At 62.1% G+C, this 56,191-nt stretch carries 53 protein-coding genes (1 of these 53 cut by a window edge); 27 read left to right on the forward strand and 26 right to left on the reverse strand.

The features are described from left to right. The first annotated feature begins 337 nt into the window (after positions 1 to 337). From INQ47_RS11695 to INQ47_RS11705, 3 genes are all read left to right on the forward strand, one after another. Positions 338 to 1,234: a formate/nitrite transporter family protein gene (locus INQ47_RS11695; protein WP_404701726.1), complete on the forward strand. Its 897-nt coding sequence runs from the start codon at positions 338 to 340 to the stop codon at positions 1,232 to 1,234. Between the two features lie 327 nt (positions 1,235 to 1,561). Next, a complete protein-coding gene (locus tag INQ47_RS11700; RefSeq protein WP_404701727.1) occupies positions 1,562 to 2,635 on the forward strand; it encodes a diguanylate cyclase in 1,074 nt (357 codons plus the stop codon). A gap of 51 nt (positions 2,636 to 2,686) precedes the next feature. Beyond that, positions 2,687 to 5,269, forward strand: coding sequence for an EAL domain-containing protein (locus INQ47_RS11705; protein WP_404701728.1), 2,583 nt, complete (start codon positions 2,687 to 2,689; stop codon positions 5,267 to 5,269). 16 nt (positions 5,270 to 5,285) lie between these two features. Here the strand turns inward: INQ47_RS11705 and INQ47_RS11710 are convergent, their stop codons facing one another. The 8 genes from INQ47_RS11710 to INQ47_RS11745 form a co-directional block, all read right to left on the reverse strand. Next, positions 5,286 to 5,630, reverse strand: coding sequence for a DUF2025 family protein (locus tag INQ47_RS11710; protein ID WP_252459610.1), 345 nt, complete (start codon positions 5,628 to 5,630; stop codon positions 5,286 to 5,288). 222 nt (positions 5,631 to 5,852) lie between these two features. Then, on the reverse strand, positions 5,853 to 6,722 hold the full coding sequence (locus INQ47_RS11715) for an HlyD family secretion protein (RefSeq protein ID WP_021785853.1): 870 nt from the start codon (positions 6,720 to 6,722) through the stop codon (positions 5,853 to 5,855). 12 nt (positions 6,723 to 6,734) lie between these two features. Beyond that, entirely contained in the window at positions 6,735 to 6,941 is a 207-nt protein-coding gene (locus tag INQ47_RS11720; protein ID WP_012051433.1) for a DUF1656 domain-containing protein, read from the reverse strand. Then, entirely contained in the window at positions 6,928 to 8,916 is a 1,989-nt protein-coding gene (locus tag INQ47_RS11725; protein WP_404701729.1) for an FUSC family protein, read from the reverse strand. The genes INQ47_RS11720 and INQ47_RS11725 overlap by 14 nt, the downstream gene beginning before the upstream one ends. A gap of 215 nt (positions 8,917 to 9,131) precedes the next feature. Then, a complete protein-coding gene (gene ccoM / locus INQ47_RS11730) occupies positions 9,132 to 9,248 on the reverse strand; it encodes a cytochrome c oxidase subunit CcoM (RefSeq protein WP_003254862.1) in 117 nt (38 codons plus the stop codon). 135 nt (positions 9,249 to 9,383) lie between these two features. Next, positions 9,384 to 9,545, reverse strand: coding sequence for a hypothetical protein (locus tag INQ47_RS11735; RefSeq protein WP_003254864.1), 162 nt, complete (start codon positions 9,543 to 9,545; stop codon positions 9,384 to 9,386). Positions 9,546 to 9,612: 67 nt separating this feature from the next. Then, positions 9,613 to 9,942: an aspartate-semialdehyde dehydrogenase gene (locus INQ47_RS11740; RefSeq protein WP_252459608.1), complete on the reverse strand. Its 330-nt coding sequence runs from the start codon at positions 9,940 to 9,942 to the stop codon at positions 9,613 to 9,615. A 63-nt stretch (positions 9,943 to 10,005) separates the two neighbouring features. Beyond that, entirely contained in the window at positions 10,006 to 10,701 is a 696-nt protein-coding gene (locus INQ47_RS11745) for a M949_RS01915 family surface polysaccharide biosynthesis protein (RefSeq protein WP_404701730.1), read from the reverse strand. A gap of 150 nt (positions 10,702 to 10,851) precedes the next feature. Between INQ47_RS11745 and rapA the strand changes: the two genes are divergently transcribed. Together rapA and INQ47_RS11755 are read left to right on the forward strand one after the other, a co-directional pair. Further along, a complete protein-coding gene (rapA, locus tag INQ47_RS11750; protein ID WP_404701731.1) occupies positions 10,852 to 13,698 on the forward strand; it encodes an RNA polymerase-associated protein RapA in 2,847 nt (948 codons plus the stop codon). Positions 13,699 to 13,965: 267 nt separating this feature from the next. Then, positions 13,966 to 16,230, forward strand: a complete 2,265-nt coding sequence (locus tag INQ47_RS11755; protein WP_404701732.1) for a putative bifunctional diguanylate cyclase/phosphodiesterase — start codon at positions 13,966 to 13,968, stop codon at positions 16,228 to 16,230. On the opposite strand, the gene INQ47_RS11760 is transcribed toward INQ47_RS11755, so the two are convergent. Then, a complete protein-coding gene (locus tag INQ47_RS11760) occupies positions 16,130 to 17,017 on the reverse strand; it encodes an NAD(P)-dependent oxidoreductase (protein WP_404701733.1) in 888 nt (295 codons plus the stop codon). The genes INQ47_RS11755 and INQ47_RS11760 overlap by 101 nt on opposite strands. A 192-nt stretch (positions 17,018 to 17,209) precedes the next feature. Then, a complete protein-coding gene (locus INQ47_RS11765) occupies positions 17,210 to 17,521 on the reverse strand; it encodes a DUF2288 domain-containing protein (RefSeq protein WP_252459603.1) in 312 nt (103 codons plus the stop codon). Positions 17,522 to 17,881: 360 nt separating this feature from the next. On the opposite strand from INQ47_RS11765, the gene INQ47_RS11770 reads away from it, so the two are divergent. The 8 genes from INQ47_RS11770 (at position 17,882) to nhaA (ending at position 26,770) form a co-directional block, all read left to right on the forward strand. After that, positions 17,882 to 18,997: a branched-chain amino acid ABC transporter substrate-binding protein gene (locus INQ47_RS11770; RefSeq protein WP_021785844.1), complete on the forward strand. Its 1,116-nt coding sequence runs from the start codon at positions 17,882 to 17,884 to the stop codon at positions 18,995 to 18,997. 184 nt (positions 18,998 to 19,181) lie between these two features. Continuing rightward, complete coding sequence (livH, locus tag INQ47_RS11775; protein ID WP_008097482.1) at positions 19,182 to 20,105, forward strand: high-affinity branched-chain amino acid ABC transporter permease LivH; 924 nt, start codon at positions 19,182 to 19,184, stop codon at positions 20,103 to 20,105. Then, positions 20,102 to 21,358, forward strand: coding sequence for a high-affinity branched-chain amino acid ABC transporter permease LivM (locus INQ47_RS11780; RefSeq protein WP_404701734.1), 1,257 nt, complete (start codon positions 20,102 to 20,104; stop codon positions 21,356 to 21,358). Before livH ends, INQ47_RS11780 begins: the two co-directional genes overlap by 4 nt. Then, complete coding sequence (gene livG / locus INQ47_RS11785; RefSeq protein ID WP_021785842.1) at positions 21,355 to 22,122, forward strand: high-affinity branched-chain amino acid ABC transporter ATP-binding protein LivG; 768 nt, start codon at positions 21,355 to 21,357, stop codon at positions 22,120 to 22,122. The genes INQ47_RS11780 and livG overlap by 4 nt, the downstream gene beginning before the upstream one ends. After that, a complete protein-coding gene (locus tag INQ47_RS11790; RefSeq protein ID WP_404701735.1) occupies positions 22,123 to 22,824 on the forward strand; it encodes an ABC transporter ATP-binding protein in 702 nt (233 codons plus the stop codon). A gap of 88 nt (positions 22,825 to 22,912) precedes the next feature. Beyond that, positions 22,913 to 23,587 carry a COG3650 family protein gene (locus INQ47_RS11795; RefSeq protein ID WP_084850151.1) on the forward strand — a complete coding sequence of 225 codons (675 nt, stop codon included), beginning with the start codon at positions 22,913 to 22,915 and terminating at the stop codon, positions 23,585 to 23,587. A gap of 103 nt (positions 23,588 to 23,690) precedes the next feature. Beyond that, on the forward strand, positions 23,691 to 25,298 hold the full coding sequence (locus tag INQ47_RS11800) for an NAD(P)/FAD-dependent oxidoreductase (protein ID WP_019750617.1): 1,608 nt from the start codon (positions 23,691 to 23,693) through the stop codon (positions 25,296 to 25,298). A 278-nt stretch (positions 25,299 to 25,576) separates the two neighbouring features. After that, a complete protein-coding gene (gene nhaA / locus INQ47_RS11805; protein ID WP_404701736.1) occupies positions 25,577 to 26,770 on the forward strand; it encodes a Na+/H+ antiporter NhaA in 1,194 nt (397 codons plus the stop codon). 69 nt (positions 26,771 to 26,839) lie between these two features. On the opposite strand, the gene INQ47_RS11810 is transcribed toward nhaA, so the two are convergent. Then, positions 26,840 to 27,304 (reverse strand): glycine zipper 2TM domain-containing protein, encoded by a 465-nt coding sequence (locus INQ47_RS11810; RefSeq protein ID WP_009684613.1) that lies wholly within the window; start codon positions 27,302 to 27,304, stop codon positions 26,840 to 26,842. A 147-nt stretch (positions 27,305 to 27,451) separates the two neighbouring features. Here INQ47_RS11810 and INQ47_RS11815 point away from each other — a divergent pair, with 147 nt between their 5' ends. Next, a complete protein-coding gene (locus INQ47_RS11815; RefSeq protein WP_404701737.1) occupies positions 27,452 to 27,685 on the forward strand; it encodes a hypothetical protein in 234 nt (77 codons plus the stop codon). Positions 27,686 to 27,724: 39 nt separating this feature from the next. Here INQ47_RS11815 and pdxH read toward each other — a convergent pair whose 3' ends face one another. From pdxH to dinG, 5 genes are all read right to left on the reverse strand, one after another. Next, entirely contained in the window at positions 27,725 to 28,372 is a 648-nt protein-coding gene (gene pdxH / locus INQ47_RS11820) for a pyridoxamine 5'-phosphate oxidase (protein WP_176685318.1), read from the reverse strand. A 19-nt stretch (positions 28,373 to 28,391) separates the two neighbouring features. After that, a complete protein-coding gene (locus tag INQ47_RS11825) occupies positions 28,392 to 29,369 on the reverse strand; it encodes an OmpA family protein (protein ID WP_404701738.1) in 978 nt (325 codons plus the stop codon). A gap of 99 nt (positions 29,370 to 29,468) precedes the next feature. Further along, positions 29,469 to 30,614: a serine hydrolase domain-containing protein gene (locus INQ47_RS11830; protein ID WP_252459599.1), complete on the reverse strand. Its 1,146-nt coding sequence runs from the start codon at positions 30,612 to 30,614 to the stop codon at positions 29,469 to 29,471. Positions 30,615 to 30,747: 133 nt separating this feature from the next. Beyond that, complete coding sequence (locus INQ47_RS11835; protein WP_404701739.1) at positions 30,748 to 32,982, reverse strand: beta-galactosidase; 2,235 nt, start codon at positions 32,980 to 32,982, stop codon at positions 30,748 to 30,750. 79 nt (positions 32,983 to 33,061) lie between these two features. Further along, positions 33,062 to 35,206 (reverse strand): ATP-dependent DNA helicase DinG, encoded by a 2,145-nt coding sequence (dinG, locus tag INQ47_RS11840; protein WP_252459597.1) that lies wholly within the window; start codon positions 35,204 to 35,206, stop codon positions 33,062 to 33,064. Between the two features lie 98 nt (positions 35,207 to 35,304). Between dinG and INQ47_RS11845 the strand changes: the two genes are divergently transcribed. After that, on the forward strand, positions 35,305 to 35,769 hold the full coding sequence (locus tag INQ47_RS11845; RefSeq protein WP_252459596.1) for a CopD family protein: 465 nt from the start codon (positions 35,305 to 35,307) through the stop codon (positions 35,767 to 35,769). 121 nt (positions 35,770 to 35,890) lie between these two features. Here the strand turns inward: INQ47_RS11845 and INQ47_RS11850 are convergent, their stop codons facing one another. The 3 genes from INQ47_RS11850 to INQ47_RS11860 form a co-directional block, all read right to left on the reverse strand. Then, positions 35,891 to 36,166 carry a DUF1145 domain-containing protein gene (locus tag INQ47_RS11850; protein ID WP_252459595.1) on the reverse strand — a complete coding sequence of 92 codons (276 nt, stop codon included), beginning with the start codon at positions 36,164 to 36,166 and terminating at the stop codon, positions 35,891 to 35,893. 98 nt (positions 36,167 to 36,264) lie between these two features. Further along, positions 36,265 to 36,984 carry an OmpA family protein gene (locus INQ47_RS11855; protein WP_404701740.1) on the reverse strand — a complete coding sequence of 240 codons (720 nt, stop codon included), beginning with the start codon at positions 36,982 to 36,984 and terminating at the stop codon, positions 36,265 to 36,267. 77 nt (positions 36,985 to 37,061) lie between these two features. Then, positions 37,062 to 37,754 (reverse strand): OmpA family protein, encoded by a 693-nt coding sequence (locus INQ47_RS11860; protein ID WP_252459593.1) that lies wholly within the window; start codon positions 37,752 to 37,754, stop codon positions 37,062 to 37,064. 159 nt (positions 37,755 to 37,913) lie between these two features. On the opposite strand from INQ47_RS11860, the gene INQ47_RS11865 reads away from it, so the two are divergent. Genes INQ47_RS11865 through INQ47_RS11880 form a run of 4 tightly spaced genes read left to right on the forward strand, consistent with a single transcriptional unit; the run spans position 37,914 to position 39,568 of the window. After that, positions 37,914 to 38,408 (forward strand): DUF6231 family protein, encoded by a 495-nt coding sequence (locus tag INQ47_RS11865; protein WP_021785828.1) that lies wholly within the window; start codon positions 37,914 to 37,916, stop codon positions 38,406 to 38,408. Positions 38,409 to 38,410: 2 nt separating this feature from the next. Beyond that, positions 38,411 to 38,887 (forward strand): YchJ family protein, encoded by a 477-nt coding sequence (locus INQ47_RS11870; protein ID WP_404701741.1) that lies wholly within the window; start codon positions 38,411 to 38,413, stop codon positions 38,885 to 38,887. A 2-nt stretch (positions 38,888 to 38,889) separates the two neighbouring features. After that, positions 38,890 to 39,363, forward strand: a complete 474-nt coding sequence (locus INQ47_RS11875) for an LEA type 2 family protein (RefSeq protein WP_021785826.1) — start codon at positions 38,890 to 38,892, stop codon at positions 39,361 to 39,363. A gap of 7 nt (positions 39,364 to 39,370) precedes the next feature. Beyond that, the gene (locus tag INQ47_RS11880; RefSeq protein WP_003254900.1) at positions 39,371 to 39,568 is read left to right on the forward strand and encodes an SEC-C metal-binding domain-containing protein; all 198 of its coding nucleotides are present in this window, start codon (positions 39,371 to 39,373) and stop codon (positions 39,566 to 39,568) included. A 151-nt stretch (positions 39,569 to 39,719) separates the two neighbouring features. Here INQ47_RS11880 and INQ47_RS11885 read toward each other — a convergent pair whose 3' ends face one another. Genes INQ47_RS11885 through INQ47_RS11900 form a run of 4 tightly spaced genes read right to left on the reverse strand, consistent with a single transcriptional unit; the run spans position 39,720 to position 43,325 of the window. Continuing rightward, positions 39,720 to 40,622 carry a pyridoxal-phosphate dependent enzyme gene (locus INQ47_RS11885; protein WP_404701742.1) on the reverse strand — a complete coding sequence of 301 codons (903 nt, stop codon included), beginning with the start codon at positions 40,620 to 40,622 and terminating at the stop codon, positions 39,720 to 39,722. Next, on the reverse strand, positions 40,619 to 41,830 hold the full coding sequence (locus INQ47_RS11890) for an MFS transporter (RefSeq protein WP_252458475.1): 1,212 nt from the start codon (positions 41,828 to 41,830) through the stop codon (positions 40,619 to 40,621). The genes INQ47_RS11885 and INQ47_RS11890 overlap by 4 nt, the downstream gene beginning before the upstream one ends. Then, on the reverse strand, positions 41,827 to 42,615 hold the full coding sequence (locus INQ47_RS11895) for an alanyl-tRNA editing protein (RefSeq protein WP_404701743.1): 789 nt from the start codon (positions 42,613 to 42,615) through the stop codon (positions 41,827 to 41,829). The genes INQ47_RS11890 and INQ47_RS11895 overlap by 4 nt, the downstream gene beginning before the upstream one ends. Next, on the reverse strand, positions 42,612 to 43,325 hold the full coding sequence (locus INQ47_RS11900; RefSeq protein WP_181004818.1) for a serine O-acetyltransferase: 714 nt from the start codon (positions 43,323 to 43,325) through the stop codon (positions 42,612 to 42,614). Before INQ47_RS11900 ends, INQ47_RS11895 begins: the two co-directional genes overlap by 4 nt. Positions 43,326 to 43,497: 172 nt before the next feature. Here INQ47_RS11900 and INQ47_RS11905 point away from each other — a divergent pair, with 172 nt between their 5' ends. From INQ47_RS11905 to pdeM, 7 genes are all read left to right on the forward strand, one after another. Continuing rightward, positions 43,498 to 44,838: a PLP-dependent aminotransferase family protein gene (locus INQ47_RS11905; RefSeq protein WP_404701744.1), complete on the forward strand. Its 1,341-nt coding sequence runs from the start codon at positions 43,498 to 43,500 to the stop codon at positions 44,836 to 44,838. 102 nt (positions 44,839 to 44,940) lie between these two features. Beyond that, on the forward strand, positions 44,941 to 47,382 hold the full coding sequence (locus tag INQ47_RS11910) for a penicillin acylase family protein (protein ID WP_404701745.1): 2,442 nt from the start codon (positions 44,941 to 44,943) through the stop codon (positions 47,380 to 47,382). Positions 47,383 to 47,507: 125 nt separating this feature from the next. Beyond that, positions 47,508 to 48,524 carry a ligase-associated DNA damage response exonuclease gene (locus INQ47_RS11915; protein ID WP_404701746.1) on the forward strand — a complete coding sequence of 339 codons (1,017 nt, stop codon included), beginning with the start codon at positions 47,508 to 47,510 and terminating at the stop codon, positions 48,522 to 48,524. Beyond that, a complete protein-coding gene (locus tag INQ47_RS11920) occupies positions 48,521 to 50,179 on the forward strand; it encodes an ATP-dependent DNA ligase (protein WP_404701747.1) in 1,659 nt (552 codons plus the stop codon). Before INQ47_RS11915 ends, INQ47_RS11920 begins: the two co-directional genes overlap by 4 nt. 113 nt (positions 50,180 to 50,292) lie before the next feature. Next, positions 50,293 to 51,408, forward strand: a complete 1,116-nt coding sequence (locus INQ47_RS11925; protein ID WP_252458468.1) for a succinylglutamate desuccinylase/aspartoacylase family protein — start codon at positions 50,293 to 50,295, stop codon at positions 51,406 to 51,408. A 67-nt stretch (positions 51,409 to 51,475) separates the two neighbouring features. Further along, positions 51,476 to 53,926: a ligase-associated DNA damage response DEXH box helicase gene (locus tag INQ47_RS11930; RefSeq protein ID WP_404701748.1), complete on the forward strand. Its 2,451-nt coding sequence runs from the start codon at positions 51,476 to 51,478 to the stop codon at positions 53,924 to 53,926. Then, on the forward strand, positions 53,923 to 54,573 hold the full coding sequence (gene pdeM / locus INQ47_RS11935) for a ligase-associated DNA damage response endonuclease PdeM (protein ID WP_404701749.1): 651 nt from the start codon (positions 53,923 to 53,925) through the stop codon (positions 54,571 to 54,573). The genes INQ47_RS11930 and pdeM overlap by 4 nt, the downstream gene beginning before the upstream one ends. Before the next feature lie 6 nt (positions 54,574 to 54,579). Here the strand turns inward: pdeM and INQ47_RS11940 are convergent, their stop codons facing one another. Both INQ47_RS11940 and dcd read right to left on the reverse strand, forming a co-directional pair. Further along, positions 54,580 to 54,807: a hypothetical protein gene (locus INQ47_RS11940; protein ID WP_021781983.1), complete on the reverse strand. Its 228-nt coding sequence runs from the start codon at positions 54,805 to 54,807 to the stop codon at positions 54,580 to 54,582. A 94-nt stretch (positions 54,808 to 54,901) separates the two neighbouring features. Further along, entirely contained in the window at positions 54,902 to 55,468 is a 567-nt protein-coding gene (gene dcd, locus INQ47_RS11945; protein ID WP_404701750.1) for a dCTP deaminase, read from the reverse strand. Between the two features lie 327 nt (positions 55,469 to 55,795). Here dcd and INQ47_RS11950 point away from each other — a divergent pair, with 327 nt between their 5' ends. Beyond that, positions 55,796 to 56,005 carry a cold-shock protein gene (locus tag INQ47_RS11950; protein ID WP_003254922.1) on the forward strand — a complete coding sequence of 70 codons (210 nt, stop codon included), beginning with the start codon at positions 55,796 to 55,798 and terminating at the stop codon, positions 56,003 to 56,005. A 166-nt stretch (positions 56,006 to 56,171) separates the two neighbouring features. Here INQ47_RS11950 and apbC read toward each other — a convergent pair whose 3' ends face one another. Beyond that, on the reverse strand, positions 56,172 to 56,191 hold the 3' portion of the coding sequence (gene apbC, locus INQ47_RS11955) for an iron-sulfur cluster carrier protein ApbC (RefSeq protein ID WP_404701751.1). It continues 1,075 nt past the right edge of the window; the window shows 20 of its 1,095 coding nt (coding positions 1,076-1,095); its start codon lies off the right edge, out of view; its stop codon occupies positions 56,172 to 56,174.

Here is a 56,191-nt window from a genome sequence, read left to right on the forward strand (position 1 = left end):
AAGCACCCACACGAATTGCTTGATTCGATTTGTTAAAGAGCGTTTGGTTAAGAGCTTTTCGTCTCAACCGAGGCGCGCATTCTACGCTTTCCTCAGAGCCTGTCAAGCGTTTATTTTGAAGTTTTTTACTACCGCTTTCTTTCGAAAGCTAACAACTTCAACAACTTACCGCTTGCCCCGAAGCGTTCATCGCTGCGAGGAGGCGAATAATACGCCCTTTGAAATCAGAGTCAACACCTTGTTCTGAAAAACTTTTCCATCAACGTTTTGCCCCTACCTGGCAACTAATGAAAGCGCAGTGGATCTGTAAAGAAACACACCACGGAGCGTAGCGGCCATGAGCAATGGGCAAAGCGAGAAAACTCCCGGACTCTCTGCAGATGAAGAGCAGGAGGTCAGCCACAGCCAACCGCCGCGGGCGGCACTGCTGCACGAGATCATTCGCTACCAGGGCGACCAGGAGCTGGAACGTACACTTGGCGCGTTGTGGTGGTCGGCACTTGCCGCCGGCCTGTCCATGGGGTTGTCGTTGATGGCCATGGGGCTATTCTACGCCCGCCTGCCGGAAGGCGATGGTGCCCACGTGCTCGCCAGCGTCGGCTATAGCGCGGGCTTTCTTGCCGTGATCCTGGCCCGCCAGCAACTGTTCACCGAAAATACGCTCACCGCCGTGCTGCCCGTCATGACCTCCCCTACGCTGGCCAACTTCGGGCGACTGCTACGTCTCTGGGGCGTGGTGCTGCTTGGCAACCTGGCAGGTACCCTGCTGGTAGCCTGGGTGATGCTGGAACTGCCGATCTTCGACAGCAAGACCGATGTGGCTTTCCTGGAGGTCGGCCGCAAGGTAATGAGGAACGACATCAGCCAGATGTTCGCCAAGGGCATCGTCTCAGGTTGGATGATTGCCACCATGGTATGGATGATCCCCTCCATGGAGCACGCCAAGATCTGGATCATTCTGATGATCACCTACCTGATGGCCCTTGGCGATTTCACTCATATAGTGGTGGGGTCAGTCGAAGTGTCCTACCTGGTGTGGGCGGGCGACGAAACCTGGAGCCGCTTCTGGCTGGAATTTGCACTGCCGACGCTGGCGGGCAACATCATAGGCGGCAGTTTCATCTTCGCCCTGATCAGCCATGCACAAGTGCGCAGTGACAGTGGCAAACCACCCTCGCGGCTTCTAAACGAGGACGAGACCCAGCCCCCGCGCAGTTCGGACGAGCACAAATGATCCTCAGCGCACCGCTACGGTTCGCCCCTGCCCCTGGCACAGCGGACTCACGGGCCGGGCCGCCCCGTTCTGCACGCCATCCGGTGATGCCCAGCCTGACCCGCCCCCCATCTGCGGCGTACTCGGTCGTTCCTGAGCCTGGCTGGCCAACATCACAAGGAACCATGAGGTGCCCGCACGCAACAGGAAAGCCTTGATGTAACCCCACAGTGATCGAATCAACCGTGAATTGGCTTACAAGGTCATTTCTCGCCGATGAAGCCCTGTTCAACAATATTCAAGGGAACTATGCGATGAACGGTACATCGGTAGAAGAAGACGAGCATTATGGACAACCGCAACGGCAAAGGGCTTTCATTCGTCAAGCGCATCTACCTGCCGCGTGTCATCGGCCTGGGAATCGGCCTGTTCACTGTCATGGCGGCCATTGCACCGCTGTCGCCACCCACCTGGACGTGGCTGCTGGTACTGTTCAACGGTTTGTTGTGGCCGCACGTGGCCTACCTGTGGGCTGCCCGCTCGACAGCGCCCTACCAGGCAGAGCAGCGCAACCTCCTGCTGGACTCGCTGATGGGCGGTTTCTGGGCCGCCGCCATGCACTTCAATCCGCTGCCCAGCGTGACCGTGCTGTCGATGATGACGATGAACAACGTCGCCGCCGGCGGCAAGCGCATGGTGTTCCGCGGGGTGCTTGCGCAACTGGCTGGCATACTCGTCGCCCTCCTGCTACTTGGCCCTGGCTTGCAATTGAGCGTCACGCCCCTGCAGGTCTATGCGTGCCTGCCAATGCTGACGCTGTACCCGCTGACCTTGGGCTGGGTGTGCTATCAGCTTGCAATCAAGCTGGGCGACCACAAGCGACGGCTGAGCGTCCTGAGCCTCACCGACAGCCTGACCGGGCTGTTCAACCACGGCGCCTGGAAGGACCTGCTGCTGCTGAAGTTCCAGGTTTGCAAGCAGCAACAGGGGCACGCGGTGATTGCCCTGATCGACATCGATCACTTCAAGACCATCAACGACACCTTTGGCCATGTGGTCGGCGACTGTGTACTTCGCCAGCTCAGCGCTGAGCTGCGGCGAAGCCTGCGCGAGGGCGACCAGGCCGGGCGTTACGGCGGCGACGAATTCTGTGTGATCCTGCCCGAAACCAGCGAAGCTCAGGCCTGCCAAGCCATGGAGCGTCTGCGAGAACGGGTTTCCAGCTACCGTAACCCGCAACTACCGCACCTGCGCATCAGCCTGAGTATCGGCCTGTCACCCTTCGAGGCCGACCTCGAGTCCCCCGAGCATTGGCTCCAACAGGCGGACAAAGCACTTTACATTGCCAAGCACGCTGGCCGCGATCAGGTCAATTTTGCCTGCGGTCAAGCTGCCGCGCTCAGGCTGGCCTATCCTGATTGAACCTCCTTCCTGACTGCCTGGCGGGAGGTTGCCTGAAGGAGGCGCTCGCGCATGGCCAGGATCGCCAAGCTTCCACCCGCTAGCCCCACACCGCGCTTTCAGGTGCGCCACCTCATTGCCGGTTTCAGCGCAGTGTTCGGCCTGGCTTGCCTGGTCATTCTCGGCGCTCTGTTCAATATCGCTACCACGCTCGACCAGCAGGAGCGCCAGCGTAGCGCCTTCCATGCGAACCAGGCGCTGGAACAACGGCTGCTCGCCTCGCGCCAGTTTCTGTCCAGCTATGCCGTATGGGATGCAGCCTTCGAGCACCTGGCGGGCCAAGCCGACTGGCAATGGGCCTACGAGGAAAAGAACGTAGGCGAGTCGCTGTACAGCGCCAGCGGCTACGAAGGGGTGTTCGTAGTGGAAAATGGCCGCACCACCTATGCCTTGTTCAAAGGCCAGCCCAGCCAGGCAGGTGCCAACACCTATATAGATACCCCCCTACAGCCGATCATAGAACAGGCCCGCGCAGCGGCAACTTCACGCGAGCAGGTCACCCGTTTCGTATTGTTCAATGGCTGGCCGGCGGCACTCAGTGCAGCAGCTGTGCGCCCGGACCGGGACGTAACCGACAGCGAGGTGAGCCAGGCGCCGGTAATGCTGTTCATTGATCAGCTCACAGAAAGCAAACTGGCGCAGTTGGGCAACGGCGCTGGCCTGACCGGCATGCACGTGGAAAAGGAAGATATGCAGGATCACAGCCACCTGCGTATAGAGCTGGGCGACACTGGCTACCATCTGACCTGGAACAGCCCGCTGCCGGGGCGTCAACTGTTGTGGGCAGTGTTGCCAACACTATTGGGCGCACTGCTGATACTTGGACTGGTGATGCTGTACCTGTTTCGCCATGCCTTGCGCAGTTCCCGAGCGATCGGCCTCACGCTCGTGCATCTGCAACAGAGTAACCAGGCCCTGGAGGCCAGCGAGCAGCGTTTCCGCGCGGTGGCCGAGTCGGCGTCCGACTGGATCTGGGAAACCGACCGGCAACAACGCCTGACTTACCTGTCGCAACGCTTCACCAACGTCACCGGCTACCCGGTAGACGGCTGGCTGGGCCACCCGCTCAACCAATTGCTGGCCTGCGATACCACGCCGCTGTCACCTTGGCTGGACGCCCTGGCTACCGCAGACCCGCAGCAATTGGCCAACCTGCGCTGCACTTACCGCGACCAGAATGGCCAGAACCGCTACTGCCGGGTATCCGCCCGCGCTATCTGGCGCAATGGCAAGGCCATCGGTTTTCGGGGTACCGCCAGCGACATCACCGACGAAGTCGACGCCCACGCGCGCATCCAGCACCTTTCGCTGCACGACCCTCTGACCGGGCTGGCCAACCGCAACAAGCTCGCCAGGCACCTGGAGCAGGCCTTGCTGCGCGGCAATGATTCGCCGCCGCTGACCTTGTTGCTGCTGGACCTGGATAACTTCAAGCCGATCAACGACTCGCTCGGTCATGCTGCAGGAGATGCCGTGCTGCAAGAAGTGGCAACGCGCCTGCGTGACACCACCCGCGATGGCGACCTGGTCGCGCGTCTGGGCGGCGACGAGTTCATCCTGGTACTCAACGGCATGGACAACAGCAGCGAGATCGACCGCTTCTGTGCGCGCCTGATCGGCCTGCTGCAGCAACCCATTGTCTTCGACAGCCAGCCTCTGCACATTGGTGCCAGCATTGGCATTGCCCAGACGCGTAACCAGGGCTTCGATGCGGGCGAGCTGATCCGCTGCGCCGACATCGCCCTTTACCAGGCCAAGGCCGATGGAAAGAACACATGGCGCTACTTCGTTGCCGAAATGAACCAGCAGATCCAGTACCGTCGCCAGTTGGAGAACGACCTGCGCCGGGCCCTGCGCAATGAGGAGTTCGAGTTGCATTACCAGCCGCGCTATCGCCTCGACGACCTGCGTATCGTCGCGGTCGAGGCCTTGGTGCGCTGGAGGCATCCACAGGAAGGGTTGCTGGGGCCGGACACCTTCATCCCGTTGGCCGAGCAAAGCGACATCATTGTTGCGCTGGGCCGCTGGGTACTGCGCGAAGCTTGCCGCACTGCCCATGACTGGCCGGCCGACGTGCTGGTTTCGGTCAACCTGTCGCCTGCGCAGTTCTTGCGCAGCGATGTGGTAGCCGACGTACGCGAAACTTTGCTCGACACGGCCTTCCCCGCCCAGCGGTTGGAACTGGAAATTACCGAGAACGTAATGCTCAACGACATCGAGGGCGCGCTAGGCACCATGCTGTCGCTCAAGGAGCTCGGTGTGCGCCTGAACATGGATGATTTCGGCACCGGCTATTCGTCGCTGGGCTACCTGCGTACCTACCCGTTCGACAGCATCAAGATCGACAAGCGCTTCATCAGCGGCCTGAACAACAACGGCGGCAGCGACCGCGCTGTGGTCCAGGCCATCATCAACCTGGGCGAGGCGATGGGGCTGACAGTGACAGCCGAAGGCGTGGAAAGCGAACACCAACTCAAGGCGCTGGAAAAGGACCGCTGCCAGGAAGTGCAAGGCTATTACCTGAGCAGGCCCCTGGACAGCGCAGGGTTGGCGGCGTTGTTGCACCAAACATCCCAAAGCACAGCACAGCCCTAGCAGAAGCAGCCTTGTGCTACTCCGACACAGATCGGGTGTGCTGCTGCAGGCTGCGCTGCGCCACGATCTCGGACAGATCACACCGGCGTAGGTAGGCGCGCAGCGGTTCACCAATGTTCAAGCGTTCATCCACATGCTGATCCAGCAACAGCGAAAGCCGTTCGCGGCACAGCGCCATGCGCTGTCCTCCTTCAGGGCGCCAGACAAACTCGCTACAGGGGGTGATACTGGCGTCGGCCACGTCCATGCCGAACGCGTCCTCGGAGAAACGCACGATATGAACACCGCGCTTGCCGTGAAAACCGACAAAGCCCTTTAGCTGATCGGCAGCGTTGCAGATATCCTGGGAAGTGATGGCCATCACGTAACCTCGCAATGAAATCGGAAGATACGCACGCCTGGCGGGAGAAGGGTTGCCTCTGTCGGGCAACTCACAGCGGCAGCCTAGCGCAACTGACGGGGCGTTCGCCAAGTTTTTCGTGTTTGCCCAACGTCGTCGGCAAACTCAAGCGGTACTGCCTTCAGCACACGACCAGGCTGTACCGCTTCGATAGTTTCATTTCTGTATATTGAGGCAGCACCATCACTGTGGGTCGCGGTCCTCATGCACCTGCACACTCGCCGTCATCCCCGCACTCAAGGTCAGCCCTTCCGGCACCTGGTCCAGGCGAATCCTCACCGGTATGCGCTGGGCCAGTCGCACCCAGTTGAAAGTCGGCTCTACCTCCGGCAGCAACTGGCTGTCCGGATTGCTGTTGCGGTCGGTGATGCCGCGGCTGATGCTTTCCACGTGCCCCTGCATCGGTTCACCCGCGCCCATCAGCCACACTTTCACAGTGTCCCCAACGCGAATGCGCGGCAGCTTGGTTTCCTCGAAATAGGCCTGGATGTAGAACGTCGAATCATCCACCAGCGCCATCACCGATTCCCCGGTGTTCACATAGTTGCCTTCGGCCAGACGCAGATTGGTGATATGCCCGCTGCGCGGGGCCCGCACTTCACTGCGCGCCAGGTTGATCTTGGCCACCTGCAACTGCGCCTCGGCTTCATGCAACTCGCCACGGGCGATGGCAGCATTGATCTGGGCGTTTTCACGCAACTCGGCACTGATCGCCTCTGGCCCCAGGGCAGTACGCCGGGCTGCTTCACGCTCGCGCAAGCGCAGTTGCTGGGCGCGGGTCTCGGTCACCGCGCTGGCCTGATCGAACGCGGCCTGGAAGCGCTCGCGGTCAATACTCATCAACAGGTCGCCAGCCTTGACCTGCTGGTTGTCATGGACCTTGAGTTCGCGCACCCAGCCAGACACATCAGGCGCTATCACTACCACATCAGCGCGTACACGGGCATCGCGCGTCCATGGGGTGAGCATGTAGTACTGCCACAGCTGGTAGCCGGCCAACACGGCCAGGGCCACCACACACAGGGTCACCAGAGTACGTACGGCCGCACGCATCGAAACACTCCTTTATAAAGTTCCCAGCAGACGTACCACCAGGAACAACACACAAACGAACAGCGCCGCGTCGAACAGCGCCTCATGCCAGATCCAGCGCCCCAACGGCGTGGCATGCACCACCAGGCGCAGCAGGCCGGTGAGCAGCAGCGCCAACAAGACATAAAGCAGAAACGGGCTGAGCAGCACACCGCCCACTTCCCACTCACGCAACCCCATGGGTGTCCTCCTGCCAGCGGCACCATTTGCCCCAGCTCTTCTGCAATTGCAGCACCGCCCCCTCGGCCAGCCGGAGCGGGTCGCTGGCTGGCAGCCGACGCAACGCTGCAATGAACTGCTCACTGGCAGCATCCAGCCGCTGCCCACGCCCGGCAGCCGGCCCTTTGGCCAACACTGCCTCCACTTGTTGAAGGTACTCGCGCTCGGCCGGCCCCAAAGGGGCCTGGGCGACCGCCAGGCACATGCGCAGGTGCACCAGTTCGTCGCCGATATCCAGCCCGTGCAGGCCGTCATCCCAGCGTTTGCGTTCGCCTTCCGGTAATTCACTGGCATGCCGCGCCAGTTGCATCAGCCGGTCAGCCATGCGCCCGCCAAACCAGCTGTCAGCCCCGCGCAGGTCGCGCCGAGTCAAGCGCACAAGGTCGCTCTGGGTTGCTGCACGCAAGCGCCGGCCCAGCCAGGCCGGGTGGCGGAACACCAGTAAGCGGAAGGCCATGACCGCTGCCGACACACCCACCAGCATGGCCAGTGCACTGTTCAGCATGGTCGCCACGCCGAACTGCATGGCGTTGAGCGGCGACACCAGCACAATGAAGTGCAGGCAATAGGAAGTGGCCGTAGCCCCGGTACGCGGATGGGCCATGCCCAGTGCACCTAGAAACAGCGGCACGCCCATGCCCAGGCAGAGCATGGCGAAACTGCTCCATTGCGGCAGCATGATCTGCCCGACCACAAACGCCGCCGGTACCGCCAGGAATATCCCGCGCAGGAAACTCAGGCCGATCTGTGCGCCGTTCTCGCGACTGGCGAACAAGCTGCAGACCACGCAGGTCAATATCAAACCACCCGGGGCCGAAGGCCAGGCCGTGGCCAGCCAGAAACCACTCATCACCAAAAAGGCCAGCGCGCTGCGCGAGCCGAACAGCAAGGCCAGCGACCAGTCTCGGTGCGCGGCCAGCCCCTGGGACACGTCCTTGGGCGCCCTGCCCACTTCCACATCCTCAAGTGCCTGGGTGGCGGCCATGGCATAGTCCAGCAGCAGGGCCATGCGCGCCAGGCAGAAGTGTTCCGCCGAACTGATCTGCTCATCGTGTGCGGCATCCCAGATACGCTGACGCAACAACAACAGGTTGGGCTGGTCGGGTTGATCAAGCAGCGCGCGCACTTCCTGCAACCAGGGCGTCAGGTGCTCGACCTCACGCTCATCCAGTTGCCGCCACTGGCGGCGCACCGAACGGGAAATCCGCAGCAGCACCATCAGTTTCTGGCTAAGGCCACGAATGGCACGGGCACGTTGGCGCCCGCGATTGCCCTCGAACCAGGCATGTTCACGTTGGCTGTCGATGGCGACGATGCGTCCCAGGCTTTCCAGCAGGCCTTTGCGCGCCTCGTCCTCTCCACCCAGCATGGCTCTGGCGGCCTGCAGGCCGTTCTGCCAGGCCTGCCGCGCCTGCCCGCCCAGTTGCTGCTCGACCCGCATGGGCCAGAGCAAGGCACTGCTTGCTGTTGCGCAGAAAATACCCAGGCAGATTTCGGTACAGCGAGCCACGGCCTGGTCGAATACCTGCAGGGGGTGGTCGATGGCCGGCAGGGCGATGATCGCTGCGGTGTAGCCGGCCAGCACGAAGGCATAGGCCCAGGCGCTGCGCAACTGGGTGGATGCGGCGGTACACAGGGCCAGCCACAGCGCCAAGGCAAGCAGGAACAGGCCGGGGGTCTGGGCGAAAAGGCCGATGAACAGCACCGACATGACTGTGCCGACCAACGTGCCGGCCAACCGCGCCAGGCCTTTCTGTACCACCATGCCCGATAGCGGCTGGGCGACGATGAAAGCAGTCATCAATGCCCAGGAGGGTTGCTCCAGCCCCCAGCGCATCGCCAGCCACAACGCCAGGCCGCCACCGAGCAGGGTCTTGATGGCAAACTTTAGGGCGAGGCTGCTGGGAGCGAACAGGGCCTGAAAGGTGATGGGCACGAGGCGGACCTTGCGGGGAATGGTCTTACTGAAAAGATAGACAATGGTGAGCAGGATAAAGCGGAAACGATTAATTAGCTAGCTAATCATGTTTGTTCGATTGCAGATTCTCCGGCGCTACAAAAGGGCCGGCTCGGGCAATATAAAAAATGCAGGCAAAAAAATGGGCGACCGAAGTCGCCCTAAATGCCTTGCGTGCTCGTGTACCCGGAAGGTCAGCGCGGCTTGCGCTTGTTCGAGTCCTTCCAGATGAAAATGCCCAGACCGGCAAAGAAGGCAACCATCAACCCGACCGTTACCACACCGGCGATAACCACGTTGTCGAAGAACATGCTGGCCTCCCCATTCGTTTGCCGTTGTCCGATGGGTGCAAGTTAACCAATGTGGAGGCGCGAAAAATTGATCAGCGTCAATGGCGCCCGGGGCCGGGCACGCGAAGGGGGCGCAGGGTTGACCTGCGTCAAGTTTCAACGCTTCTTCGGCTTGCCCTTGGGCTTCTTTTTCTTGCTGGTACTCAATGGCAAGGCCTGCTCGAAAGCATTGCGCATTTCGTTCAGCCGCTTTTCCTTGAGGTCGTGGACGCGCTTGGCACGTTCGGCATCGAAATCGATGAGGTTGTCTTGGCTCATGGGTGGGCTCGACGATCAACAGAGAATTGCATGATGAAGCCAGGCGCAGGCGCTGACCAGCCCCTTATCAGACTTCAATGTCCACCAGCAGCCCTTGGCGTACATGCTCGCCCATCAATGGCGCTACCGGCACGGTGTTGTCGGCATTGACCTCGTCACCCGGGACGGCATCGTAGCGCTCCTGCTCGCCCTTATGCCGGCGTTGCTGTTGGCGGCGCTGTTCATCGCGCAGCAACAATACCTGCTCTTGCGGGTCGCGCTGGCGCTTGAGGTCAATGGCACTTTCGCCGGATGCAGGCTGCGCCGGCACCACCGGCTTGATGTCAGGGGTTGGTTTGACCGGGTCCTGTTGCGAGGTGACCGGGGCGGCACTGAGCGGAATGATCGGCGGCAGCATGGACGTTCTCCTATGCCCCCTGTATCGGCGGGCGCAGCTTTACCTTGATGTCATGGACAACATTTACTCGGCTTCGTCACCAGGGTCGTCGTCGCCTGGCGGGCTGGCCTCACTCCATGGCCGCTTGTACACCTGCTGCCAAACTGCATCCATATGATCGCGCAATACCTGCGGCGCGGCTTTCAGCGAAGCGCTGTCCTCGCGCTCACCACCGACCGGTTCCTCTCCCGCCGGAGTGATCAGCGACTGGCCGGTAATGGTGTAACTGGCCTGCCCTTCACGCATCTCGATGGCGATGTCGTGCGGGTCGATACCGCCGCCGCAGAATGCATGGCTGGCCACCGTTACCTCGGCCACGCCATTCTGGTTCAGGTCGCTGACATCACTGACGTCATTATAGAAGTCCACGTCCAGGTCCAGCCCCGGGCAGGTGGTTTCCTGCTCGATCTGCCAACGCGCCTTGAAGGTGTCGTTCTCGGCCGTGCGCCCGTACAAGGTGGCCTTGAGCACAACCCTGTCCACTTCCTGTTCGCTCTCCAGGTCGCTGGCTTGGCCATCGCTGCGGCTCAGAACCAGCAGCCCTTCGCCGTCAACGTCACGAAAGTGCACACTCTTTATCGGCGTCTGCACGCCCAGCACCTCAAGCTGCTCCATCGGGATGGGGGGCAATGTCTCAAAGTTTTTCTGTTCACAGGCGCTCAGCAGCACCAGGCTGCCCACGACCATCGAAGCGCTGATCCAGCGGTGCTTGGCAGACATGTTGATCCGGAGCCCTCGTCGGCGGCGCTGTGCAGAGCGATGAAACGACTAGACTGTGCCTTTCGATACCTTTCGGTGCTATCGGCACTTTGGTCTGACCGGCCGATCCGTTAACATAATCGGCTTTTTCACCGCGGGAGTTCAGGCAGTATGGCGCAGCAGTATCAACCGGGGCAACGCTGGATCAGCGACAGCGAAGCAGAGCTCGGCCTGGGTACCATCCTGGCGCAGGATGGCCGCCTGTTGACCGTGCTCTACCCGGCCACTGGCGACACCCGCCAGTATTCCCTGCGCAACGCGCCGCTGACCCGCGTGCGCTTCTCGCCAGGTGACCAGATCACCCACTTCGAGGGCTGGAAGCTGACCGTGCGCGAGGTCGAGGACATCGACGGGCTGATGGTCTACCACGGCCTGGACGGGCAGAACCAGCCTCGCACCTTGCCCGAAACCCAGTTGTCGAATTTCATTCAGTTCCGCTTGGCCAGCGACCGTCTGTTCGCCGGGCAGATAGACCCACTGTCGTGGTTCAGCCTGCGCTACAACACCCTGCAGCACACCAGCAAGCAGATGCAATCGGCACTGTGGGGCTTGGGCGGCTGCCGCGCACAGCCCATCGCCCACCAACTGCACATCGCCCGCGAAGTCGCCGACCGCAGCGCCCCGCGCGTTCTGCTGGCCGACGAAGTGGGCCTGGGCAAAACCATCGAAGCCGGCCTGGTCATTCACCGCCAGTTGCTGTCGGGTCGCGCCAGCCGCGTACTGATCCTGGTGCCGGAAAACCTCCAGCACCAGTGGCTGGTGGAAATGCGCCGGCGCTTCAATCTGCAAGTGGCGCTGTTCGACGCCGAGCGCTTCATCGAAAGCGACGCCAGCAACCCGTTCGAGGACGCCCAGCTGGCGTTGGTTGCCCTGGAGTGGCTGGTCGACGACGAAAAGGCCCAGGACGCGCTGTTTGCCGCTGGCTGGGACCTGCTGGTAGTCGACGAAGCCCACCACCTGGTCTGGCACGAAGACCAGGTCAGCGCCGAATACGGCCTGGTCGAGCAACTGGCCCAAGTGATCCCGGGCGTACTGCTGCTCACCGCCACCCCCGAGCAGCTTGGCCAGGACAGCCACTTCGCCCGCCTGCGCCTGCTCGATCCCAACCGCTTTCACGACCTGGCCGCTTTCCGCGCCGAGAGCGAGCACTACCGCCCGGTAGCCGAGGCGGTGCAGGAACTGCTCGACGAGGGCCGCCTGTCGCCCAAGGCCCACGCCACCATCCAGGGCTTCCTGGGTGCCGAAGGCGAAGCCCTGCTGGCTGCGGTCAGCGACGGCGACACCCAGGCCAGCGCGCGGCTGATTCGCGAGTTGCTGGATCGCCACGGCACCGGCCGCGTACTGTTCCGTAACACCCGTGCGGCGATTCAGGGCTTCCCCGAGCGCCAGCTGCATGCCTATCCGCTGGCCACGCCCGAGCAGTACCGCGACCTGCCAGCCGGCGAGCACGCCGAGCTGTACCCGGAAGTTGCCTTCCAGGCCCAGGGTGAAGTGGCGGATGACGAGCGCTGGTGGCGTTTCGACCCGCGTGTCGACTGGCTGATCGACACCCTGAAGATGCTCAAGCGCACCAAAGTGCTGGTGATCTGCGCCCACGCCGAAACCGCCATGGACCTGGAAGACGCCCTGCGCGTGCGCTCCGGCATCCCGGCCTCGGTGTTCCATGAAGGCATGAGCATCCTTGAGCGCGACCGCGCCGCTGCCTACTTTGCCGATGAAGAGTTCGGCGCCCAGGTACTGATCTGCTCGGAAATCGGCAGCGAAGGCCGCAACTTCCAGTTCGCCCATCACTTGGTGATGTTCGACCTGCCAGCGCACCCAGATCTGCTCGAACAGCGCATCGGCCGCCTTGACCGGATCGGCCAAAAGCACACTATCCAGTTGCACATCCCGTACCTGCAGGAGAGCCCGCAAGAGCGCCTGTTCCAGTGGTACCACGAAGGGCTCAACGCCTTCCTCAACACCTGTCCCACCGGCAATGCCCTGCAGCACCAGTTTGGCCCACGCCTGCTGCCGCTGCTCGAAGGCGGCGAAAACAAGGCCTGGGATACCCTGGTGGCCGACGCCCGCGGCGAGCGCGAGCGCCTGGAAGCCGAACTGCACACTGGCCGTGACCGCCTGCTGGAGCTCAATTCCGGCGGCGCCGGCGAAGGTCAGGCGCTGGTCGAAGCCATTCTCGAACAGGACGACCAGTTCGCCCTGCCGATCTACATGGAAACCCTGTTCGACGCCTTCGGCATCGACAGCGAAGACCATTCCGAGAACGCATTGATCCTCAAGCCGAGCGAGAAGATGCTCGATGCCAGCTTCCCGCTGGGCGACGATGAAGGCGTGACCATCACCTACGACCGTGGCCAGGCGCTGTCGCGCGAGGACATGCAGTTCCTCACCTGGGAGCACCCGATGGTGCAGGGCGGCATGGATCTGGTGCTGTCAGGCTCGATGGGCAACACCGCCGTGGCGTTGATCAAGAATAAAGCGCTCAAACCAGGCACTGTACTGCTTGAACTGCTGTTCGTCAGCGAGGTGGTGGCACCCCGCAGCCTGCAACTGGGCCGCTACCTGCCGCCGGCGGCACTGCGCTGCCTGCTCGATGCCAATGGCAACGACCTGGCGTCACGCGTGGCCTTCGAAACCCTCAATGACCAGCTCGAGAGCGTACCGCGCGCCAGCGCCAACAAGTTCGTCCAGGCCCAGCGCGATGTGCTGGCCAAGCGTATCAGTGGCGGCGAAGAGAAGATTCTGCCCACCCACATTGAGCGCGTAGCCGAAGCCCAGCGCCGCCTGGCAGCCGAAGCTGACGAAGAGTTGGCGCGCCTGGTAGCGTTGCAAGCGGTCAACCCGAGCGTACGTGACAGCGAAATCGACGCCCTGCGCAAGCAGCGCGAAGATGGCCTGGCGATGCTGGAAAAAGCCGCCCTGCGCCTTGAAGCCATTCGCGTGCTGGTGGCTGGCTAAGACACATCAGGCCCGCTGCCCTTGAGGGGGCGGGCAGGCCCGCGAACACCGACGAAGCCGGTGACATCCACCGTGCTGGATGCTCGCGGGTACGCCCGCGCCCATAAGGCAAGCAATATTCCTGACTGCGATTACCGTAATAACCAAATCGTAGAAGTCATTGTGCCATTAGTCAGGAAGGCTTAAATACTCCTTCCTATACTGCCTCTGGACAGTCTGCACGGGGTTGTAGCGCAGACGAGTGAAGACTCGACCAAGAGGCATTCCATGGAATGGCTGGGGCTGCAACTGTTCGCCGATCTTCCCGCAACCGGGCGCATCGTCATCGACTGCCGTCATGAACCGCTCCTGGTTCTGCTCGCCTATTTCGTTGCTTGTACGGCCTGTTTCGCCACCCTCGACATGGCCGAGCGCCAGTCCCACAGCGACGACCCCACCGCCCACCGGCAATGGAACCTGCTTGGAGCCTGCTGCCTGGCAGGCGGCATATGGGCCATGCACTTCATCAGCATGCTGGCCTTTCGGGCCCCGGTTGAAGTGCACTACGACGCATCCCTGACTATTGTTTCGCTGCTCATCGCACTGGGCGTGGCCTGGCTGGCCATGTACAGCCTGAAACGCAGCAAGATGCGCGCGCACCACTTTGTGCCAAGCGCAGCGCTGATCGGCCTGGGCATCATCCTCATGCATTTTGTCGGCATGGCCGCAATGGAAACGGGGGCCCGCCAGTACTATCAAACCGGCTTGCTACTTGCCTCTGCCGCCATCGCCCTGCTCACCGCCCTGACCGCGCTGTACCTGGCCCGCTACTTGCGCAATGGCAGCGGCACCCTGTACCAAGCCATGAAGTACGGCGCCAGCCTGCTGATGGCGGGCGGAATCGTCGCCACTCATTTCACCGCGATGTCGGCCATGACCCTGGTCATCCCTGCCGATACCGCACTGCGCCTACCGTCTGGCGACAACAGCCTGCAACTGGCACTGGGCATCGGCTTCATCACCCTGCTGATCAGTGGCGCCAGCATCAGCGTCGCACTGGCCGACAAGAAGTTGCAAAGCAAGGAGCACGACCTGCGCCGGGTCAACGTACTGCTCAACCAACTGGACCAGGCCCGCGCTTCGCTGCAGCAGGCGGCGCACTACGATACCCTGACCAACTTGCTCAACCGCCGTGGGTTCAACCAGGTATTTGCCGAGCGTCTTGTCGAACATCAGGCCAGCGCAAACCGCCTGGCCGTGATGTTCCTCGATATCGACCATTTCAAGCGCATCAACGACAGCCTCGGCCACGACGCCGGTGACGAGCTGCTCAAGGTGATCGCCAACCACATCAAGGCTGCTACCCGCAGCCACGACCTGGTTGCGCGCTTTGGTGGCGACGAGTTCTGTGTGGTCACCAGCCTGAACAGCCGGGACGAAGCCCGCCACCTGGCCCAGCGCATCATGCAACGGATGAAAGAACCCATCGACCTCGGCGGGCGGCGCATGGTCATGACCACCAGCATTGGTATAAGTATCTACCCGGACGATGGCGGCACAGCCGAAGAGCTGCTCAAGCATGCTGACCTGGCCCTCTACCAATCCAAGGACAACGGGCGCAACAGCCTGAACTTCTTCAATGACAGCCTGAAGGCCCGCGCGTCGATCGCCTTGCAACTGGAAGAAGAGCTGCGCCTGGCCCTGCTCGAAGAGCGCGGGCTGTGTGTGCACTACCAGCCGATCTTCGACCTGCGCAGTGGGCAAGTGGCCAAACTGGAGGCGCTGGTACGCTGGCAGCATCCTCAACACGGCATGCTCGGCCCCGACCGTTTTATCGGCATTGCCGAAGCCAACGGCCTGATCATCGACCTGGACCTGTGGGTGCTGCGCCACGCCTGTGCCGACTTGGCCCGCTTGCAGCGCCACGGCCATGGCGAGATCAAGGTCACGGTCAATTGCTCGTCAGTCACCCTCAGCCACGACGAACTGCCCAACGAAGTTGAAAAGGTGCTGTTCCGCGCCGGCCTTGCGCCGCGCCACCTGGAACTGGAAGTGACCGAGAACGCCCTGGTGGGCGACATCCAGCGCACGGTCAGCCTGCTCAAACGCGTCCGGGCCTTGGGGGTGGCACTTTCGATCGATGATTTTGGTACCGGCTACTCGTCACTGGCCTACCTCAAGCGCCTGCCGCTGGATGTGCTGAAGATCGACCGCACCTTCCTGCAGGATGTACCGGGCAGCCAGAAAGACCGCGAAATTGTCCAGGCAATCATCGCCATGGCGCATACCCTGCACCTGCAAGTAGTCAGCGAGGGCGTGGAAACTGCCGAACAGCAGGTTTTCCTCGAAAGCCATGGTTGCGACTACCTGCAGGGCTACCTGTTGGGGCGCCCCGTACCGCTGGCCGAGTTGCGGCCACTGCTGGAGCGGTTGCAGTACCAAAGCGGCCGGATCACACCTTGTTGCGATACAGCTCTACCAGGGTCGCCGGATCTTTTTGCAGGTAACCCTGGCTACCGTGCAGCCGCATCAGTTGCGCGGCAAGGCCACTGAGTGGCGTTGCCGAGCCTTGCTCGCGGGAAAACTTGACCGCGCCATCAAGGTCCTTGAGCAGCGTGCGTACGTGCCACTTGATAGGCTCAAAGCGGCTCTCGGCCATTTGCGGCGCAAGAATCTGCAATGGCTTGGAATCGGCAAAACCACCGGCCAGCGCTTCAGCGATCAGCGTCGCATCCACGCCCGACTGTTCGGCCAGTGCCACCACTTCTGCAATTACCAGGGCATTGCACGCTACGATCATCTGGTTGCATGCCTTGGTCACCTGGCCAGCGCCTACCGTCCCCATATGCGTCACGCGCTGACCAAGCACCTGCAGTACCGGGCGTGCACGCTGCAAGTCGGCCGCTTCACCGCCAACCATGATCGCCAGCGTGCCAGCTTCGGCACCAGGTGTACCGCCAGACACTGGAGCATCCAGCCAGGCCATGCCGCTCAGTGCTGCCAGTTCGGCAGCCATTTCACGGGTGGCGGTAGGCTCCAGGCTAGAGAAATCGATCAGCAACTGGCCGCTACGCCCGCCTTGGGCAATGCCTTGCTCGCCGAACACTACCTCACGCACCACCGCCGTGTCGGCCAGGCAAAGTAGAACCATGTCGCTGTCACGGCACAATTCGGCCGGGCTGCTGGCCAGGCGCGCACCAGCAGCGACCAGGGCGGCGCACTTGTCCGGGCTGCGATTCCATACCGTCAGCGGATAACCCGCTGCCAGCAGGCGGAGGCACATGGGCAGGCCCATCAGACCGATGCCGGCGAATCCAAGCGAAGGTAGTGCAGTGCTCATCGATAAACTCCTGACTGATTCGAACATTTCCCAGGCTGGCTAGGATCCCGTTGGCGCCTGACAGAACGGCGGCCACATTACGCATCCCGTAAACTGTTACCGCCACGCCGAATTGTTACTTCCCTCTACCCGCCTTGATTGCTTTCAAGCACCAAAACGGAGCTGGTGCGTATTTTTGCGCACCAAAAAAGATCACGCCTCTTCTTGGCACTTCACCTGAATCACGATGAACGGCGAAACCACCACCGCCCAGATCTCTGGGTCGCGGCTTTGCAGGTCCAATGCCTGCTCGGCCGACAGCGGCCCAACGGTGCCATCACTACGCCACTTGGCGAAGATCTCGCTGCGATTCTCGGCCATCGCCTCGGCAACGACAATCAGGTCAAGGCTGGGGTCGACCCAAATCAGGTCACCCTTGGCCCAAAAACGCTCCAGCGCTTTCCACTCGATGATTGCCGTCTCGCCAAGCAATTTGGCATAGAGGGTGCTTGTTTGATCAGTCATGGGTGGTATCCGCAAAAATCTGCCAATAAAAAAGGGCCGGCATTTTTGCAGAAAAACCCGTTTTCAAATATGTAATTTGGTCGATTGACCCCGAAGTTGTGGGACGGGGCCGCAGATGCAGGCAGTTTGATGGCGCCTTTCTGTATCTTTCTGTCGATCAAGCGACAACGCAGGAAAGACGCACTTTTCGACCGCTTTTCAAGCGCTCGAACAGCGCTCTACACTGTACCGGTACAGTTCCGGGACATGTTCCGGGGGAAGGTGGGCTAGCGCGTTGGCATGGCCACGCCGCAAATCCCGCCCGGTCTGTAGCCCTGGCCGCCAGGACTATAAGAATTACAACAGAATGAGTGGAGCACTATGATCAAGATTTCCAAGCTGTTCGCCGCAATGGTTCTGGCCGGGGTAGCCAGCCATTCGTTTGCCGCCGATACCATCAAGATCGGGATCGCAGGTCCTAAGACCGGCCCTGTCACCCAGTACGGCGACATGCAGTTCATCGGCGCCAAGCAAGCCATCAAGGATATCAACGCCGCGGGCGGCGTGGATGGCAAGATGCTCGAAGCCAAGGAATACGACGACGCCTGCGACCCTAAACAGGCCGTGGCAGTCGCCAACAAAGTGGTCAACGACGGCGTCAAGTTCGTGGTCGGCCACCTGTGCTCCAGCTCCACCCAGCCAGCGTCCGACATCTACGAGGACGAAGGCGTGATCATGATCACCCCCGCCGCCACCAGCCCGGAAATCACCGCCCGTGGTTACCAGCTGATCTTCCGCACCATCGGTCTGGATAGCGCCCAGGGCCCGGCCGCCGGCAACTACATCGCCGACCACGTCAAACCGAAGGTCGTTGCCGTTCTGCACGACAAGCAGCAGTACGGTGAGGGCATCGCCACCGCAGTCAAGCAAACCCTTGAGAAGAAAGGCACCAAAGTTGCCGTCTTCGAAGGCCTGAATGCCGGTGACAAGGACTTCTCCTCGATCATCCAGAAGCTCAAGCAGAACAATGTCGACTTCGTCTACTACGGCGGCTACCACCCAGAGCTGGGTCTGATCCTGCGTCAGGCTCAAGAGAAAGGCCTGAAAGCCAAGTTCATGGGTCCGGAAGGTGTGGGTAACGACTCCATTTCGCAGATCGCCCAGGGCGCTTCCGAAGGCCTGCTGGTCACCCTGCCGAAGTCGTTCGACGCTGACCCGGAGAACAAGAAGATCGTCGACGCCATCAAGGCTGACGGCAAGGACCCAAGTGGCCCGTTCGTATTCCCCGCCTACTCGGCTGTCGAGCTGATCGCTCAAGGCATCAAGAAAGCCGGTTCCGAAGATACCGACAAGGTGGCCAAAGCCATCCACGAAGGCACCTTCAAGACCCCTACCGGTGACCTGTCGTTCGACGATAAAGGCGACCTGAAAGACTTCAAGTTCGTGGTCTACGAATGGCACTTCGGCAAGCCGAAGACCGAAGTTTCCCCTCAGTAACTGCGTGACTAATAGCTGACCTACGAGCCCACTGTGCGAGCAGTGGGCTTCGTTTTATGAGGTTCATGGGCCCCTCCCCGCGATCCGGGGGCGGGCTCACCTGAAAATCTTAAAACCGTCACCCGCGGTTTCCTGGCCGTACCCCTGCCAGCGAAATGCAAATCAGGTTTTTAGGAGCGCTGTAATGCCTGAGATCTACCATTTCTTCCAACAACTGGTTAATGGATTGACCATCGGCAGCACCTATGCCTTGATCGCCATCGGCTACACGATGGTGTACGGCATCATTGGCATGATCAACTTCGCCCACGGCGAGGTGTACATGATCGGTTCCTACGTGGCCTTCATCGCCCTGGCGGGCCTGGCCATGATGGGTATCCATTCGCTGCCGATCCTGATGACCGTCGCCTTCGTCGCGACGATCTTCGTCACCAGTGCCTATGGCTACAGCATCGAACGGGTTGCCTACCGCCCCCTGCGCAACAGCAACCGTCTGATCCCGCTGATTTCCGCCATCGGCATGTCGATTTTCCTGCAAAACACCGTCTTGCTTTCGCAGGACTCCAAGGACAAGTCCATCCCCAACCTGATCCCCGGGAGTTTCTCCTTCGGGCCAGGCGGTGCTGAAGAAGTACTGATCAGCTACATGCAGATCCTGGTGTTCGTCGTCACCCTGGTGGCCATGACACTGCTCACCCTGTTCATCTCTCGTTCCCGCCTGGGCCGCGCCTGCCGCGCCTGTGCCGAGGACATCAAGATGGCCAACCTGCTGGGCATCAACACCAACAACATCATCGCCCTCACCTTCGTCATCGGGGCCGCCCTGGCTGCCGTGGCGGCCGTGCTGCTGAGCATGCAGTACGGGGTGATCAACCCCAACGCCGGTTTCCTGGTGGGCCTGAAAGCCTTCACCGCAGCGGTGCTGGGGGGCATCGGCAGTATTCCGGGCGCCATGCTCGGTGGGCTGGTGCTGGGTGTAGCCGAAGCGTTTGGCGCCGACATCTTCGGCGACCAGTACAAGGACGTAGTGGCATTCGGCTTGTTGGTTCTTGTCCTGCTATTCCGGCCGACCGGCATCCTGGGCCGCCCGGAGGTTGAAAAAGTATGAACAAAAATCTCAAACAGGCGTTCTTCAGCGCCTTGCTGGTCTGGGCCGTGGCCTTCCCGGTGCTGGGCCTGAAACTGAGCATCGACGGCATCAGCCTGGTCGTGCACAGCCAGGGCTCGTTCACCATCAGCATCATCGCCGTGTGTTCGGTGCTGATGTTCCTGCGAGTGCTGTTCGACAAGCAGTGGAGTTCGGTGATGGGCCGCCGTTCGGATCGCAAGCTGATCCCCGCGGCAGTCAGCAACTACCTCACCCTGCCCAAGACCCAGCGCTATGTCATCATCGGGTTGATCGTGATGGCACTGGTATGGCCATTCTTCGGCTCTCGCGGTGCGGTCGACATCGCCACGCTGATCCTGATCTACGTGTTGCTGGGCCTGGGCCTGAACATCGTGGTCGGCCTGGCGGGCCTGCTCGACCTCGGCTACGTGGGCTTCTATGCCGTCGGGGCCTACAGCTACGCCATGCTTTCGCATTACCTGGGCTGGAGCTTCTGGGTGTGCCTGCCGATTGCCGGCCTGATGGCAGCCACATTCGGCTTCCTGCTCGGCTTCCCGGTGCTGCGCCTGCGCGGTGACTACCTGGCGATCGTGACACTCGGCTTCGGCGAGATCATCCGCCTGTTCCTGCGCAACCTCACCGACTGGACCGGCGGCCCCAACGGCATCAGCAACATCCCCAAGCCGGAGCTCTTCGGCCTGACCTTCGAACGCCGTGCAGCCGAGGGCATGCAGACTTTCCACGAGTACTTCGGGCTGCCATACAACTCGATCAACAAGGTCATCTTCCTGTACCTGGTGGCTCTGCTGCTGGCCTTGCTGGCGTTGTTCGTGATCAACCGCCTGCTGCGTATGCCAATCGGTCGTGCCTGGGAAGCACTGCGTGAAGATGAGATCGCCTGCCGTGCACTGGGCCTGAACCCGACCGTGATCAAGCTCTCGGCATTCACCTTGGGTGCCTGCTTCGCCGGTTTTGCCGGCAGCTTCTTCGCCGCGCGCCAAGGCCTGGTGACGCCGGAGTCGTTCACCTTCATCGAGTCGGCGATCATCCTCGCCATCGTCGTGCTTGGCGGCATGGGCTCACAACTGGGCGTGATTCTCGCGGCCATCGTGATGATCCTGCTGCCTGAGCTGATGCGTGAGTTCAGCGAATACCGGATGCTGATGTTCGGTGCGTTGATGGTGTTGATGATGATCTGGCGTCCGCAAGGCCTGCTGCCTATGCAACGTCCACAGATGGAGCTGCCCCGATGAGCCGCGAAATTCTGCAAGTCAGCGGCCTGAGCATGCGCTTTGGCGGCTTGTTGGCGGTCAACGGCGTGGGCCTGACCGTCAAGGAGAAACAGGTAGTGGCGCTGATCGGCCCGAACGGCGCCGGCAAGACCACCGTGTTCAACTGCCTGACCGGCTTTTACAAGCCCAGCGGCGGCACCATCCTGCTCGATGGCCAGCCGATCCAGGGCCTGGCCGGCCACCAGATTGCCCGCAAGGGCGTGGTGCGAACCTTCCAGAACGTGCGCCTGTTCAAGGAAATGACCGCGCTGGAAAACCTGCTTATCGCCCAGCACCGCCACCTCAACACCAACTTCTTCGCCGGCCTGTTCAAGACTCCGGGTTTCCGCCGCAGCGAGAAGGAAGCCCTGGAGCGTGCGCAGTACTGGCTGGAGAAGGTCAACCTTACCGAGTTCGCCAACCGCACCGCCGGCACCCTTGCCTACGGCCAGCAGCGTCGCCTGGAAATTGCCCGCTGCATGATGACCCAGCCACGTATCATCATGCTGGACGAACCTGCCGCAGGCCTGAACCCGAAAGAAACCGAAGACCTCAAGGCCCTGATCGCCTACCTGCGTGAGTCACACAGCGTCACCGTACTGCTGATCGAGCACGACATGAAGCTGGTGATGAGCATCTCTGACCATATTGTGGTCATCAACCAGGGCACCCCCCTGGCCCACGGCACACCGGAAGAGATCCGCGATAACCCTGATGTGATCAAAGCCTACCTGGGGGAAGCGTAAATGCTGAAGTTTGAAAACGTTTCCACCTTCTATGGCAAGATCCAGGCGCTGCACAGCGTCAACGTGGAGATCAACCAAGGCGAAATCGTCACCCTGATCGGCGCCAACGGTGCCGGCAAGTCGACCTTGCTCATGACCCTGTGCGGCTCGCCGCAGGCGCACAGCGGCAGCATCAAGTATCTGGGTGAAGAACTGGTCGGCCAGCCGTCCTCGCACATCATGCGCAAAAGCATCGCCGTTGTGCCGGAAGGCCGCCGTGTGTTTGCCCGCCTGACCGTCGAGGAAAACCTGGCAATGGGTGGTTTCTTCACCGACAAGGGCGACTACCAGGAGCAACTGGACAAGGTGTTGCAACTGTTCCCGCGCCTGAAGGAGCGCTACATGCAGCGTGGCGGCACCATGTCCGGCGGCGAGCAGCAAATGCTGGCCATCGGCCGGGCGCTGATGAGCAAGCCCAAGCTGCTGCTGCTCGACGAGCCTTCGCTGGGCCTGGCGCCGATCATCATCCAGCAGATCTTCGACATCATCGAACAGCTGCGCCGCGATGGCGTGACGGTGTTCCTGGTGGAGCAGAATGCCAACCAGGCACTGAAGATCGCTGACCGGGCTTATGTGCTGGAGAACGGTCGGGTGGTGATGCAGGGTACGGGGGAAGCACTGTTGATCGACCCGAAAGTGCGCGACGCGTACCTGGGGGGTTGAATGAAAAAGGGCCTTCGGGCCCTTTTTTCTGCCTGCAGGACGTGTATCGTGGCCAGCTCTTTGGCAAAGATTCCCCGGAGCCCGCCCCATGCGCCTCACCCCTACCCTGCTGCTCAGTGCCCTGCTGCCCCTGTTCGCTGGCTGTCAGTTACTGGCTGAGCAGCCCCGTGACCCGAACATCGGCACCACGCGCATGCAGGGCGAACTGAGCGCCAATGGCGGCCGCCTGTTGTTCAAGCCCTGCAGCGAAGCACGCCGCTTCGTGATCAATGACGTCGCCGGCACCGGCATCCTGCCGGAGGCCGCCAACCTGGCCAAGGACGCCAACGCCAAGTTGTTCGCCGACGTGCGCGGTCGCCTCACTGGCGCCAAGCAGGCCGACAACGACGGCCAGCTGGAGGTCAGCCGCCTGTACCGCCTGGAACCCTCCACCCGCGCTTGCGACGACCCCAACTTCAAGCAGCTGACCCTGCGCGCCAACGGCCATGAACCGGACTGGGACATCAAGGCCAGCGGCAAGGGCATGGTCATCGAGCGAATCGGCCAGCCCCCCCTACCCTTGCCGTTCCTGGAAGAAGAAGTACCCGGTGGCGGCTTGACCCTGACCAGCGAAGCCAACGGCCAGCACGTGGAACTGTGGGTCGCTCCGCAGCGCTGTGCAGATATCGCCACTGGCGCCATCCACCACCTGCGCGCCGAACTGCGCATCGACGGCAAGACCTTGCAGGGCTGTGCTTACTACGGCGGCGCACGCGACAACTGATCACCGGGCGTTTTTATCCTGCCAGTAGGGGCAGCGAACAGCTTATACTTGGCGGTTTGTGTAAAGCCGCCGGCCGCCCATGGCCGGGATACTGGACCCTGCCATGCTACGAATCACCGAACTGAAGCTGCCCCTGGACCATCCTGACGAAGCGTTGCGCGAAGCCATCGTCCAGCGCCTGGGCATCCGCGACGAGCAACTGCTCAGCTTCAACCTGTTCAAGCGCAGCTACGATGCGCGCAAGAAGAACAGCGAACTGCTGTTCATCTACACCATCGACCTGGAAGCCAGCAACGAGGCCGAGCTGCTCAGCAAGTTCGCTGATGATCGCAACATCGGCCCTGCGCCAGATGTCACCTACAAGTTCGTCGGCCAGGCCCCGGCAGGCCTGCAGGAGCGCCCGATCGTGGTCGGTTTCGGCCCGTGCGGCATCTTTGCCGGCCTGTTGCTGGCACAGATGGGCTTCAAGCCGATCATCCTCGAACGCGGCAAGGAAGTGCGCCAGCGCACCAAGGACACCTGGGGCCTGTGGCGTAAAAGCGTGCTCAACCCTGAGTCCAACGTGCAGTTCGGTGAAGGCGGCGCTGGCACCTTCTCCGACGGCAAGCTCTACAGCCAGATCAAGGACCCGCAACACCACGGCCGCAAAGTGCTGGAAGAATTCGTCAAGGCCGGTGCGCCGGACGAAATCCTGTACATCAACAAGCCGCACATCGGCACCTTCCGCCTCACCGGCATGGTCGAACAGATGCGCCAGGACATGATCGCCCTGGGAGCCGAAGTGCGCTTCCAGGAAAAAGTCACCGACCTGTTGATCGAAGATGGCCAACTGACCGGTGTAGTGCTTGAGAGCGGCGAACAGCTGCACTCTCGCCATGTGGTATTGGCCCTGGGCCACAGCGCCCGCGACACCTTCCGCATGTTGCATGCCAAAGGTGTCTACATGGAAGCCAAGCCGTTCTCGGTGGGCTTCCGTATCGAGCACCCGCAAACGCTGATCGACAAGGCACGCCTGGGCAAGTATGCCGGCCACCCGAAACTGGGTGCTGCCGATTACAAGCTGGTGTATCACGCCAAAAATGGCCGCTCGGTGTACAGCTTCTGCATGTGTCCGGGTGGCACCGTGGTCGCGGCTACCAGTGAGCCAGGCCGAGTCGTCACCAACGGCATGAGCCAGTATTCGCGTAACGAGCGCAACGCCAACTCCGGCATCGTCGTCGGCATCGACCCCGAGCGCGACTACCCAGGTGGCCCGTTGGCCGGTATCGAACTGCAGGAGCGCCTGGAAGCGCACGCCTATGTAATGGGCGGCAGCAACTACCAGGCACCGGCGCAACTGGTGGGTGACTTTGTCGCCGGCCGGCCCTCCACCGCACTGGGCAGTGTCGAGCCGTCCTACAAGCCAGGTGTGACCTTGGGAGACCTGGCACCGAGCCTGCCGGACTTCGCCATCGAGGCGATCCGTGAGGCACTGCCGGCGTTCGACCGGCAGATCAAGGGCTATAACCTGCATGATGCGGTGTTGACCGGGATCGAGACGCGTACCTCGTCGCCACTGCGGATTACCCGGGGTGAGGATTACCAGAGCCTGAACCTCAAGGGGCTGTTCCCGGCGGGTGAAGGGGCCGGGTATGCGGGCGGGATCCTGTCAGCCGGTGTGGATGGTATTCGTATCGCCGAGGCGGTGGCGCGGGATATGCTCGGCCTCTGACTCTTTATCGACTGACAGGGCCTCGTCGCGGGTAAACCCGCTTCTACTCGGGACAATGATTTCCTGTAGGAGCGGGTTTACCCGCGAAAGGGCCGGGTCCGGCATCAGACTATTCCAGCACCTACTCCAGACTTCCCCTCCCCCATCCTTCCCCAAATCCATCTAGGCTTGCCGCAGGCCTGTCAGCAACAACATATAACAAAAACGAATATGTCTTTTTGTTTGAAAGCATATCTCCACAAACTAGGGTGTACGCCCGTACCCTTCGTAAACTGCTCATGGAGAGCCTACAGCCCGTGCGTAGCCTGTTTACCCGTTTCTTCCAGCTCGAAGCTGCCAGCGGCCTGCTGCTGATCGCTGCCGCCGTTCTGGCCCTGGTCATCAACAACTCGCCGCTGTCCTACCTGTACAACGGCTTGCTCGACGTACCCGTCGCCGTTCAGGTCGGCGCGCTTAAAATCGCCAAGCCATTGCTGCTATGGATCAACGACGGCCTGATGGCCCTGTTCTTCCTGCTCATCGGCCTGGAGGTCAAACGCGAGGTGGTCGACGGACACCTGTCCAAGCCCTCACAAGTAATCCTGCCTGCCACCGCTGCCGTGGGCGGCATGGTGGTGCCAGCGCTGATCTACTGGTTCATCAACCGTGACAACCCTGCAGCCGTGGCCGGCTGGGCAATCCCTACCGCCACCGACATCGCCTTCGCCCTCGGTGTCCTGGCCCTGCTCGGCAAACGCATCCCCGTGTCACTGAAGTTGTTCCTGATGACCCTGGCGATCATCGACGACCTGGGTGCGATCATTGTCATCGCCCTGTTCTACTCCGGCACCCTGTCGAGTGTGTCGCTGCTGCTGGCTGCAGCCTGCCTGGTGGTGCTGGTGGCGATGAACCGGCTTGGCGTGGTCAAGCTCGGCCCCTACATGATCGTTGGCCTGATCCTGTGGGTCTGCGTGCTCAAGAGTGGCGTGCATGCCACCTTGGCCGGTGTCGCCCTGGCCTTGTGCATTCCGCTGCGTACACGCAATGCTGAACCGTCGCCTCTGCTGGCGCTGGAACACGCCCTGCACCCTTGGGTGGCCTACGCCATCCTGCCACTTTTCGCCTTCTCCAATGCCGGCGTTTCGCTGGCAGACATGACTGTAGACAGCTTCACCCACCCGGTGCCGATGGGCATCACGGTCGGCCTGTTGCTAGGCAAAACCGTAGGGGTTTTCGGCCTGACCTGGGTGGCGGTCAAGCTACGCCTGGCCGCACTGCCGGCAGGTGCTGGTTGGGGGCAAATATTGGGGGTAGCGATACTCTGCGGCATTGGCTTCACCATGAGCCTGTTCGTTGGCTCGCTCGCCTTCGCCCCGGGTAGCAGCGAGTACGCCGGCATGGACCGCATGGGTATTCTTACTGGTTCGTTCTTTGCCGCAGTGATCGGCTACGCCGTCACCGCAATGGCCAGTCGCAAAACCAGCGTTGCCTGACTTGGCTGAAGCATGAAAAAACCCCGACTGGCAGCAGCCATGTCGGGGTTTTGTTTTACTGCGTTACGGTCAGTGCGAAACGCGACTGGTACCGTCAACAGTCATGATGCGCACGCGGTCGCCAACACGGAAGATTTCGTTCTCCTGCACGGCCTGCACATAGGCGCGCATGCTGCCATCATCTTCACGAACGGTAATTTCGACACCTTGGGTACGGGTCAGGCCTTCTTCTGCTGCGGAACCCGCCAAGCCACCCGCCACGGCACCGATCACGGCAGCCACGATGCTGCCCCGGCCACCGCCCACGGCGCTGCCGGCTACGCCACCCACAATGGCACCAGCACCGCCGCCAATCGGGGTCTTGGTGCCCTCGATCTTGACCGGACGCAGGGATTCGATGGTGCCCATACGCACGGTTTGCACGCGGCGGGCTTCGTCACGGGAGTAGCTGTCACCGGTCAGGCTCGAGGCACAGCCCCCCAGCAGCAGCGACATGGTGGTAAAGGTCGCCACCAGCAAAGCGGATTTACGCATGGGTAAAGTCTCCATAAGTCAGGTGCTCATTAGACGCTGCACATTGACGGCTGTCACGGTACAAACGTAATAAAATTGTTTTCATTCAGCCGGGGTACAGCCTGCCGGGCTGTGTCGAAGGCCTTTCAAGTGAGACCAAGAATAGCCATGGATTACTTCATCGTCGTGGTCACCACCGTTACAGGACTGTATTTCCACTGGTGGCTGTATGTGCGAATGCGCCGCTGGATGGACCGTGACCTGGCCTTGTCGCTGGCAGGGGCTGATCCTGAAAAACGCGCGTTCATGCTTGAAAGGTTGGCGCAGGCGCGGCAGGAGAAGGTGGGGCGTAAGCAACTACCGGGGTGGTTGGAGCGCGAGGCGGCGGGATATACGGGGTAGCTTGATCGATGGCTGGGGCCGCTAGGCAGCCCCAGTTACTCAGGGTGCCAGCCGCTCTCGCAGCCACTGCCCATCCACCAGCCGATAGTTCAACCGATCATGCAGGCGGCTTGCGCGCCCCTGCCAGAACTCGATGCGCTCTGGCAACAAACGGTATCCCCCCCAATGCTCAGGGCAATGCGGCTGGGTGTCGGAGAAACGCGCTTCAGTGGCCTTTACCAGGCCCTCCAGTTCCTCACGCCCGGCAATCACGCGGCTCTGTGGCGAGGCCCAGGCCCCCAGGCGGCTGCCCAGCGGGCGTACCTGGTAGTAGGCATCCGACTCCTGCGCCGTAACCTTCTGCACACGGCCTTCGATGCGTACCTGCCGCTCCAGCGCTGGCCAGAAGAAGGTCATTGCAGCAAAGGGGTTGGCTTGCAGTTGCTGGCCCTTGGCGCTGTCATAGTTGGTGAAGAAGGTGAACCCCTGCTCGTCGAGCCCCTTCAACAGCAATACACGGCAATGCGGGCGACCTTCGCCGTCCACGGTGGCCAAGGTCATGGCATTGGCTTCCACCGGTACCTGCTCGGTTTTCACCGCATCGGCGAACCACTGGTGGAACAGGGCGAACGGCTCCCCCGGTGCCTGGGCTTCGGTCAGGCCATCACGCGTGTAGTCGCGGCGCATATCGGCCAGGGATTGGGTCATTACTGCGGTTCCTTGACGATCAGTTGGTCTTCGCAGGGCTGTTGGCAGCTACTTTCTTGTCAATAGTAGCTTTTTTGGCTGCAGGCTTGGCCGGTGCAGCTTTTTTCTTGGCTGCAGTCTTCGCAGGTGTTTTGGCCTTGGCTACAGGTTTCTTCGCCGCAGTTTTGGCAGCCGGCTTGGTGCCAGTGGCCTTGGCGGCTGGCGCCTTGGCATCCTGCACTGCCACCATCGAGGCTGGGGCTGGTGCCGGGGTGGCCTGCTGGTATTTGGCCAGGAGTGCGACCATGGTGTTCTGCGGGGTCAGCAACATTTCCACGCGGCGGTTCAGGGCGCGCCCCTCGGCGCTGTCGTTGGCAGCGCGCGGCATCACCGAGCCCATACCCTTGAGGGTCAGGCGGTCACGCTGCAGGCCGCTGAGGCGGAAGATGGCCGATACCGAAGCGGCGCGCTCCAGGCTGAGCTTCTGGTTGGCAACGGCGGCACCGCTGCTGTCGGCATGGCCCAGTACCAGCACGGCAGTCTTGGGGTCGCCTTCGACAGTCTTGGCGACGCGGGTGATCGGGCCCAGGGACATGGGCAGCAGCATGTTCGGGCGATCAGGATTGTACGAGCTGTCCACCGGCAGGGTTACCGCCAGCACATTGTCGCGACGCTCCAGTTCCAGCTTGCTGTCCTTGATCGCTTCGCGCAGCTTGGGCTCGTATTCGTCCAGCCAGGCCTGGGTGGCCTTCTGGTCAATCTTCGGCACCACCGGCCCCTTGGCTTGCTTGTCGTCACCGCCAAACGGCCACCACCAGCGGCTGGCGCTTTCGGATTTGGCATCGGCTTTGGCCACGTTTTCAGTGACGGCTGACTTCACTTGCTGCTCGGCAACCTTGTCCGAACCGAAAGGCCACCAGCTGGAACCACCTTCCTTGGAGCCGTCCGGGGAGTGGCTGGCGCAGCCGGTAGCGGCGGTCAGGCACAGGGCGAGTGCTAAGGTTTTATGTGAAGACATCAGCGATACACCATGAAATAGAAAGATATTTTGCCCAGGGACTTCAGGCCTTGGCATTGAGGATAGTCAAAGGGGTGTGGCAATACCCGCATTACCCGATCAAAGGCAACTGGCAAGAACGCGTACCAGTTTCTGGGCCCGTGGGTCCATCAGCACATAAGGGCCGAGGGTATTGACCACAAAACCGAAGGCCACATCGTGCTCCGGGTCGGCAAAACCAACCGAACCACCGGCACCGGGGTGACCAAAGGCGCGGGCGCCGAGGCCAAAAGTGGCATTCGCCACATCGGGCTGGTCGAGCATGCAGCCCAGGCCGAAACGGGTCTGGGTGAGCAAGGTACGGTCCTGGCCGAGGCTGTGCTCGCGGGTCAGCTCATCGAGCAGTTCGGATTCAAGCAGGCTGCCGTCCAGCAGCCCGGCATAGAACCCCGCTAAGCTGCGTGCGTTGCCATGGCCATTGGCCGCTGGCTGCTGCATGCGCCGCCATTCCGGTTTGTTGGTGCTGGTCAGTATCGCGGGCGGGTTGGTAAATGCCCGGGTCGACAGTGCCTCAGGCTCACGCATGGTCACCTGCAGCAAGCGTTGCGCTGCGGCATCTCCAGCATTGCCCTTACCACGGGCGATATGTGCGACGCGGTGAAACTCTTCGTCCGCCAGGCCAACATGGAAATCCAGCCCCAACGGGCGGGCGGTGCGTGCCACGATCGAGTCGCCAGGACCACGGCCGTCGGCACGGCGAATCAGTTCGCCGATCAGCCAGCCATAGGTGATGGCGGCATAGCCGTGTTCTGTGCCTGGCGTCCACCACGGAGTCTCAGCAGCCAGGGCATCGACCATGACCTGCCAGTCATACAAGGCTTCGGCCGGCAGCAGCTCACGAATGGCCGGCAAGCCGGCACGGTGGCTGAGCAGCTGGCGCAAGGTGATCGACTGCTTACCCGCCTGGGCAAACTCGGGCCAGTAGTTGGCCACCGGGGCATCGAGGGCCAACTTGCCCTCGCCGACTAGCTGCAGGGCGGTAACGGCCGCGAAGGTCTTGGTGCAGGAGAACAGGTTGGCGATGGTATCGCTGTGCCAGGCCTGCTGGCCGTCCTTGTCGGCACTGCCAGCCCACAGGTCAACGACGGTTTCGCCACCCACCTGGATGCACAGCGCGGCGCCACGCTCCTGGGGATCATCGAACAGCGCGGCAAAGGCTTCGCGCACAGCTTCGAACTTCAGCTCATAGTGACCCTGGATCTGCACCCGCTGCTCTCCGTACGACCATATCCAAAAAGGTGTGCATTGTTTCAGTAGTTGGGTGTTTTGCAAACTGGCTTGGGCCAAGTGGTCGTGACACAAGGCCCTCCTTACCTAAGTTGACTGCATCAACCTGAACTCAGGGAGCCGGTTTTTCCAGCTCGGCACGCAGCTGGTTCATGGTGTGCTGATTGCTTTTGCGCACGGCATCGACAAACCCTGGATATGGCATATCGGTAATCGCCACCAGCCCGAGGTGACCGTTCTCACCATCAAGCAAGCGACCGCTGGCCGGTTGGTCGAGGTACTGGAACCAGTGCGCGCCAACGATCATCGGCTGCGCCAGGGCCGCCTTGAGGAAGTTTGCGTAGGCCGGGCCGCGATCCTCTTCCCGCGCCAGCTCCAATGGCCCCGGCCAGAACGGCCCGCGATCACGCGAGCCGAACTGGAACTCGGACACCAGCACCGGCTTGTCCAGCTCCGCCAGGCGGGCAAAGTCGTAGCCGTCCTGTGGCTTGAGGGTATAGAAGTTGAAGCTCAGTACATCGCAGAACTCGGCGCAGGCCTTGACCGCCTCCGGTGTGCTGACCGCATAACGGCCACCCAGGAGCATGTGATTGGGCGCATGCCACTTCAACGAATCTGAAATGGTCTTGAAGTAGGTCTCGGCAAATACCCGCTGGAAGTGCTGGTAGTCACGCTCGATTTCCGGGTGCTCCGGGTTAGGCAACGGCGCCTCGAAGCCTGGATCTTCCATGAGTTCCCAAGCGGTCAGTTCGATGCCCCAGGCCTTGGACAGCCCCTCCTGGTTGCGATACTTGTCACGCAGCTGCTTGAGAAACGCACGCTTGGCTGGCACGTCGGTGGTCAGGCGCAAGGTGCCGTAGGCCAGGCCATAACGGGCCTTGGGGTCGCTTCCGGGGGCAGCCCAGGCCAGCTCGTTGTCCGCAAAGTAGCCGATCAACCAAGGGTCATCACGGTGATCGCGAGCGGCAATGGCCACGGCACGTTCGGTGGCCATGGCAAAACGCGGGTCGAACGGGTCGGGCATGCGCCCCCACCAGTCCATGCCAGTGCTGATGCTGGCGTAGTCGCCCTCGATCGACAGCGGCAAGGTATACGGCATGCGTCTGGCTTGGCCAAGAGCCGGCTCGCTCCAGTTGCCAAGGGTGTTGAATCCCCAGGCCTGAAGGCGGTCAAGCGCGTGCGCCTGCCAGCGGTCGGCATCCAGCGCCGGCGGTGCGCAGTCGGCTGGCTGGCCCTCCACCGCAGGCGGGCAGGGTTTGCCGTAGGCACGCTGCAGGTTGGCGGCGTAGAAGTCGAACCAACGCCCCTGCTTGAAATTGCGCCCTTGCGACGAGGCATTGCCATCGTCGTTGTTGCTTTCGCCATAGAACGCGGCCAGGGCATCGCCCTCGGCGGGCAGGGCCTTGAACATGCCTTCGCGCCCGGCGACATACGTACGCCCGCCGTCTGCCGCCACGGCGTTCACCCCCAAAGAATAGAACGGGTGCCCATCCGGCGTTACCAGATACCAGCGGCCATCACGCTTTTCAGTGCGAAAGAAGCCCTTGGCTGCAAAGGCCGGCCCGCCCACCAGGCCACCGTAAGCGTCCAACTGCTGCTTGCTGCGCTCCGCCAACCAGCCCTTGAGCTGTTGCTGTTCACGGGTATTGGCCGCCTTGAGCTGCTCGTCACTGGATACCTTCTCGGGCCAGGTCCCGCGAGTCGACTGGCCATGGGCATCAATCAGCTCGTGATAGGCCGCCCTGTACGCCTGGTCGTCATCCTGGATGCCGACACGCTCGATCAACAGGCTCTGCGCCACCTTGGGGCTGGGGATGCTCAGGCTGACCGAGGTCACCTGCTTGAGGTCGACTGCACCGGCACTGCTGGTCAAAAGGAGGCGCTGACCACCGTGGGTCCACGGCATCGGCGGGCCGGCGCGCATGCCTTGGTCCAGCGGCGAACTGGCTGTCAGCGGCACCATCACCGTTTGCGCGGGGCCAGCGGGCAGGTCGATACGGCTGGTCAAGGTGCGCCCATCGCTGCCTTGCACCGTAACATCCACGGTCAATGCCCAATCCATGGCACTTTGCAGGCGCAAGGTCAGGAACTGCCCCGCAGACCAGTCCCACACCCCGCTCTGCGGGCTCAGGCGAAGGGTCGGCTGCTGCGCCGGGTTGAACACCACACGCCGCAACACCTCGCCCTCAGCCGTTTGTTCCGCGTTGTACTGCGGCATGCCGGCATCCACGGTCGCCACATTGACCACCGAGGCCGGGCGCACGAAGCTGAACAGCGTTTGCTGCTCGGCCAGCAAGGGCGAACTGCACAACAAGGCGAAAACGGCGGGCAGGGTGCGGCGGATCATAAGGCGGGGGCTCTCCTTCAGGACCCTGATGGGCCCAAGACGAGTAATGGACAATGCGCCGGAGCAAGTGCTCCGGCGATCAGGAAATTTCCCGCCGGAACGGCGGTAGCGCATTGAGAATAGCCTTGCCGTAACGCTGCGTGACCAAGCGCCGGTCAAGCAAGGTGATGACGCCGCGATCCTGCTCGGTACGCAGAAGGCGACCGCAGGCCTGGATCAGCTTCAACGAGGCGTCCGGCACGGCAATTTCCATGAACGGGTTACCGCCACGTGCCTCGATCCACTCGGCCAGCGCAGCTTCGACCGGGTCGTCGGGCACAGCAAAGGGAATCTTGGCGATGACGACGTGCTCGCAATACGCACCCGGCAGGTCGACACCTTCGGCAAAGCTGGCCAGGCCAAACAGCACGCTGTGCTGGCCATCGTCGACCCTCGCCTTGTGCTTGTTCAGGGTTTCCTGCTTTGAAAGATTGCCCTGGATGAGTACCAGCTTGCGCCAGTCACGGTCCAGACCATCAAACACATCCTGCATCTGTTTGCGTGACGAGAACAACACCAGCGCGCCACGGGCATCTTCGACGATGTTCGGTAGCTCGCGGATGATCGCTGCAGTGTGCGCCGCAGCATCGCGGGGGTCGGCCTTCAGGTCGGGGACCCGCAAAAGACCGGCATCGCCATGCACAAACGGGCTGGGCACCACACAAGTGATGGCGTCGCGCGGCAACCCCGAACGCATGCGGAAACGGTCGAACTTGCCCAGCGCGGTCAGCGTCGCCGAGGTCACCAGCGCACCGTGCGCCACGCTCCACAGGCTGCGCCGCAGCATTTCTGCGGCGAGGATGGGGCTGGCGTTGACTTCGATGTCGAACAGCGCGCCACTCTCGGCCAAGGTCAGCCAGCGCGCCATGGGCGGGCTGTCTTCCGGGTCTTCGGCAGTGAAGGCCGTCCACAGCTCCCAGTTGCCCTGGGCACGGGTGACCAGGCTGCCGAACAGCGGATACCACTCTTCGGCCTGATGGCTGGCGATGCCGATGTTGACCTCACCGTCCATGCCTTCCTTGAGCAGGTCAGCCAGGCGGGTGAACAGATCGTTGAGGCGGGCAAAGCCCTTTTTCAGTTCGATGCCCACTTCGCGAATCTGCTCCGGCACCACCCCACCCTCGAAACGGTAACGCGGGCGTTCACGGCCTTCGGTGTCCTCGCTGGGACGGAAGTCGGCTACCTGTTCACAAAGGGTGAACATGAACTGCTGCTGGGTGCGTACTTCTCGCGCCAGCTCCGGCACCTGCTCGATGTACTTGCCCAAGTCGCCGGGCAGCGGATGCTGGGCCAGCAATTTGGTCAGGTTCTTGGCGGTCTGTTCCAGCCAGTCGGCGGTGGAACGCAGCCGCGAATAATGGGCGAAATGGCCGATGGCCTTGTCTGGCAGATGATGGCCTTCGTCGAACACGTACATGGTATCGCGCGGGTCGGGTAATACCGCGCCGCCACCCAGGGCCAGGTCGGCCAGGACCATGTCGTGGTTGGTGACGATCACATCGACCTTGCCCATGCCTTCGCGGGCCTTGTAGAACACGCACTGCTGGAAGTTGGGGCAGTGGCGGCCGGTGCACTGGCTGTGGTCGGTGGTCAGCCGTGCCCAGTCCTGGTCTTCCAGGGCCTCAGGCCAGCTGTCGCGGTCACCGTCCCAGCGGTTGCCGGCAAGCTTCTCGATCATGCTGTTGAACAACTTCTGGCTGCGCTCGTCGACTTCGATGCGGAAGCCTTCTTCTTCGAACAACTGAGCCGTGGCTGACTGGGCGTGGCCTTCCTGCAGCAGGATGTCGAGCTTGGACAAGCACAGATAGCGGCCACGGCCCTTGGCCAGGGCGAAGCTGAAGTTGAGGCCGCTGCTGCGCATCAGGTCGGGCAGGTCCTTGAAGACGATCTGCTCTTGCAGGGCCACGGTAGCCGTGGCGATCACAAGGCGTTTGCCGGCGGCCTTGGCCGCCGGGATGGCAGCCAGGCTGTAGGCTACCGTCTTGCCGGTACCAGTGCCCGCTTCCACGGCCACCACGGCAGGCTCGCCAGCGCGGCGGCCTTCATCGTCGCAGGCAATGTCGCCAAGTACCTTGGCCACTTCGGCGATCATCAGGCGCTGGCCATAGCGCGGTTTGAGGCTCTTGGCTTCGAGAAAACGCGAATAGGCGCCCTGGATAGTGGCTTTGAGTTCGTTGCTGATCATGGTCTGCAGGCGCCCGGAGGGCTGGATATATTTTCAGTGTTTCGCATGGGGCGGCTATCATACCCCGCTATTGCCCTTTCTGCCGCATGGAGATCCGAATGCTCGCCTTTGCCCTGCCCTACACATTGCATGTTCTGGCCGCCCTCGTCTGGGTCGGCGGCATGTTCTTCGCCTGGCTGGTGCTGCGCCCGGCAACGGTTGCAGCCCTGGAAGGGCCTGCCCGCCTGCGCTTGTGGGTGGAAGTTTTCCGACGCTTCTTCGGCTGGGTCTGGCTGGCGGTGGCGATTTTGGCGATAAGTGGTATCGGCATGTTGCACATGCGCTTCAGCGGTTTCGAAACGGCGCCCCGGTACGTGCACGTGATGATCGGTGGCGGGATCGCCATGCTTGCCTTGTTCATGCGCATTCAGGCGTTGCTGCTGCCGGAATTGAAGGCAGCAGTGCAGGCCGAGGACTGGCCGACGGGGGCGGCGGTGCTGGGGCGCATTCGGCGGATGGTGGGTATCAATCTGCTGCTGGGGCTGGCCGTGGTTGCGGTGGCCAGTTCGCGGCTGGTGCTCTGACAGGTTCTGCGCGCAACCTGTAGCGAAGCCGGCGCCACGGTGGATGTCACCAGCGTTGCCGGTGTTCGCGGGCAAGCCCCTCCAGCAAGGGGCCGCAGTGAGAATCAGAGCCGCTGCAAGATCAGTTCACCCGCGGCGCCTTCCGCGCACGGGGAATGGACATCACATGGAAGATACCCGTCAACAGTATTTGCAAACGGTCAAACCAGCGGTGACTGCGTCCGCGCAGGCTGCGATTGAAGAACAGCACTTCAAGCAGGTGCAGGCCCAACAAGAAGATGCCAGCAGCATTGATCAGCAGATTGAAGGGCAAGGGTTGTGGCATCAACTGATTGAACAATACCACCCCCCAGAAAGCGACCGTCAGGACCTTGCCCAGGCCCAGGATGAACTTCATACCCCGCCCCTATAGATTGTTCTCATGTCGAGGCAGCCTGATCGAGCAAACCATGCGAACAACATTCACGGTAATGCCAAGGCAGGCGCCAACACCACTCAGTTGAGGTGCAGTTCCACCCGTCGGTTGCGCGCGCGGCCCTCGTCGGTTTCGTTGTCGGTAGCCGGCTCGCTTTCCCCGCGGCCCTGGCTGGTGACCTTGCCCATTTCCAGGCCCTGACCGATCAGGTACTCGGCCACGCTGCTGGCGCGGCGTTCGGAAAGTACCTGGTTGTAGCTGTCGGAGCCCACACTGTCGGTATGCCCGATCACACGAACCTTGGCCACCGTCGGTGAATTGAGTTTCGCCACCAGACCTTGCAGACGTTGCTGGGCCGCCGGCGTCAGTTCGTCGGAGTCAAAGGCGAACATCACCGCGCCGTTGTCATCGATGGTGATCACCTCTGGCGAGGGTTCGGATGCACTGGCAGGTGGCGCGACCGGGTACTGTTTCAGTGGGCAACCCATGTGGTCGACCGCAGTGTTGGCAGGGGTATCGGGGCAGTGATCACGTCGGTCGAAAATGCCGTCACCATCTTCGTCACCGTCCTGGGCGTAACAAATCAGCCCCCCGGCGATGGCGCCCAAGGCACCACCACCGGCAGCCCAGGAAGAACTCTCGATGGCGCCAAGGCCACCACCGACCAAGCCGCCCAGCAGGCTGCAGATGGGCCAGGTCCTTTGGTTGAGGGGCGCGCTGCCATCGCTGTGCGTGGCACAGCCCGCGAGCAGGCTGGCAGCCACCAACAGCGGCAATGCCGCCTTCGACGTCACACTCATGCTGAATGCTCCTGTGTCATTGGCCACAAACTGAAGACGCGCCCGTGCCACTGCTCAAGGCACGGGCGCACGCCGCCTTACCGCTGGATCTTGATCTCGGTACGACGGTTCATGGCACGCCCTTCGGCTGTGGCATTGTCTGCCACCGGCTGGGTTTCACCCGCGCCGACCACCGAAACGAAGCTGCTGCGCGGTACACCGCTGTCGACCAGGTAATCGGTCACCGAATGGGCGCGTCGCTCGGACAGTTTCTGGTTGTAGCTGTCGGAACCGACGCTGTCGGTATGGCCGCTGACGCTAAGGCGGGCAGATGGCGCTTCCTGCTTCAGGCGCGTGGCAATGGTATTGAGGCGCTCTTTGTCACTGGCAGTCAGGCGCGCAGAGTCGAACTCGAAGTGCACATCACGGATGACAATGACTTCTTCCTTCTGCACCACCACTTCTTCGACCACCGCGACCGGCTCAGGCGGGCATCCGTTGGCATCGACCTGCACACCACGCGGGGTGCCAGGGCATTTGTCACGGCTGTCGGGCACGCCGTCGCCATCCTCGTCGCCATCGCCGTGGGCCCAGCAATAGCCCGCCGCCAGGCCACCGCCCAGCAACGCACCCCAGCCAGCCCAGCTGGAACTTTCGATGGCGCCCAATGCGGCGCCGCCTACACCCCCGACGGCGGCACATTTCGGCCAGTCGGTTTTTTGCAAACCTGCACAACCAGTCAACACACTGGTGAGCAGTACCAGGGGTATCGCTGTGCGTACTATGCTCATTTCATTGCTTCTCCTAGGGGGAATCGGCATAAGACCGATCTCTGGGAGTAAAGACCGCTCATCCCAACCCTGCCAGCAATAAGCTACGTCACGGCCACATGCCTCTTTGCCCACACGCCGCAGCCCGCTAGTCTTGGACGACTAGAACGAGGAATGGCAATGACCGAAGGTTTTTCCAAACGCACCCCTCAACAGGCCCTGGCAGCCCTGCTCGAGCGCTTCACTCCGCAACGCCTGCTGCTGGTAGGTACGCGCTTTCCGGCGCTGGACGCCTTCGCCCAGGCGCACCCCCAGGTGACCATCGACATCGCCGCCCCTGGTCCGCTGCCGGCCGAACTGGCTGCCCAGCGCTTTGACCTGGCGGTACTGGTGGACTGCCTGGAACACTTGCCCAAGCGCACCGGCCTGGAGCTGCTCGGCGGCATTCGCAACCTCAATGCCAGCCGGGTTGCAGTGCTGGCCGACCTGGCCGCCTGCGGCTGGCAGGACACCGACTTTTTCGCCCTGGCCCTGTCGGCCAGCGAGAAATTCTGCCGTGACCAACAGGTTTTGAGCCTGTTCACCTATGATCTACATGACTATAAGCAGGTCCCGGACTGGCTCAACGCCAGGTTCTGGGCCAACCCTGAAAACTTCGGCAAGTACTGGTGGTGATGATGAGTGTCTCGGTCTGCCCTTGCGGCAGTGGCAACCTGCTTGACGCCTGCTGCGGGCATTACCATGCCGGTACCCCGGCACCGGATGCCCAGGCACTGATGCGCTCACGCTACAGTGCGTACGTGCTGGGCCTGGTCGACTACCTGGTAGCCACCACCCTACCGGTCCAGCAAGCCGACCTGGACCGTGCGGCCATGGCCGACTGGAGTGCACAGAGCACCTGGCTGGGCCTGGAGGTGGAGAGCGCAGAAGTGCTGGGCGGCCAGCCGGAACACGGCTTCGTCACCTTCACCGCGCGCTGGCACGACCAGGAAGGCGATCATCAGCACCGCGAACGCTCGGCCTTCGTCCAGCATGCCGGTCGCTGGTACTTCATCGACCCGACGGTCGGGCTGAAGGCCGGGCGCAACGACCCCTGCCCTTGCTCCAGCGGGCACAAATTCAAGAAATGCTGCGCCAGCTACGTAGGAAACTGAACATGATCAAGCGCACCCGTCTGCTACTGCTCGGTGCGCTGCTGACATGGCTGACGGGCTGTGCCAGTTGGGGCGAAGACTGGCGCGAGCCCGAAGTGCACCTGGTCGAGGTCGAAACGGTCAAGGCCAGGTTGCTGGAACAGGAGTTCGTGTTGCATGTGCGGGTCGACAACCCCAATGACAGCCGCCTGTTCATTCGCAACGTGTCGTATGCAATACGCCTCAATGACCTGCTACTGGTGCAGGATGAAGCCAGCGTGTGGCGCAGCGTGGGCGGGCATGCACGGCGCACTTTCAAGATCACCGCACGAACCAACCTGTGGCAGCACCTGAAACCACTGGCCAAACTGCTGAGAAGCAAGCAGCCGCTGCATTACACACTGCAGGGTGAACTGGCGACCGGGTTGCTCATCCATCGGGACCTGCACATATCACGCAGTGGTGAGATAATCCCCGGCGATCACATACCGGAGTAACCCTGCAATGTCCCAACAACCCCACGTTCATGGCCCTGACTGCAACCATGACCATGATCACCACCACGACCACGGCCATGTACACGGCCCGCACTGCAACCACGGCCACCAGGAACCGGTACGAAACGCCCTGAAGGACGTTGGCCGTAACGACCCGTGCCCGTGCGGTAGCGAGAAAAAGTACAAGAAGTGCCACGGCGCCTGATCGACTGACTCGATAAAAATCTGAGAGATTGCACGATCACTGTGGGAGCGGGCGCGCCCGCGAACACGGGCGAAGCCCGTGCCATCCACAGCGTCGCCTATTCCCACAGGTACCGTGCCAGCCTCTGGATCATGAGCCTGACACAGGTGGGCTATGCGGCTTTGCGCCGGTTAGCCCCCAGCAGGTCCTGGTACCAGAGGCCGGCATCATAGGCGATGGTCACCAGGGTGCTCTCGACATACCGCGGGAGCTGGGCCATGCGCTGGGCAACCGCCAGACAGGCAGCGGCTGTATTACCGACGAAAATGCCACTCTGCATGTAGAACCAGCGCTGTGCGGCCAGCATTTCTGCATGGTGCACCTGGGCCCGCTCGTCCACCAGCGACCAGTCCATGAACGGCGGACAAACGCCCACGGCCATGCCTTCAAAACGATGATCGGCGAACACGCCAGCCCTCGAATCACAGCCATTGGGATCGACCAGTACCGTCGACACCTCGAAGCCATGGTCCTTCAGCCCCAGGGTGATACCCGTGAAACTGGCGCCAGTACCCGCACAGCCCACGAACAGGATCTGCCGCCCCGCCCCGGCGCTGGTCAGTTGCATGGCCAGTTCGCTGGCGGTCTGATAGCGATGGGCCTCGATGCCTACCGGGTTGTTGAACTGGTCGGTGTAGAAGTATGACTTGCCCAGTGCGGCCTGATTATCCAGGTGATGCATCACCACGTCCTTGGGTGTGGCACCGGCCATCAGCATTTCCTTGCCAATCAGTCGGGCACCGAAACACTCCAGCAGATCCCGCTTGGTCTGGCTGAAACTCAGCCCGACCGCCAGCTCTACGGCGACCTGGTACTTATGACAAGCCGCCAGCAAGCCAAAGCCGAAACTGCCACCGGTCTTTTCGATGACGGTCGTCACCCCGGGAATGATGTCGCCCCTGCGCACGGCATGTTCGACGATCTGCCGCGCCGCCCGGTATTTGTGGCTACCGCCCGGGTTGTTCATTTCCAGTTTGGTGTAGATGCGATCGCTGACACTGATGAGCTCGCTCATTTGCGGCTACCTTCCATTGAAGTATGCAGGCCGGCCTTGTTCTGCAGCAGCCCGGCAGTGGCAACCAGCAGCCCCATGCAGAGGACCATGCAGATGGCATTGGTACCGTCCCAGCCGACCGAGCTCAGCAACAGCGAAGGGCTGAATGCGCCGATGGTGGCAAAAACGGCAATGGCCAGGTCGTTCTTGCCCTGCATCTGCATCGCAGCCGGGCTGTTCTGCAGTGACTGGGCCAGCAACGCACCTCCGCCTACATAAGTGAGGTTCCAGCCCAGTCCGAGGGCAATCAGTGCCAAGGTCATCATGGCGTAGCTGTGCGACCAGATATTCATCGCCGAGCAACCGATCAACAGGGCCAGGCCCGCGCAAATGGTGGTCTTGATACCCAGCCGCTGGATGATGGCGCCGGTGAAGAACGACGGGGCAAACATGGCGATCACATGCCACTGGATCGCCAGTCGGACGTCAGTGAAGTCTTCGTGCATGTGTTTCATGTGCATCGAGGCCTGGATCATCAGCAGGTTCATGATCCCGTAGCCCAGCGCAGCCACAGCCATTGCCACAACCACGCTCGGGCCTGCCGGCTCGGCACGGGTGCTTGCCGGTTTTGCTGTGCTGTTGACCGCGCTGGCCGTGCCCGCATCATTGGGCAGGCACAGGGCAATCAACAACGACAGCAGCGCCAGGCCGACAAACGCGGCATAACACAGCGAAAACAGTGGGAAGCCACCAACATCACGCAGCCACTCGGTAAGCGTTGGCCCGACGACAGCCGCGATGACCCCGCCAGCCACGACCAGCGAAAGCGCCTTGGGCTTCAAGGCCTGGGACAGATTGTCGGTTGCCGCGAACCGGTTGAAGTTGGCGAACGCGATGTACACACCCAATGCAGAGTGGCTGAGGACCAGCGTTGGAAAATGCTGATGCTCCACCGCCAGAAAGCCGCTGACGCCAGACAGCGCCAGGGGAATCGCGCCCAGCATGAATGCCTTTTTACGGCCGATGCGGCTCATCAGCCTGGAGACCGGATAGGTTGCCAACATCAGGCACAGAAACTGGAACCCGTACGGCACTGTGGACCATGCGGCATCAGGCGCCAGCGAGGCCCCGACAATGGCGGCCATCGTCACCGACATCACGGCAGTCGTCAGGTTGATCGACTGTGCGGTGAAATACAGGTACGTGCGCCGCGGTAATGTGCTGTTCATAATGCGTGCTCGTGATAAGTGGACAGGTCGATTTCCGCCTCGGGGAACACGCAGATCAGCCGTTCCTTGCCTCTACCCAGCCGTTTGCGCTTGACGCCAAGGCGCCCGATGCGCCGCGGTGAATCGAGGTGGGTGCCACCGCAGGGGATTTCGATCCCGTTGTAGGTCCACAAACGTGCGTCTTCCAGGCCTTGAACCGCGTAGTGCTCGATGGGCGCATCGCAGCCGATCAGTTCATTCGCCCGCCGTTCTATTTCAAGTACGTCTTCAGCCGTGAACGCATCCTCGACCAGGAAGTCGAAGCGTGCCGTGTCCTCTTTGATATGGCAGCCGATAGTCCATTGCTTCAGCTCTTCACGCAGCCCGATGGCGGCGGCATACAGGAAGTGGCTGGCACTGTGAGACAACGTCAGCCGTTCGCGCCGTTCAATATCGATAGTGACGCGGGCCGGCATGCCTGCGGTGACTTCATCCAGCAAGTGCAAATCATCAGGGTGCACACTGTGAATAATGATGCCGCCCAGTTTTCCGCCTTTGAAACCCTCCAGGCGAATAGGACTACCGTAGAGTTTTTTAACCCAGACGAATCGCACGGTACCCACCGGTAATTCAATCGTGCCGAAGTCCGCTTCCTGGCCACCACCTTCCGGGTAGGCCACCGTGCTCAGCAACTCGATGCCGTCACTGTGCACACGCACTACTTGAGTATCCGCGCCCGCCAGGTACTGATCTTTGTAATACAGTTTTTCGGTATTTCTTAAAACTTCATAGTTAAGAGAGTTCATGCTTCCAATACCACCTGCAATGATGTTTTAACCTGCACCCGGGCAGCGGCCGGGACGTCTTTGGTAACAATGCAGCCCGGCCCGATAAACGCGCCGTCACCCACATGAATAGCGCCCAGCACACTGGCGAAAGCGCCGATCTGTACCCGGTTACCCAACGTCGGATGCCTGGGGCTCGAGGGGTTGTCACTGATACCGCGGGCGCCCAGGGTTACACCGCCAAGCACGTAGCAATCGTCACCAATGGTCGATGTTTCACCAATGACGGTGCCCATGCCGTGATCGATGATGAAGCGCGCACCGATGCGGCTGCGGAAATGGATCTCCGCCCCCGACAGCATTTTTCCGCGCCTGGAGATCATGGCGGCCAGGCATTGGCCGCCGGCGCCGTAGATAGCGGCGCTATTGTTGTAGATCCAATGGGCAAGCCGATAATGCAAAACCGCAGAATAAGAGGTGTAGGTTTTTGCAATGAATACCAGGTCGCGGCCGGCAGCCGGATCTTTCATGGCAAATGCCTGCAAATCGGCATGTGCCTGTTCAGTCACACTTTCAATGACCGATGTTTCTTTCAGTGCTTCGAACTCGACGATTGAACAACACTCCAATAACGCCGAGGTCACAAGATTCTTTACAACTTTGAATGACTCCAGTTCGTCAGGGACAGGAAGCCTGGCAATGACGGCTGATTGCATGTCCATAGGGTGCATGGGCTTGATATCCAGTTGTCTGGTCTGCACAGACGCTATAAGTGCCGCCTTTGTTGGCAGCCGAAAGTTTCGACACAGGGATATTGGCATGTACTGGCCATTTGCAAACGAACAGTCGACAAGCATTTCCGTTAACTGTTAGGCTTTTTTTTCTAACGGTTTCGGACCTGCCATGATCCCCTGCAGCCTTCATCACCTGTTGAAACAACGCCTGGATGCAGGCGAGTGGTTGCCCGGGCAACGCATGCCCTCCATCCGCAAGCTGACCGCTGCAGTCGACTTCAGCTACCACGACGTCGTGTCGGCCTATGCCCAGTTGGTCAGCGAAGGCGTGTTGACGGCATCACCCGGCCGTGGCTACTTCGTCGCAAACCGGACGCGTCAAACCAGCGTGATCCACGAACCCGAATGCATGGCCGGCGATCCGCTGTTCCGGCTGTTGCAGGGCGGCCAGCACTTCACCAAGCTGGGCAGCGGATGGCTGCCCCCGGCGTGGCGCGACACCGAACTGCTGGCCAAGGCAATTCGGCGCACGGCGCGGCTGGAGCAGAGCTCGCTGGCAGAATACGGCGACATCCAGGGCTACCTGCCCATGCGCAAACAGCTGTGCGTGCACATGAAACGGCTGACCCGTGTCGAAGCCCGCCCCAACCAGTTGCTGACCACACTGGGTGCCACGCAAGGCCTGGACCTGGTGGCACGATTGCTGATCAAACCAGGCGACCACGTTTTCGTCGACGAGCCGGGCAACGGCAACCTGATCAAGCTGATCCAGCTGGCGGGCGGGCACGTCGTCGGCATTCGGCGGACCCAGGACGGGCCGGACGTGGAAGAAATGAGAAGCCACCTGGCCAAGCACAAGGTCAAGGCGTTTTTCTGCAACAGCACCTTCCACAACCCGACCGGCAGCAACATCAGCCCGCACAACGCCTTCAGCGTCCTGCGCCTGGCGGTGGAGCACGAGTTCTTCGTGGTCGAGGATGATGTGTATGGGGACTTCAGCCCCGCCGTGCGCCAGACCTTTGCCGAGCTGGACAACCTCGACCGGGTTATCTACATCGGCAGCTTCTCCAAGTGCCTGTCGGCATCGCTGCGCGTGGGGTTCATTGCCTGCTCGCAAGACCTGATCGAGCCGCTCACACGCCTTAAACTGCTGACCTGCGTTGCCGTCCCCGCGTTTTGCGAACGCTTCGTCAACACCATATTGTCAGATGGCACCTATGCCCGGCACATGAAGGACGTGCAGCAGCGCCTGATTCGCCAGCAAGTGCAAACCCAACGCTTGCTGCTCGAGCGCGGCTGGCAGTTCGACATTGCACCACAAGGGGGGATGTTCCTCTGGGTCTACCACCCGGACCTGCCCGACCTGCAACCTTTCATGCGCAAACTGGAGCAGCACAAGATCCTGCTGATGCCGGGCTCTGCATTCGCGGTGAGCCGTGACTATCAACGCTACACGCGTATCAATTGCACGCATTTTTCCGACACCTTGGCTGAGCACTTCGACGTTTGAGGCGCGCAATCAAATAAACCGACCTGGGACCTTGCACGGCGCCTGCGCGCTTACTACCTTAGCGCCTTTCCAAACCAGCCTCGCCTTGCAGGAGCCCTTGCCATGGCCGCCCCCGCCTTTCCTCCCTTCCGCCTGCGGTTCGCAACCGCTGCCACCCTGCTCGGCATGCTCGGGCTGGCCGGCTGCCAGATGGGCGGCTACCAGGATAGCGTGCCACCGAGCAGCGGCGTGCAGCCGCTCAAGGGCCTTGCGCAGAATGTTTCGGTACGGCGCAATGCCATGGGCGCGCCACTGATCGAAAGCAGCAGCTTCCATGATGCGCTGTTCAGCCTGGGCTATGTGCATGCCAGCGACCGCATCGAACAGATGGTCGCCATGCGCCTGCTCGCCCAAGGCCGTCTGGCCGAACTGGCCGGCAGCGAAGCGCTGGACATCGACCGCCTCATGCGCGCCGCCAACCTCAAGCAGAGTGCCGCCCAGCAATACGCCGACGCATCGCCACGGCTCAAGCGCTTCTTCGAAGTGTACGCGCGCGGGGTCAACGCCTACCTGTTCCGCTACCGCGACAAGCTGCCAGCCGGCCTGGCCAGCAGTGGCTATCGCCCCGAATACTGGAAGCCTGAAGACTCGGCGCTGATCTTCTGCCTGTACGCGTTCAGCCAGTCGGTTAACCTGCACGAGGAACTCAGTGCCCTGACCCTGGCGCAGAAAGTGGGTAGCGACAAGCTGGCCTGGTTGCTGCCCGGGGCCCCGGACGAGCCGTTGGCCGAAATGGAAGTGGACAAACTCAAGGGCCTGAACCTCGCCAGCCAGTTGCCGGGGCTGCCGGCCCTGGCGGCTGCCAGCCAGAAGCTCGCCGACCTCGACCTGCTCGGTAGCCCGGGGTCGGCCAACCTGGCCCTGGGCCCGCAGCGAAGCCGCAGCGGCAAAAGCCTGCTGGCAAGCGACAGCCGCGCCGGCTGGGCCTTGAGCCCGGTACAAATCAATACCAGCAAGTACCAGGTCGCCGGCCTGTCCTTGCCCGGCCTGCCGATTGTGCTGGCCGGCTACAATGGCAAGCTGGCCTGGAGCAGCAGCGCGGTGATGGCCGACAATCAGGACGTGTTCCTCGAGCAGCTGCGCCGCCAAGGCAATCAGCTGAGCTACCTGGCCGACGGTAAATGGCTGCCGGCCCGCACCCGTAGCGAAACCTTCTTTGTCCGTGGCCAGCGACCCGTGCGCGAAGTGATGTACGACACCCGCCACGGCACCCTGCTGGCCCAGCCAGAAAACGCCAGCCTGGGCCTGGCGCTGAACCTGCCACAGTTCAAAGGTGATCGCAGCCTGGATGCGCTGTTCGACCTGACGCGGGCCAAGAACCTGGAACGGGCCTTCGACAGCACACGTGAAGTGACTGCTGCTGCCGTCAACTTCGTTTTCGCCGAGCCAGAGCACATCGGCTGGCAAGTCAGTGGCCGCTACCCCAATCGCCGCGAAGGCCAAGGCTTGCTGCCCTCGCCGGGCTGGGACGGGCGTTACGACTGGGACGGCTATGCCGACCCGATGCTGCACCCATACGACCAGGACCCACCCGCGGGCTGGATCGGCCATGCCAACCAGCGCAGCCTGCCGCGCGGCTATGGCATGCAGCTGTCCAGCACCTGGTACTACCCCGAACGCGCCGAGCGCCTGGCACAGCTGGCCGGCAACGGCCGCCACGACAGTCGCAGCCTGATGGCCCTGCAGAACGACCAGGTGACCTTGTTGGCCAACAAGCTCAAGCAGATGTTCGACGCCCCCGGCATGGCCCAGCCTCTGAAGCAGGCGATCGACGCCCTCCCCGCTGCGCAGCGCGACAAGGCCCGCGAAACACTGGCCCGGCTCAAGGCTTTCGATGGCCGCCTGAGCCCGGTGTCGGCAGACGCCGCGCTGTACGAGTTGTTCTTGCAGGAGGTCGCTCGACAGACCTTCCTTGATGACCTTGGCCCGGCGTCCAGCCCGGCCTGGCAGGCGTTCGTCAGCAATGCACGTTTGTCGTTCTCGGCGCAGGCCGATCACCTGCTGGGCCGCGATGACAGCCCTTTTTGGGATGACCGCACCACGCCGCAAAAAGAAGACAAGCCCGCCATCCTCGCCCGCAGCCTGGCGGGAGCAATGGAGGCCGGTATCGCGCAACTGGGTGCCGACCGACGCACCTGGCAGTGGGGCAAGCTGCACCAGTACCGCTGGCCGGCACCGGCCTACCATGGCCTGGGCGATGCGATCAGCCGTGCGCCGCTTGCCGCAGGCGGCGACTTCACTACCCTGGCCCTCACACCATTCGCCTGGGGCAGCGACTTCGACACTCGCCTGCCAGCCTCGGCACGGATGATTGTGGACTTCGGCCAGGCCGAACCCTTGCAGATACTGACCAGCAGCGGCCAGTCCGGCAACCCGGCCAGCGCGCATTACCGCGACGGGCTGGATGCCTGGTTCAAAGGGCGCTTCATGAGCCTGCCGCTGCAACAGCAGCACTTCGACAGGGCGTATGGCAGCCAGCGGCTTACGTTGGTGCCGGGGCGATAAGGGCGCGCTTGAGGGAAGCCCGAGGGGGCCTGGAGAACTTTTTCAGCAGCCCCCTCCACATCCATCCGAACTAACGCCTTGCACCACATATCCTAACGGGTAAGCCCAGAACCAGTGCCCGTGCCATGGACCTTGTCATCGCCCGCCCCGAAGGCCTGTACTGCCCGCCCGGAGATTTCTATATCGACCCCTGGCGGCCCGTGGACCGGGCTGTCATTACCCACGGCCACGGCGACCACGCGCGCACCGGCAATGGCCATTACCTGACCGCCAGCCCCGGTGCCGGCATTCTGCGCAGCCGCCTGGGCCAGGACATCAATTTGCAGACCCTGCCCTACGGTGAGCGCCTGCTGCACCACGGTGTGACGTTGAGCCTGCACCCGGCCGGGCACGTGCTGGGTTCGGCGCAGGTGCGCATGGAGTACCAAGGTGAAGTCTGGGTTGCATCCGGTGACTACAAGGTAGAACCCGATGGCACCTGTACGCCCTTCGAACCGGTGGCGTGCCACACCTTCATCACCGAATCGACCTTCGGCCTGCCGATCTACCGCTGGCCAAGCCAAAGCGAGACCTTCGCCGACATCAATGCCTGGTGGCGGACCAACAGTGAACAGGGCAAAGCCTGCGTGCTGTTCTGCTATGCCTTCGGGAAGGCCCAGCGGATTCTGCATGGGCTGGATGCCAGCATCGGCCCGATCCTCGTGCATGGCGCCATGGAGTCGCTCAACCGGGTGTACCGGGATGCCGGTATCCGCCTGCCGGAAACCCGCTACGCAGGCGACATCCCGCGCAACGATCCACTGCTGCGCCAGGCACTGATCCTGGCCCCCCCATCAGCCAGCGGCAGCAGCTGGCTGCGCCGTTTTGGCGATTACAGTGATGCCTTCGCCAGCGGCTGGATGCTGCTACGCGGCGCCCGCCGACGGCGCGGCGTGGACCGGGGCTTTGTGCTGTCCGACCACGCCGACTGGCCCGGCCTGCTCTGGGCCATTGGCCAGACCGGTGCCAAACGGGTAATGGTCACCCACGGCTCGGTCGACGTACTGGTGCGCTACCTCACCGAGCAAGGCCTGGATGCCCGCGCCTTCGTCACCGAGTATGGCGACGAGGACGATGCGCCGAACACCGCCCCCTCACCATGAAAGCCTTCGCTACGCTGTTCCTGCGCCTGGACGCGACCACCTCCAGCAACGCCAAGCTCGAGGCACTGCGCGACTACTTCGAAATGACGCCCGCCGAAGATGCTGCCTGGGCGGTGTATTTCCTGGCCGGCGGGCGCCCACGCCAACTGGTGCCCACCCGCCTTCTACGCGAACTGGCAACGGCACTGGCTGGCCTGCCGGACTGGCTTTTCGAAGAAAGCTATCAGGCCGTGGGCGACCTGGCCGAGACCATTTCGCTGCTGCTGCCGCTGCACGCTGATGGCAGCGAGGACGGCCTGGCCACCTGGGTGGAACAGCATTTGCTGCCCCTGCGCGGGCTGCCGCCTGAGCAAGTCAGGCTGCGCCTGCCACCGCTCTGGGCCCGGTTGGACCGCGCCAGCCTGATGCTATGCCTGAAGCTGATCACTGGCAGCTTTCGCGTGGGCGTGTCAAAGCTGCTGGTCACCCGCGCCCTGGCACAATTGGCCGGGCTGGACGCCAAACGCGTGGCCCAGCGCCTGGTCGGCTACACCGATACAGGCCATCGCCCTACTGCAGCCAGCTACCAGAGGCTGATCGCTCCAGAGTCCGCCGATGAACACAGCCAGCGCGGCGGCCAGCCCTACCCCTTCTTCCTGGCCCATCCGCTGCAAGTGTCCAGCGATCAATTCGATACCCTGCTCGGTCCACCAAGCGATTGGCAAATCGAGTGGAAGTGGGACGGCATTCGGGCGCAGGTGGTGAAGCGCGATGGCCAGCTGTGGGTGTGGTCGCGCGGCGAAGAACTGGTTACCGAGCGTTTCCCCGAACTGCATGGTCTGGCACAGACGTTGCCCGATGGCGTGGTGCTCGATGGCGAGATTCTGGTCTGGAAACCCGGTGAAACCGAGGCGGAACTGGCCGTGCAGCCTTTCGCCTTGCTGCAACAGCGCATCGGTCGCAAAACGCTGGGCAAAAAGCTGCTGAACGATGCGCCGGTGGTGTTGCAGGCCTACGACCTGTTGGAGTGGCAGGGCGATGACTGGCGCAGCCGCCCGCAGCACGAACGCCGAAGCCAGCTGGAACGCCTGGTGGATGAACACCCACTTGCCCCCGTGCTGTTGTCGCCTTTGCTGCAAGGCCCGGACTGGACCGACCTTGCCCGCCAGCGCGAGCAATCGCGCAGCCTGGGGGTGGAGGGCTTGATGCTGAAGCAGCGCGAGGCCCTTTACGGTGTGGGGCGCACCAAGGACATGGGCATTTGGTGGAAGTGGAAGATCGACCCGTTCAGCGTCGATGCGGTGCTGATTTATGCCCAACGCGGCCACGGCCGCCGGGCCAGCCTGTACAGCGACTACACCTTTGCCGTATGGGATGCACCGGCAGGTACTCCTGGTCGGACGCTGGTGCCCTTTGCCAAGGCCTATTCGGGGCTCAGTGACGAAGAAATGCGCAAGGTCGACGCCATCATCCGCAAGACCACGGTGGAAACGTTCGGCCCGGTGCGCAGTGTGACGCCAACACTGGTGTTCGAGCTGGGCTTCGAAGGCATCGCCCTGTCTCGCCGCCACAAAAGCGGTATCGCCGTGCGCTTTCCGCGCATGCTGCGCTGGCGGCTGGACAAGCCGGTGGAGGAGGCAGATGACCTGGCCACCTTGCAGGCGCTACTGACCTGAAAAAGTTTGCGGTGTCCGTTTGCTGCAGGATGAGGCGCATTCGCTGAAACTATGCTTCTATTTTTGAGCCGACCCGTGTCGCAGACCGTTTTCGCCACGCAGCCAGGACCAACATGCACCATTCAACCCACGACCTGCTCTCCCCCGTTCCGGGCATCACCCGCCAACTGCACAGCTTCCACTTCGGCCCCCGCAGTGGTGGCAAAGTCTATATACAGGCCTCGCTACATGCCGACGAGTTGCCGGGCATGCTGGTAGCCTGGCACCTCAAGCGCCGCCTGGTCGAGCTGGAGCAGCAAGGCCGACTGCAGCGCGAGATCATTCTGGTGCCGGTGGCCAACCCGGTGGGCCTGGAGCAAGTGCTGCTGGATGCGCCATTGGGGCGCTTTGAACTGCAAAGTGGCGAGAACTTCAATCGCAACTTCGTCGACCTGTCGGACAGCATCGGCGACCAGATCGAAGAACACCTCACCCAGGACCCACAGCACAACCTTGCACTGATCCGCGAATACCTGCGCCGCGGCCTGGACGCACACCCGGCCCGCACACCCCTGCAGGCCCAGCGCCTGATACTGCAGCGCCTGGCCTGCGATGCCGATATGGTGCTGGACCTGCACTGCGACTTCGAAGCGGTCGAGCACCTGTACACCACACCCGATGCCTGGCCCCAGATCGAACCCTTGGCCCGTTACCTGGGCGCCCAGGCCAGCCTGCTGGCAACCGACTCGGGCGGGCAGTCGTTCGATGAATGCTTCAGCCTGGTCTGGTGGCAATTGCAGCAGCGTTTCGGCAAACGCTTTCCGATTCCGCTGGGCTGCTGCTCGGTAACCGTCGAGCTGCGTGGCCAGGCGGATGTTAGCCATGACCTTGCCAGCAAGGACTGCCAGGCGATTCTCGACTTCCTGACCCACGCCGGTGTCATCGAAGGCACCAGTGCCGCCCTGCCCGCACTGTTGCGCCACGCCACGCCGTTGGCCGCGGTGGAACCCGTGGCAGCGCCACTGGGTGGGTTGCTGGTTTATCACGCCAAGCCGGGCCAGCACCTGGAGGCCGGCCAATTGATCGCTGAAGTCATCGACCCGCTCAGTGACCGAGTTACCGCCCTGCGCAACAGCCAGCCGGGCCTGCTGTATGCGCGTAGCGTACGGCGCATGGCCACCGCTGGCATGGTCATTGCCCATGTGGCCGGTGAACAGGTATGCCGCAGCGGCTACCTGTTGGCCAATTGATCCGTTAAAACCATTGCAGCCGGCCTGTGGTCTGTAGAAGCACAGCCTTCGAAGGACCACCTGCCTCATGCCTGCTGCTACCGACCTCGCAAACGTCTGGTTTGCCAAGCGCGGCTGGAAGCCCTTCGCTTTCCAGCGGCGCGTATGGGCTGCCGTCGCACGGGGCGAGTCCGGTTTGCTGCATGCCAGTACCGGTGCAGGCAAGACCTACGCGGTATGGCTCGCTGCGCTACGTGCGTTCAAGGCTGAGCCGCAGGGCCGCCAGCCAGCCCCCATACAGGTGGTGTGGGTGACGCCCATGCGTGCCTTGGCCGCCGACACCGCACGCGCGTTGCAAGCGCCGCTTGATGAGCTCGAGCTGCCCTGGAGCATAGGGGTGCGCAGCGGCGACACCAACAGTGCCGAACGCGCCCGACAGGCCCGGCGGCTGCCCAGTGTGCTAATCACCACCCCTGAAAGCCTGACCCTACTGCTGACCCGGGCACAGGCACGTAAGGATTTCGCCACACTGCAACTGGTGGTAGTGGATGAATGGCACGAGCTGCTTGGCAACAAGCGCGGGGTACAACTGCAGCTGGCCTTGGCGCGCCTGCGCTATTGGCACCCTGCCCTACCGACCTGGGGCTTGTCGGCAACGCTCGGCAACCTGCAACACGCACTGGATGTCTTGCTGCCGCAGGGCGGCCTGCTGGTGCAAGGCCGGCAAGACAAGGCGCTGCAAGTCGACACACTGCTGCCAGCAGCGATCGAGCGCTTCCCTTGGGCTGGGCACATGGGCCTGAAGATGCTCGACCAAGTCAGCCATGAGATCGACGCCAGTGTCAGTAGCCTGGTGTTCACCAATACCCGTGCCCAGGCCGAAATCTGGTACCAGGCCCTGCTTGAGGCCCGCCCGGACTGGGCCGGGCTGATCGCCCTGCACCACGCCTCGCTGGCCCGCGATACCCGCGACTGGGTCGAGCGCAGCCTCAAGCAAGGCAGCCTGAAGGCGGTGATCTGCACGTCCAGCCTGGACCTGGGCGTGGACTTTCTGCCCGTGGAACGGGTGCTGCAAATCGGCTCGGCCAAGGGCATCGCCCGCCTGATGCAGCGGGCGGGTCGCTCAGGACACGCGCCTGGGCGGCGCTCCAGGGTCACCCTGGTGCCCACCCACAGCCTGGAACTGGTGGAAGCGGCGGCGGCCCGGCAGGCACTGATAGCCGGCCACATCGAAGCCCGCTTTTCACCGCGCCTGTGCATGGACGTGCTGGTACAGCATCTGGTCAGCATGGCCTTGGGCAGCGGTTTTCGCCCGGAGCAACTGCTTGCCGAAGTGCGAAGCACTTGGGCCTTTCGCGAGTTGCGCGACAACCAATGGCAATGGGCGCTGGACTTCGTCTGCCACGGCGGCAGTTCACTTACCGCCTACCCGGACTACCAGCGCGTCGAGCGTCAGGCCGACGGTGTTTATCGGGTTACCAGCGAACGCTTGGCGCGGCGCCACCGTATGGGCATCGGCACCATCGTCAGCGATGCCAACCTGCAATTGAAATACTGGAGCAAGGGCGGCGGGGGGAAAACGCTGGGCAGTGTTGAAGAAGCATTCATCGCCCGCCTGCGCCCCGGCGATACGCTGGTATTTGCCGGGCGGGTACTGGAACTGGTGCGTGTGGAAAACATGACGGCCTATGTGCGTCGCAGCACCGCGCGCAAGGCCGCTGTAGCGCGCTGGAACGGCGGGCGCATGCCGCTCTCGAGCGAACTGGCCGAGGCGCTGGTCGAGCAACTGGATGCTGCAGCCCATGAACGCTTTGACGGGCCGGAAATGCGCGCAGTACGCCCGCTGCTTGCGCTTCAGGCGCAGTGGTCAGCCTTGCCCACCACAGGCACACTGCTGGCCGAGACCTTCAAGTCCCGTCAGGGCTGGCATCTGTTCCTGTACCCCTTTGCCGGGCGCATGGCCAACCTGGGCTTGGCCAATCTGATTGCCTGGCGGGTCAGCCGCGCACAACCGCTGTCGGTGTCGATTGCCGTCAATGACTACGGATTCGAACTCCTCAGCCCTGCCAAGGTGGACTGGGCCACGCACCTGCCGCAAGCGCTCGGCACCGGGCATCTGCTGGAAGATGTGCTGGCCAGCCTGAATGCCGGGGAAATGGCACTGCGGCGCTTTCGGGAAATTGCCCAGATTGCCGGGCTGGTGTTTGGCGGCTATCCCGCCGCGCAGAAGAGTACGCGGCAAATCCAGGCCTCCAGCGGCCTGTTCTATGAGGTGTTTCGCAAACACGACGCAGGGAATTTGCTGCTTGGCCAGGCGCGGGATGAGGTATTGAGCGAAGAGCTGGAAATCGAGCGGCTACGTCGGCAATTGCTGAAAATGAGCGCGCTGCAACTGGACCTGCGGGCGTTGAAGCGGCCAGGGCCACTGGCGTTTGCCTTGCTGGTGGAAGGCATGCGCGAGACGTTGAGCACCGAGAAACTGGCAGACCGGATTGCGCGGATGGTGGCGGACCTGGAGCAAGCGGCGGACGCGGAATGAATTACCAACCCATCGAACACTGTGGTCAGGTGCTCTGGCTGCTCGCCGACAAAGCCATCTACTGGCCCGCCCGCCGGGCCCTGCTGGTGGCCGACGTGCACATTGGAAAGGCCGCCAGCTACCGCGCCCTGCATCAGCCGGTGCCACGCGGAACGACTGAAACGACACTCGCCCGTCTCGATAGACTGCTGGCCGAGCACGACTGTGAGCAACTGATCATCCTGGGCGATTTTATTCACGCCCGCACGGCCCGAGCACCAGCAACACTGGCCAAGCTGGATGATTGGCGCGAGCGACACAGAAAGCTGAAAATTGTCCTCATACGTGGCAATCATGATCGCAACGCCGGCGACCCACCTGCCTCGCTCGATATTCAGGTTATGGACGAGCCGTGGGTTCTGGAACCCTTTGCCCTGCAGCACGAGCCGCACCCCCACCGCACCCACCCGGTGCTGGCGGGCCATGTACACCCGGTGTTCGCCCTGCGAGGCAAGGCCCGCCAGCGCCTGCGCCTGCCGTGCTTCCTGATCGATGAGCAGGTCAGCCTGCTACCTGCATTCGGTGAGTTCACCGGAGGGTGGGAAATAACGCCCGCCAGCGCCAGCCGCGTGTACCTGGCTGGCGCTGACCGCGTCTGGACGCTGTAGCGACGCTCAGGCAACAGGGGCGGGAGGCGCCTCGTCCGGCAAGGTCGGCTCGCCTGGCTCCATGGGTGGCGTCTCACCGGGCTCCGGCGGTTGTGGAGTATCGGGGTCAGGTTGATGAGGCACGCCCCCCGCCTGCATGGGCAGCGGGTGCGCCAGCAGTGACCAGGGCAACAACCCTACGTGATTGGGCTGCAGGCCTGCCAGCTTGGCACTGATTGCGGGATGGAGTTTCATTGGCTGCTCCTGACGAAAGCCGATGCACATCATGCACACCGGCGTTACTTCGTTGGAGTGCCAAAGGCGCGGGTAATTCCCCGCGCTTGTCGGCTCAGGTACGCGGCAGGGTAACGCCGCGCTGGCCCTGGTATTTGCCGCCACGGTCCTTGTACGACACTTCGCACTCTTCGTCGGACTGCAAGAACAGCATCTGCGCCACGCCTTCGTTGGCGTAGATCTTCGCCGGCAGCGTGGTGGTGTTGGAGAACTCCAACGTCACGTGGCCTTCCCACTCGGGCTCGAGCGGCGTGACGTTGACGATGATGCCGCAACGGGCGTAAGTGCTCTTGCCCAGGCAAATGGTCAGCACGTCACGGGGAATACGGAAATATTCGACAGTGCGCGCCAGGGCGAAAGAGTTTGGCGGGATGATGCACACGTCGCTCTTGATATCGACGAAGCTGCCAGCATCGAAATTTTTCGGATCGACGGTAGCCGAGTTGATGTTGGTGAACACCTTGAATTCGTCGGCGCAGCGTACGTCGTAGCCATAGCTGGAGACGCCGAAGGAGATCATGCGGTTGTCCTGCTCGCCGCGCACCTGGCGCTCGACGAAGGGTTCGATCATGCCGTGTTCCTGCGCCATGCGGCGAATCCACTTGTCCGATTTGATGCTCATGGCGGGGTGTCCTGAAGAGTTGCGTGGTGAAAATCGTGATGCGCATATTACCGGTCCCGGCGCCCAGGTTAAAGTTCCATCCCTAATCCCGCGCCGGGTGGGGGCTGCAGCAGCCGCCGATCCGAATTTGCCTAAAGCGCCTTCTGACCATTGGCAGGTTGCGGAAAGTGGGGTAAGGTGTTGCCACTGTGCTGCACGTGACACCGAGAATCTCTAGTTTGATGCACGATCCTGATCGGCCCATCGCTGAATTTTCTGCTCTCTTTGCGCTCAGTCCCGGGCAGGGTTTTTCCTGACCGTTATCAAATTGTCCAAGGAGACAGAAAAATGTCCAACCGTCAATCCGGTGTTGTTAAGTGGTTCAACGACGAGAAAGGCTACGGCTTCATCACCCCTCAGTCGGGCGACGACCTGTTCGTGCACTTCAAAGCCATCCAAGCTGACGGCTTCAAAACCCTGAAAGAAGGCCAGGCTGTTACTTTCGTCGCTACCCGCGGCCAGAAAGGCATGCAGGCTGAAGAAGTTCAGATCGCCTAAGTCGATCTAGCTTCCTAGCTTTCAAAAAAACCCGCCTTCTGGCGGGTTTTTTCATGCCTGCTCGAAATAGGCGCTGGCCTCTTCGCAGGCTCGCCCGCTCCCCAGGGACTGCACAGATTTCAAGTGCGGCGCAGTCGCTGTGTGCGGGCAAACCCGGTATGACAGGTCAGTCTTCGCTGATGGTAA

The organism is Pseudomonas sp. 3HC3 (assembly GCF_044904505.1).
Lineage (GTDB): Bacteria > Pseudomonadota > Gammaproteobacteria > Pseudomonadales > Pseudomonadaceae > Aquipseudomonas > Aquipseudomonas putida_Y.

Excerpts from the sequence above, each read along its gene's own strand:
- INQ47_RS11765 (WP_252459603.1), bottom strand. The coding sequence starts at position 17,521 with ATGACTGATCAAACAAGCACCCTCTATGCCAAATTGCTTGGCGAGACG.
- INQ47_RS11930 (WP_404701748.1), top strand. The coding sequence starts at position 51,476 with ATGCCTGCTGCTACCGACCTCGCAAACGTCTGGTTTGCCAAGCGCGGC.
- INQ47_RS11800 (WP_019750617.1), top strand. The coding sequence starts at position 23,691 with ATGCTACGAATCACCGAACTGAAGCTGCCCCTGGACCATCCTGACGAA.
- INQ47_RS11770 (WP_021785844.1), top strand. The coding sequence starts at position 17,882 with ATGATCAAGATTTCCAAGCTGTTCGCCGCAATGGTTCTGGCCGGGGTA.
- INQ47_RS11880 (WP_003254900.1), top strand. The coding sequence starts at position 39,371 with ATGTCCCAACAACCCCACGTTCATGGCCCTGACTGCAACCATGACCAT.
- INQ47_RS11950 (WP_003254922.1), top strand. The coding sequence starts at position 55,796 with ATGTCCAACCGTCAATCCGGTGTTGTTAAGTGGTTCAACGACGAGAAA.
- rapA (WP_404701731.1), top strand. The coding sequence starts at position 10,852 with ATGGCGCAGCAGTATCAACCGGGGCAACGCTGGATCAGCGACAGCGAA.
- INQ47_RS11855 (WP_404701740.1), bottom strand. The coding sequence starts at position 36,984 with ATGAGTGTGACGTCGAAGGCGGCATTGCCGCTGTTGGTGGCTGCCAGC.
- INQ47_RS11760 (WP_404701733.1), bottom strand. The coding sequence starts at position 17,017 with ATGAGCACTGCACTACCTTCGCTTGGATTCGCCGGCATCGGTCTGATG.
- INQ47_RS11875 (WP_021785826.1), top strand. The coding sequence starts at position 38,890 with ATGATCAAGCGCACCCGTCTGCTACTGCTCGGTGCGCTGCTGACATGG.
- INQ47_RS11835 (WP_404701739.1), bottom strand. The coding sequence starts at position 32,982 with ATGATCCGCCGCACCCTGCCCGCCGTTTTCGCCTTGTTGTGCAGTTCG.
- livG (WP_021785842.1), top strand. The coding sequence starts at position 21,355 with ATGAGCCGCGAAATTCTGCAAGTCAGCGGCCTGAGCATGCGCTTTGGC.
- INQ47_RS11940 (WP_021781983.1), bottom strand. The coding sequence starts at position 54,807 with ATGAAACTCCATCCCGCAATCAGTGCCAAGCTGGCAGGCCTGCAGCCC.
- INQ47_RS11780 (WP_404701734.1), top strand. The coding sequence starts at position 20,102 with ATGAACAAAAATCTCAAACAGGCGTTCTTCAGCGCCTTGCTGGTCTGG.
- INQ47_RS11810 (WP_009684613.1), bottom strand. The coding sequence starts at position 27,304 with ATGCGTAAATCCGCTTTGCTGGTGGCGACCTTTACCACCATGTCGCTG.
- INQ47_RS11795 (WP_084850151.1), top strand. The coding sequence starts at position 22,913 with ATGCGCCTCACCCCTACCCTGCTGCTCAGTGCCCTGCTGCCCCTGTTC.
- INQ47_RS11895 (WP_404701743.1), bottom strand. The coding sequence starts at position 42,615 with ATGAACTCTCTTAACTATGAAGTTTTAAGAAATACCGAAAAACTGTAT.
- INQ47_RS11720 (WP_012051433.1), bottom strand. The coding sequence starts at position 6,941 with ATGGGGTTGCGTGAGTGGGAAGTGGGCGGTGTGCTGCTCAGCCCGTTT.
- INQ47_RS11925 (WP_252458468.1), top strand. The coding sequence starts at position 50,293 with ATGCACCATTCAACCCACGACCTGCTCTCCCCCGTTCCGGGCATCACC.
- pdeM (WP_404701749.1), top strand. The coding sequence starts at position 53,923 with ATGAATTACCAACCCATCGAACACTGTGGTCAGGTGCTCTGGCTGCTC.
- INQ47_RS11845 (WP_252459596.1), top strand. The coding sequence starts at position 35,305 with ATGCTCGCCTTTGCCCTGCCCTACACATTGCATGTTCTGGCCGCCCTC.
- INQ47_RS11865 (WP_021785828.1), top strand. The coding sequence starts at position 37,914 with ATGACCGAAGGTTTTTCCAAACGCACCCCTCAACAGGCCCTGGCAGCC.
- INQ47_RS11825 (WP_404701738.1), bottom strand. The coding sequence starts at position 29,369 with ATGTCTTCACATAAAACCTTAGCACTCGCCCTGTGCCTGACCGCCGCT.
- INQ47_RS11815 (WP_404701737.1), top strand. The coding sequence starts at position 27,452 with ATGGATTACTTCATCGTCGTGGTCACCACCGTTACAGGACTGTATTTC.
- dcd (WP_404701750.1), bottom strand. The coding sequence starts at position 55,468 with ATGAGCATCAAATCGGACAAGTGGATTCGCCGCATGGCGCAGGAACAC.
- INQ47_RS11705 (WP_404701728.1), top strand. The coding sequence starts at position 2,687 with ATGGCCAGGATCGCCAAGCTTCCACCCGCTAGCCCCACACCGCGCTTT.
- INQ47_RS11695 (WP_404701726.1), top strand. The coding sequence starts at position 338 with ATGAGCAATGGGCAAAGCGAGAAAACTCCCGGACTCTCTGCAGATGAA.
- INQ47_RS11885 (WP_404701742.1), bottom strand. The coding sequence starts at position 40,622 with ATGAGCGAGCTCATCAGTGTCAGCGATCGCATCTACACCAAACTGGAA.
- INQ47_RS11850 (WP_252459595.1), bottom strand. The coding sequence starts at position 36,166 with ATGAAGTTCATCCTGGGCCTGGGCAAGGTCCTGACGGTCGCTTTCTGG.
- pdxH (WP_176685318.1), bottom strand. The coding sequence starts at position 28,372 with ATGACCCAATCCCTGGCCGATATGCGCCGCGACTACACGCGTGATGGC.
- INQ47_RS11870 (WP_404701741.1), top strand. The coding sequence starts at position 38,411 with ATGAGTGTCTCGGTCTGCCCTTGCGGCAGTGGCAACCTGCTTGACGCC.
- INQ47_RS11920 (WP_404701747.1), top strand. The coding sequence starts at position 48,521 with ATGAAAGCCTTCGCTACGCTGTTCCTGCGCCTGGACGCGACCACCTCC.
- INQ47_RS11790 (WP_404701735.1), top strand. The coding sequence starts at position 22,123 with ATGCTGAAGTTTGAAAACGTTTCCACCTTCTATGGCAAGATCCAGGCG.
- INQ47_RS11905 (WP_404701744.1), top strand. The coding sequence starts at position 43,498 with ATGATCCCCTGCAGCCTTCATCACCTGTTGAAACAACGCCTGGATGCA.
- INQ47_RS11915 (WP_404701746.1), top strand. The coding sequence starts at position 47,508 with ATGGACCTTGTCATCGCCCGCCCCGAAGGCCTGTACTGCCCGCCCGGA.
- INQ47_RS11860 (WP_252459593.1), bottom strand. The coding sequence starts at position 37,754 with ATGAGCATAGTACGCACAGCGATACCCCTGGTACTGCTCACCAGTGTG.
- dinG (WP_252459597.1), bottom strand. The coding sequence starts at position 35,206 with ATGATCAGCAACGAACTCAAAGCCACTATCCAGGGCGCCTATTCGCGT.
- INQ47_RS11715 (WP_021785853.1), bottom strand. The coding sequence starts at position 6,722 with ATGCGTGCGGCCGTACGTACTCTGGTGACCCTGTGTGTGGTGGCCCTG.
- livH (WP_008097482.1), top strand. The coding sequence starts at position 19,182 with ATGCCTGAGATCTACCATTTCTTCCAACAACTGGTTAATGGATTGACC.
- INQ47_RS11910 (WP_404701745.1), top strand. The coding sequence starts at position 44,941 with ATGGCCGCCCCCGCCTTTCCTCCCTTCCGCCTGCGGTTCGCAACCGCT.
- INQ47_RS11710 (WP_252459610.1), bottom strand. The coding sequence starts at position 5,630 with ATGGCCATCACTTCCCAGGATATCTGCAACGCTGCCGATCAGCTAAAG.
- INQ47_RS11755 (WP_404701732.1), top strand. The coding sequence starts at position 13,966 with ATGGAATGGCTGGGGCTGCAACTGTTCGCCGATCTTCCCGCAACCGGG.
- INQ47_RS11700 (WP_404701727.1), top strand. The coding sequence starts at position 1,562 with ATGGACAACCGCAACGGCAAAGGGCTTTCATTCGTCAAGCGCATCTAC.
- INQ47_RS11735 (WP_003254864.1), bottom strand. The coding sequence starts at position 9,545 with ATGAGCCAAGACAACCTCATCGATTTCGATGCCGAACGTGCCAAGCGC.
- INQ47_RS11740 (WP_252459608.1), bottom strand. The coding sequence starts at position 9,942 with ATGCTGCCGCCGATCATTCCGCTCAGTGCCGCCCCGGTCACCTCGCAA.
- INQ47_RS11745 (WP_404701730.1), bottom strand. The coding sequence starts at position 10,701 with ATGTCTGCCAAGCACCGCTGGATCAGCGCTTCGATGGTCGTGGGCAGC.
- INQ47_RS11890 (WP_252458475.1), bottom strand. The coding sequence starts at position 41,830 with ATGAACAGCACATTACCGCGGCGCACGTACCTGTATTTCACCGCACAG.
- nhaA (WP_404701736.1), top strand. The coding sequence starts at position 25,577 with ATGGAGAGCCTACAGCCCGTGCGTAGCCTGTTTACCCGTTTCTTCCAG.
- ccoM (WP_003254862.1), bottom strand. The coding sequence starts at position 9,248 with ATGTTCTTCGACAACGTGGTTATCGCCGGTGTGGTAACGGTCGGGTTG.
- INQ47_RS11900 (WP_181004818.1), bottom strand. The coding sequence starts at position 43,325 with ATGCACCCTATGGACATGCAATCAGCCGTCATTGCCAGGCTTCCTGTC.